At 71.6% G+C, this 56,745-nt stretch carries 52 protein-coding genes and 1 pseudogene (2 of these 53 only partly in view); 22 read left to right on the top strand and 31 right to left on the bottom strand.

From position 1 onward, the window contains the following. The 5 genes from ACTWPP_RS13250 to ACTWPP_RS13230 all read left to right on the top strand — a co-directional run. Positions 1-446: the final stretch of an ExeM/NucH family extracellular endonuclease gene (locus ACTWPP_RS13250; RefSeq protein ID WP_443104509.1), read on the top strand. It extends 1,243 nt beyond the left edge of the window; the window shows 446 of its 1,689 coding nt (coding positions 1,244-1,689); its start codon lies off the left edge, out of view; its stop codon occupies positions 444-446. A 101-nt stretch (positions 447-547) separates the two neighbouring features. Further along, the gene (locus tag ACTWPP_RS13245; RefSeq protein WP_443104508.1) at positions 548-853 is read left to right on the top strand and encodes a hypothetical protein; all 306 of its coding nucleotides are present in this window, start codon (positions 548-550) and stop codon (positions 851-853) included. A 39-nt stretch (positions 854-892) separates the two neighbouring features. Continuing rightward, entirely contained in the window at positions 893-1,882 is a 990-nt protein-coding gene (locus ACTWPP_RS13240; protein ID WP_443104507.1) for an LLM class flavin-dependent oxidoreductase, read from the top strand. 47 nt (positions 1,883-1,929) lie between these two features. Continuing rightward, positions 1,930-2,928: a hypothetical protein gene (locus ACTWPP_RS13235; RefSeq protein WP_443104506.1), complete on the top strand. Its 999-nt coding sequence runs from the start codon at positions 1,930-1,932 to the stop codon at positions 2,926-2,928. Between the two features lie 51 nt (positions 2,929-2,979). Next, positions 2,980-3,198, top strand: coding sequence for a hypothetical protein (locus tag ACTWPP_RS13230; protein ID WP_443104505.1), 219 nt, complete (start codon positions 2,980-2,982; stop codon positions 3,196-3,198). 93 nt (positions 3,199-3,291) lie between these two features. On the opposite strand, the gene gabT is transcribed toward ACTWPP_RS13230, so the two are convergent. Then, on the bottom strand, positions 3,292-4,644 hold the full coding sequence (gabT, locus tag ACTWPP_RS13225; protein WP_443104504.1) for a 4-aminobutyrate--2-oxoglutarate transaminase: 1,353 nt from the start codon (positions 4,642-4,644) through the stop codon (positions 3,292-3,294). Positions 4,645-4,735: 91 nt separating this feature from the next. On the opposite strand from gabT, the gene ACTWPP_RS13220 reads away from it, so the two are divergent. Both ACTWPP_RS13220 and ACTWPP_RS13215 read left to right on the top strand, forming a co-directional pair. Further along, the gene (locus ACTWPP_RS13220; protein ID WP_443104503.1) at positions 4,736-6,214 is read left to right on the top strand and encodes a PucR family transcriptional regulator; all 1,479 of its coding nucleotides are present in this window, start codon (positions 4,736-4,738) and stop codon (positions 6,212-6,214) included. A 13-nt stretch (positions 6,215-6,227) separates the two neighbouring features. After that, complete coding sequence (locus tag ACTWPP_RS13215; protein ID WP_443104502.1) at positions 6,228-7,655, top strand: aldehyde dehydrogenase family protein; 1,428 nt, start codon at positions 6,228-6,230, stop codon at positions 7,653-7,655. 52 nt (positions 7,656-7,707) lie between these two features. Here ACTWPP_RS13215 and ACTWPP_RS13210 read toward each other — a convergent pair whose 3' ends face one another. From ACTWPP_RS13210 to murJ, 5 genes are all read right to left on the bottom strand, one after another. Next, positions 7,708-8,751 (bottom strand): alpha/beta hydrolase, encoded by a 1,044-nt coding sequence (locus ACTWPP_RS13210; RefSeq protein ID WP_443104501.1) that lies wholly within the window; start codon positions 8,749-8,751, stop codon positions 7,708-7,710. Between the two features lie 1,008 nt (positions 8,752-9,759). Then, positions 9,760-10,452, bottom strand: coding sequence for a SanA/YdcF family protein (locus ACTWPP_RS13205; protein WP_443104500.1), 693 nt, complete (start codon positions 10,450-10,452; stop codon positions 9,760-9,762). An 83-nt stretch (positions 10,453-10,535) separates the two neighbouring features. Beyond that, positions 10,536-11,336: an SAM-dependent methyltransferase gene (locus ACTWPP_RS13200; protein ID WP_443104499.1), complete on the bottom strand. Its 801-nt coding sequence runs from the start codon at positions 11,334-11,336 to the stop codon at positions 10,536-10,538. A gap of 125 nt (positions 11,337-11,461) precedes the next feature. Beyond that, a complete protein-coding gene (locus tag ACTWPP_RS13195; protein ID WP_443104498.1) occupies positions 11,462-11,734 on the bottom strand; it encodes a hypothetical protein in 273 nt (90 codons plus the stop codon). 78 nt (positions 11,735-11,812) lie between these two features. Continuing rightward, entirely contained in the window at positions 11,813-13,624 is a 1,812-nt protein-coding gene (murJ, locus tag ACTWPP_RS13190; protein WP_443104575.1) for a murein biosynthesis integral membrane protein MurJ, read from the bottom strand. Between the two features lie 297 nt (positions 13,625-13,921). On the opposite strand from murJ, the gene ACTWPP_RS13185 reads away from it, so the two are divergent. Then, positions 13,922-14,191, top strand: coding sequence for a hypothetical protein (locus ACTWPP_RS13185; protein ID WP_443104497.1), 270 nt, complete (start codon positions 13,922-13,924; stop codon positions 14,189-14,191). A 6-nt stretch (positions 14,192-14,197) separates the two neighbouring features. Here ACTWPP_RS13185 and ACTWPP_RS13180 read toward each other — a convergent pair whose 3' ends face one another. Further along, positions 14,198-14,572, bottom strand: coding sequence for a methyltransferase domain-containing protein (locus ACTWPP_RS13180; RefSeq protein WP_443104496.1), 375 nt, complete (start codon positions 14,570-14,572; stop codon positions 14,198-14,200). Continuing rightward, positions 14,569-16,044 carry a carboxyl transferase domain-containing protein gene (locus tag ACTWPP_RS13175; RefSeq protein ID WP_443104495.1) on the bottom strand — a complete coding sequence of 492 codons (1,476 nt, stop codon included), beginning with the start codon at positions 16,042-16,044 and terminating at the stop codon, positions 14,569-14,571. Before ACTWPP_RS13175 ends, ACTWPP_RS13180 begins: the two co-directional genes overlap by 4 nt. A 79-nt stretch (positions 16,045-16,123) precedes the next feature. On the opposite strand from ACTWPP_RS13175, the gene ACTWPP_RS13170 reads away from it, so the two are divergent. Continuing rightward, positions 16,124-17,593: an amidase gene (locus ACTWPP_RS13170; RefSeq protein WP_443104494.1), complete on the top strand. Its 1,470-nt coding sequence runs from the start codon at positions 16,124-16,126 to the stop codon at positions 17,591-17,593. Here ACTWPP_RS13170 and ACTWPP_RS13165 read toward each other — a convergent pair whose 3' ends face one another. Next, positions 17,594-18,958, bottom strand: a complete 1,365-nt coding sequence (locus ACTWPP_RS13165; RefSeq protein WP_443104493.1) for a sensor histidine kinase — start codon at positions 18,956-18,958, stop codon at positions 17,594-17,596. A 404-nt stretch (positions 18,959-19,362) separates the two neighbouring features. Between ACTWPP_RS13165 and ACTWPP_RS13160 the strand changes: the two genes are divergently transcribed. Further along, on the top strand, positions 19,363-20,598 hold the full coding sequence (locus ACTWPP_RS13160) for a serine/threonine-protein kinase (RefSeq protein ID WP_443104492.1): 1,236 nt from the start codon (positions 19,363-19,365) through the stop codon (positions 20,596-20,598). 28 nt (positions 20,599-20,626) lie between these two features. Here the strand turns inward: ACTWPP_RS13160 and ACTWPP_RS13155 are convergent, their stop codons facing one another. After that, the gene (locus ACTWPP_RS13155; RefSeq protein ID WP_443104491.1) at positions 20,627-21,745 is read right to left on the bottom strand and encodes a PP2C family protein-serine/threonine phosphatase; all 1,119 of its coding nucleotides are present in this window, start codon (positions 21,743-21,745) and stop codon (positions 20,627-20,629) included. 138 nt (positions 21,746-21,883) lie between these two features. On the opposite strand from ACTWPP_RS13155, the gene ACTWPP_RS13150 reads away from it, so the two are divergent. Further along, positions 21,884-22,108 (top strand): hypothetical protein, encoded by a 225-nt coding sequence (locus tag ACTWPP_RS13150; protein ID WP_443104490.1) that lies wholly within the window; start codon positions 21,884-21,886, stop codon positions 22,106-22,108. A gap of 31 nt (positions 22,109-22,139) precedes the next feature. Here the strand turns inward: ACTWPP_RS13150 and ACTWPP_RS13145 are convergent, their stop codons facing one another. The 8 genes from ACTWPP_RS13145 to ACTWPP_RS13110 all read right to left on the bottom strand — a co-directional run bounded on the left by ACTWPP_RS13145 (position 22,140) and on the right by ACTWPP_RS13110 (position 28,172). Next, positions 22,140-22,616, bottom strand: coding sequence for a ribose-5-phosphate isomerase (locus ACTWPP_RS13145; RefSeq protein ID WP_443104489.1), 477 nt, complete (start codon positions 22,614-22,616; stop codon positions 22,140-22,142). Positions 22,617-22,663: 47 nt separating this feature from the next. Beyond that, the gene (locus tag ACTWPP_RS13140) at positions 22,664-23,701 is read right to left on the bottom strand and encodes a hypothetical protein (protein WP_443104488.1); all 1,038 of its coding nucleotides are present in this window, start codon (positions 23,699-23,701) and stop codon (positions 22,664-22,666) included. A gap of 46 nt (positions 23,702-23,747) precedes the next feature. Next, positions 23,748-24,695, bottom strand: a complete 948-nt coding sequence (locus ACTWPP_RS13135) for a nucleotide-binding protein (protein ID WP_443104487.1) — start codon at positions 24,693-24,695, stop codon at positions 23,748-23,750. A 143-nt stretch (positions 24,696-24,838) separates the two neighbouring features. Further along, positions 24,839-25,591: an energy-coupling factor ABC transporter ATP-binding protein gene (locus ACTWPP_RS13130; RefSeq protein WP_443104486.1), complete on the bottom strand. Its 753-nt coding sequence runs from the start codon at positions 25,589-25,591 to the stop codon at positions 24,839-24,841. Further along, the gene (cbiQ, locus tag ACTWPP_RS13125) at positions 25,588-26,352 is read right to left on the bottom strand and encodes a cobalt ECF transporter T component CbiQ (protein ID WP_443104485.1); all 765 of its coding nucleotides are present in this window, start codon (positions 26,350-26,352) and stop codon (positions 25,588-25,590) included. Before cbiQ ends, ACTWPP_RS13130 begins: the two co-directional genes overlap by 4 nt. Next, positions 26,352-26,693: a PDGLE domain-containing protein gene (locus ACTWPP_RS13120; RefSeq protein ID WP_443104484.1), complete on the bottom strand. Its 342-nt coding sequence runs from the start codon at positions 26,691-26,693 to the stop codon at positions 26,352-26,354. The genes cbiQ and ACTWPP_RS13120 overlap by 1 nt, the downstream gene beginning before the upstream one ends. A gap of 11 nt (positions 26,694-26,704) precedes the next feature. After that, positions 26,705-27,367, bottom strand: a complete 663-nt coding sequence (locus tag ACTWPP_RS13115) for an energy-coupling factor ABC transporter permease (protein ID WP_443104483.1) — start codon at positions 27,365-27,367, stop codon at positions 26,705-26,707. 190 nt (positions 27,368-27,557) lie between these two features. Further along, positions 27,558-28,172: a mycothiol-dependent nitroreductase Rv2466c family protein gene (locus tag ACTWPP_RS13110; protein ID WP_443104482.1), complete on the bottom strand. Its 615-nt coding sequence runs from the start codon at positions 28,170-28,172 to the stop codon at positions 27,558-27,560. A gap of 169 nt (positions 28,173-28,341) precedes the next feature. Here ACTWPP_RS13110 and pepN point away from each other — a divergent pair, with 169 nt between their 5' ends. Beyond that, positions 28,342-30,966, top strand: coding sequence for an aminopeptidase N (gene pepN / locus ACTWPP_RS13105; RefSeq protein WP_443104481.1), 2,625 nt, complete (start codon positions 28,342-28,344; stop codon positions 30,964-30,966). Between the two features lie 87 nt (positions 30,967-31,053). Continuing rightward, the gene (locus ACTWPP_RS13100; RefSeq protein ID WP_443104480.1) at positions 31,054-32,052 is read left to right on the top strand and encodes a hypothetical protein; all 999 of its coding nucleotides are present in this window, start codon (positions 31,054-31,056) and stop codon (positions 32,050-32,052) included. Here the strand turns inward: ACTWPP_RS13100 and malQ are convergent. Both malQ and ACTWPP_RS13090 read right to left on the bottom strand, forming a co-directional pair. Further along, positions 32,033-34,042 (bottom strand): 4-alpha-glucanotransferase, encoded by a 2,010-nt coding sequence (gene malQ / locus ACTWPP_RS13095; RefSeq protein WP_443104479.1) that lies wholly within the window; start codon positions 34,040-34,042, stop codon positions 32,033-32,035. The genes ACTWPP_RS13100 and malQ overlap by 20 nt on opposite strands. 28 nt (positions 34,043-34,070) lie before the next feature. Further along, a complete protein-coding gene (locus ACTWPP_RS13090; protein WP_443104478.1) occupies positions 34,071-35,495 on the bottom strand; it encodes an amidase in 1,425 nt (474 codons plus the stop codon). 198 nt (positions 35,496-35,693) lie between these two features. Here ACTWPP_RS13090 and ACTWPP_RS13085 point away from each other — a divergent pair, with 198 nt between their 5' ends. The 3 genes from ACTWPP_RS13085 to ACTWPP_RS13075 all read left to right on the top strand — a co-directional run bounded on the left by ACTWPP_RS13085 (position 35,694) and on the right by ACTWPP_RS13075 (position 39,248). Continuing rightward, positions 35,694-36,554 carry a nuclease-related domain-containing protein gene (locus tag ACTWPP_RS13085; RefSeq protein ID WP_443104477.1) on the top strand — a complete coding sequence of 287 codons (861 nt, stop codon included), beginning with the start codon at positions 35,694-35,696 and terminating at the stop codon, positions 36,552-36,554. Positions 36,555-36,934: 380 nt separating this feature from the next. Next, positions 36,935-38,797 (top strand): dihydroxy-acid dehydratase, encoded by a 1,863-nt coding sequence (gene ilvD / locus ACTWPP_RS13080; RefSeq protein ID WP_443104476.1) that lies wholly within the window; start codon positions 36,935-36,937, stop codon positions 38,795-38,797. Between the two features lie 103 nt (positions 38,798-38,900). After that, a complete protein-coding gene (locus ACTWPP_RS13075) occupies positions 38,901-39,248 on the top strand; it encodes a DUF1330 domain-containing protein (protein WP_443104475.1) in 348 nt (115 codons plus the stop codon). An 8-nt stretch (positions 39,249-39,256) separates the two neighbouring features. On the opposite strand, the gene ACTWPP_RS13070 is transcribed toward ACTWPP_RS13075, so the two are convergent. Further along, positions 39,257-39,478, bottom strand: a complete 222-nt coding sequence (locus ACTWPP_RS13070; RefSeq protein ID WP_443104474.1) for an FmdB family zinc ribbon protein — start codon at positions 39,476-39,478, stop codon at positions 39,257-39,259. Positions 39,479-39,496: 18 nt separating this feature from the next. After that, on the bottom strand, positions 39,497-40,006 hold the full coding sequence (locus tag ACTWPP_RS13065; protein ID WP_443104473.1) for an HNH endonuclease: 510 nt from the start codon (positions 40,004-40,006) through the stop codon (positions 39,497-39,499). Positions 40,007-40,281: 275 nt separating this feature from the next. On the opposite strand from ACTWPP_RS13065, the gene ACTWPP_RS13060 reads away from it, so the two are divergent. Together ACTWPP_RS13060 and ACTWPP_RS13055 are read left to right on the top strand one after the other, a co-directional pair. Further along, positions 40,282-42,411 carry a prolyl oligopeptidase family serine peptidase gene (locus ACTWPP_RS13060; protein ID WP_443104472.1) on the top strand — a complete coding sequence of 710 codons (2,130 nt, stop codon included), beginning with the start codon at positions 40,282-40,284 and terminating at the stop codon, positions 42,409-42,411. Next, the gene (locus ACTWPP_RS13055; RefSeq protein WP_443104471.1) at positions 42,408-43,217 is read left to right on the top strand and encodes a class I SAM-dependent methyltransferase; all 810 of its coding nucleotides are present in this window, start codon (positions 42,408-42,410) and stop codon (positions 43,215-43,217) included. Before ACTWPP_RS13060 ends, ACTWPP_RS13055 begins: the two co-directional genes overlap by 4 nt. Positions 43,218-43,739: 522 nt before the next feature. Here ACTWPP_RS13055 and ACTWPP_RS13050 read toward each other — a convergent pair. Both ACTWPP_RS13050 and ACTWPP_RS13045 read right to left on the bottom strand, forming a co-directional pair. Then, a complete protein-coding gene (locus ACTWPP_RS13050; RefSeq protein ID WP_443104470.1) occupies positions 43,740-44,345 on the bottom strand; it encodes a GNAT family N-acetyltransferase in 606 nt (201 codons plus the stop codon). Between the two features lie 6 nt (positions 44,346-44,351). Continuing rightward, positions 44,352-45,968, bottom strand: a complete 1,617-nt coding sequence (locus ACTWPP_RS13045) for an XRE family transcriptional regulator (RefSeq protein ID WP_443104469.1) — start codon at positions 45,966-45,968, stop codon at positions 44,352-44,354. A 424-nt stretch (positions 45,969-46,392) separates the two neighbouring features. Here ACTWPP_RS13045 and ACTWPP_RS13040 point away from each other — a divergent pair, with 424 nt between their 5' ends. From ACTWPP_RS13040 to ACTWPP_RS13025, 4 genes and pseudogenes are all read left to right on the top strand, one after another. Further along, the gene (locus tag ACTWPP_RS13040) at positions 46,393-46,701 is read left to right on the top strand and encodes a hypothetical protein (protein ID WP_443104467.1); all 309 of its coding nucleotides are present in this window, start codon (positions 46,393-46,395) and stop codon (positions 46,699-46,701) included. A gap of 317 nt (positions 46,702-47,018) precedes the next feature. After that, the gene (locus ACTWPP_RS13035) at positions 47,019-48,014 is read left to right on the top strand and encodes a mechanosensitive ion channel family protein (protein WP_443104466.1); all 996 of its coding nucleotides are present in this window, start codon (positions 47,019-47,021) and stop codon (positions 48,012-48,014) included. Between the two features lie 73 nt (positions 48,015-48,087). Further along, positions 48,088-48,453 (top strand): annotated as a pseudogene (locus ACTWPP_RS13030) (globin); the annotation flags it as partial. 24 nt (positions 48,454-48,477) lie between these two features. Beyond that, entirely contained in the window at positions 48,478-50,046 is a 1,569-nt protein-coding gene (locus tag ACTWPP_RS13025; protein WP_443104465.1) for a glycoside hydrolase family 13 protein, read from the top strand. 222 nt (positions 50,047-50,268) lie between these two features. On the opposite strand, the gene ACTWPP_RS13020 is transcribed toward ACTWPP_RS13025, so the two are convergent. From ACTWPP_RS13020 to ettA, 7 genes are all read right to left on the bottom strand, one after another. After that, positions 50,269-51,714, bottom strand: a complete 1,446-nt coding sequence (locus ACTWPP_RS13020) for a S28 family serine protease (protein WP_443104464.1) — start codon at positions 51,712-51,714, stop codon at positions 50,269-50,271. 163 nt (positions 51,715-51,877) lie between these two features. Continuing rightward, on the bottom strand, positions 51,878-52,099 hold the full coding sequence (locus tag ACTWPP_RS13015; protein WP_443104463.1) for a hypothetical protein: 222 nt from the start codon (positions 52,097-52,099) through the stop codon (positions 51,878-51,880). Between the two features lie 73 nt (positions 52,100-52,172). Further along, a complete protein-coding gene (locus ACTWPP_RS13010) occupies positions 52,173-52,766 on the bottom strand; it encodes a GNAT family N-acetyltransferase (RefSeq protein ID WP_443104462.1) in 594 nt (197 codons plus the stop codon). Continuing rightward, entirely contained in the window at positions 52,763-53,200 is a 438-nt protein-coding gene (locus tag ACTWPP_RS13005) for an acyl-CoA thioesterase (protein WP_443104461.1), read from the bottom strand. Before ACTWPP_RS13005 ends, ACTWPP_RS13010 begins: the two co-directional genes overlap by 4 nt. Before the next feature lie 90 nt (positions 53,201-53,290). Further along, positions 53,291-54,619 carry an enolase C-terminal domain-like protein gene (locus tag ACTWPP_RS13000; protein ID WP_443104460.1) on the bottom strand — a complete coding sequence of 443 codons (1,329 nt, stop codon included), beginning with the start codon at positions 54,617-54,619 and terminating at the stop codon, positions 53,291-53,293. Next, positions 54,616-56,130, bottom strand: a complete 1,515-nt coding sequence (locus ACTWPP_RS12995) for an aldehyde dehydrogenase (NADP(+)) (RefSeq protein WP_443104459.1) — start codon at positions 56,128-56,130, stop codon at positions 54,616-54,618. The genes ACTWPP_RS13000 and ACTWPP_RS12995 overlap by 4 nt, the downstream gene beginning before the upstream one ends. Before the next feature lie 183 nt (positions 56,131-56,313). Then, positions 56,314-56,745: the 3' portion of an energy-dependent translational throttle protein EttA gene (gene ettA / locus ACTWPP_RS12990; RefSeq protein ID WP_443104458.1), read on the bottom strand. The gene runs 1,230 nt beyond the window's last position; the window shows 432 of its 1,662 coding nt (coding positions 1,231-1,662); its start codon lies off the right edge, out of view — the gene reads right to left on this strand; the stop codon is at positions 56,314-56,316.

Raw genomic sequence — 56,745 nt, 5'->3', positions numbered from 1 at the left:
GCGGCGGCGCCACCGGCCCCGACGAGGACCAGGGCGACGGCCAGGGCTGCTACAACGCCCGCCGCGTCGCCCAGGCCGAGGCGATCAGCGAGATCGCGGACGGGTCGCGGAACCCGCTCGTCATCGGCGACCTCAACGCCTACGCGGCGGAGGACCCGATCGACGTGCTGACCGACGACGGTCTCGTCAGCCAGACCAAGCGGTTCGTCCGTCCCGACCAGCGGTACAGCTACGTGTTCGGCGGGCAGTCGGGCGAACTGGACCACGTCCTCGCCGGGAAGTCCCTGTCGCGGCGCGTGACCGGCACGACGATCTGGCACATCAACAGCGACGAGCCGGTGTTCCTGGACTACAACACCGAGTACAACCCGCCCGAGTTCTACCGGCCGGACGCGTTCCGCTCGTCCGACCACGACCCCATCCTGCTGGGGCTGCGGCTGCGCTGACCCGTGGCGGGCCGGCCGTCCGGAAAGTGGCGGCCGGCCCCTCGCGTACGACGATCACCAAGCGTATGATCCAGGTCACACTCTAGTGATCGGTGCGCTCCATGGCCGAAGCAGTCTCCGCCGCCTCCGTCCCCGCCGCCGCTCCCCGTCCCGCGTTCGGCATCGGCCCGGACGGGACCTACACCAAGCCCGGGCAGGCCGCCGCGTTCGTCCTCGGTGTCCTCACGATGTTCGCGTTCCTGCCGCTCATGGTGGTGGCCGCCCTCCTGTACACCAAGGCCGAAACCGTGTTCCCCGAGGACCCCGCGCGGGCCCGCACACTGGTGAACTGGTCGTGGATCAGCATCACCGTCCCCGTCGCGATCGCCGTCATCGCCGTCCCCCTCTTCATGGCCTTGGCGGGCTGAGCGGGAAGAGGACGGACGCCGGACGGGTTGGGGCACGTTATGAGCGTGCCCTTCTCCGTCCTCGACCTGGCCCCCGTCGTCAGCGGCTCCACGTCCGGCCAGGCGCTGCGCAACACCCTCGACCTGGCCCGGCACACCGAGCGGCTCGGCTTCCACCGGTACTGGCTGGCCGAGCACCACGCGATGCCCGGGATCGCCAGCTCCGCGACCGCCGTGCTGATCGGGCAGGTCGCGGCGGCGACGTCGGCGATGCGGGTCGGGTCCGGCGGGGTCATGCTGCCGAACCACGCGCCCATGGTGGTCGCCGAGCAGTTCGGGACGCTGGAGGCGCTGTACCCGGGACGCATCGACCTCGGCCTCGGCCGCGCCCCCGGCACCGACCAGGCCACCGCGCGGGCACTGCGGCGTTCCCCGGACGCGCTGTCGGTGGACGACTTCCCCGAGCAGGTCATCGAGCTGCGCGGCTACTTCGGCGCGGACAGCGAGGTGACGCCCGCCGCCGGGAACGAGCCGCCGGTCTGGCTGCTCGGCTCCAGCGGCTACAGTGCCCGGCTGGCCGGGCTTCTGGGGCTGCCGTTCGCGTTCGCGCACCACTTCAGCGCCGCGAACACCGTCCCCGCGCTGAAGCTGTACCGCGACTCGTTCCGTCCCGGCGCGCTCGATGAGCCGTACTCGATGATCGGCGTCTCGGTCACCGCCGCCGAGTCCGACGAGCGGGCACGCGAGCTGGCCCAGCCGCAGGCGCTGGGGTTCCTGCGGCTGCGGCAGGGTCATCCGGGGCCGCTGCCGACCCCGGAGGAGACCGCCTCCCACCCGTACACGCCGCTGGAACGCCAGATGATCGACTCGCGGCTGGCGGACCAGGTCGTGGGCGGCCCGGAGAGCGTCCGCAAGCAGCTGGACGAGCTGATCGAGCGGACGGCCGCGGACGAGGTCATGGTCGTCACGCAGGTCTTCGACCACGCCGACCGGCTGCGCTCCTACGACATCCTCGCCGACCTGTACCGCGCGTCGCTCGAACCGCGCTGAGCCGGACCCTGGGCACCACCGAACGCGGTGCCCTACCTTGTGGGCTCATGTCCGACATGATCGCTTCCCGGAGTCCGCTGACCATCAAGGCCGCGAACGTCCACCTCCGGCACATCGTCGCGCTGAGCGCGGTGCTCGGCGGGATCGGGGTCGTCATCCTGGTCCCGGCGATCACCGGCGACACCGACGACCCGGCGGGAGCGATCGTGATCGCCGCCGCCTTCATCGTGCTCGCGTACGCCCCACCGCTGATGTGGCGGACGTCGTCCCGGCAGCGCCGCCTGGTGCTGGACGCCGACGGGATCCGCATGTCCGGCCGGGACGGGCGCCCGTGGGCGGTCACGTGGCCGGAACTGGGGAAGGTCACGTTCTCCTACACGCGGCCGGACACCTCGCAGCCGTCCCGGAGGCAACCGGCGCGGCCACCGAGAATCGAGCTGGTGCTCAGCCCGGCGGCCCCGGACTTCCGGGACGCCCATCCGGAGATGGAGCACCTGGCAGAGGAGGCCCCCGGCGAACCCGGCGTCACCTACTCGCTGCCGCTGGGCAACGCCCAGCGGTTCGTCGGCCCGATCGACGACGCGCTGACCGCCTTCGCTCCCGGCATCTACGTGCGGGACGGCCGTGATGTTCCCCGGGGGCTCCGCCGTCCGTGGGTCGTCGTGGTCGCCGTCGTGCTCGTCTCGGCCTTCTGGATACCCGCCATGGGATACGCCACCTTCCGGTCGTCGGGTGGAGGCGATGCCGCGGACGTGGCCATGGGCTCCTTCTGGACCGCGATCATGGTGGCGTGGCTCGTCCGAGTCTGGGCGGGCGGCCCGCTCGCGGTCGGCTCCCTGGGGTGGATCGCCAGGTTCCTCGGCCCGGTCTTCCTGATCGTGATGGCGTGGTACGGCATGAACCTCTCCAACGGCGACGGGGAGGGCGCCGATCTCCTGCGGCCCGCGGCCGGCGTGCTGTTCGGCGCCGGTCTTCTCGTGACCGGTCTCCTGCTCAAGCGAGCCGACGTCCGCGAGTGGTGCGAGGCCCGCGCACAGGGCCGCTGACGGAACGGCTCCCGGTCGGCGGGCGCTGCAGCGATGCCCTACCTTTGCGCCATGAGCGGCGAAACGATCACTCCTCGGGAACCGGTGAGCGTCGACGTCGGCGGCACGATCGGCCCGGCCGCGCTCATCGCCCACCCGGAGATGGAACACCTGGCCGCCACGGCAGGCGGACAGGGCGCCGGACCTGATGGCGGCTATTCGAAGGGGTCTGCGGCAGGGACCTGTGGGCGTTTCTGCCCGGCCTGGCGTCCACCGCCGTCCTGCTCGTGAGCAGCCGCCTGCTCGCACGCGACGACGTGACGGAGTGGTGCGGAAGCCGGGGCTGGGGCCTCTGACGACACGGCACCGGCCCCGGCCCGGCGGTCAGCCCGCGAAAACCTCGTCCAGGATGTCGAGGCCCTCGTTCAGGAGTGCCTCGGAGATGACGAGCGGCGGCAGGAAGCGCAGCACGTTCCCGTACGTCCCGGTGGTCAGGACGAGCAGGCCCCGCTCGTGGCAGCGCCGCGCCACCTGCGCGGTCATCTCGGGATCGGGGTCCTTGCCGCCCGGCCGCACCAGCTCCACCGCGATCATCGCGCCCCGTCCGCGCACGTCCCCGATCGCGGGGTGGCGCTCCGCGAGCGCCCGCAGCCGGGGCAGCATGATCTCCCCGATCCGCCGGGCGCGCCGGGTGAGCTTGCGGTCCTCGATCTCCTCCAGGACGGCGAGCGCCGCCTCGCAGGCCAGCGGGTTCCCGCCGTAGGTGCCGCCGAGTCCGCCGCCGTGCACCTTGTCCATGATGTCGGCGCGTCCGGTGACGGCGGCGAGCGGGAGCCCGCCGGCGATGCCCTTCGCGGTGGCGACGAGGTCGGGGACGATCCCCTCGTGCTCGCAGGCGAACAGGTCGCCCGTCCGCGCGAAGCCCGTCTGCACCTCGTCGGCGATGAACAGGATGCCGTTGGCGCGGCAGAACTCGGCGATCGCGGGCAGGAAGCCCGGCGCGGGCACGATGAACCCGCCCTCGCCCTGGATCGGCTCGATCAGCACCGCCGCGACGTTCGTCGCGCCGATCTGCTTGGTGATCTGGTCGATGGCCTGCGCCGCCGCCTCGGGCCCGCAGTCGTCCGGGCCGGTCGGCCAGCGGTACGGGTAGGCGAGCGGCGCCCGGTACACCTCGGGCGCGTACGGGCCGAACCCGTGCTTGTACGGCATGTTCTTCGCGGTCAGCGTCATCGTCAGCAGCGTCCGGCCGTGGTAGCCGTGGTCGAACACCACGACCGCCTGCCGCCCGGTCGCGTACCGGGCGATCTTGACCGCGTTCTCCACGGCCTCGGCGCCGCTGTTGACCAGGAACGACCGCTTCTCGTGGTCGCCGGGCGTGATCCGGTTGAGGTTCTCGCACACCTCGACGTACGACTCGTACGGCGCGACCATGAAGCAGGTGTGGGTGAACCGGTCGGCCTGCGCCTTCACCCGGGCGGCGACCCGCGGGTTGGCGTTGCCGACGCCGGTGACCGCGATGCCCGAGCCGAAGTCGATCAGCGAGTTGCCGTCCACGTCGACGACCACACCGCCGTCCGCGTCGGTCACGTACACCGGCAGCACGCTGCCGACGCCCGGCGGCACCGCCGCGACGCGGCGCTTCTGCAACTCCTGGGAGCGCGGGCCGGGAATCTCGGTCACGACGCGGCGTTCCTGCGGCAGGCGGCTCGAACCGCCGAAATCATCGCTGGTCATGGCCTGAACATAAGCCGGGCGCCGCCTACGATGAACCGTACGGGACGGCGAAATGCGCCCCGCGAGATGGACACTTTGCACAAGGATTGCGATGCCGCCCACTCTGGCCTCCGTGGCCGCGCTCCCCCAGCTCGGCCTGCGGCCGCTCACCGGCCCGCTCCCGGACACGACCGTCGTGTGGGTCGCGGTCAGTGAACTCGAGGACCCGACCCCGTTCCTGGAGGGCGGCGAACTCCTGCTCACCACGGGCATGCGGCTGACCCCGGCGAGCGCCGCCGGCTACGTGTCCCGGCTGGTCGGACGCGGTGTCGCCGGGCTCGGGTTCGCGGTCGGCGTCATCCACGACACCGTCCCCGCCGAACTTCTCGCCGCGGCCCGCGACCAGGGGCTCGTCCTGCTGGAGGTGCCGCGCCCCACCCCGTTCATCGCCATCGGCAAGGCGGTGTCCCGGATGCTGGCCGCCGAATGGTACGAGGACGTGACCCGCGCGTTCCAGGCCCAGCGGGAACTGACCCGCGCCGCGCTGACCGGGCCGGGCGCGCTGGTCACCCGGCTGGCCCGGCTGCTCGGCGGCTGGGCGCTGCTGCTCGACCCGTCCGGAACCGTCCAGCACGCCGAACCCGCCACCGCCGCCGGCCGCGCCGAAGCGCTCTCCCCCGAACTGGCCCGCCTCCGCAGGCCCCCGAGGGCGCGGCACGCGGACGCCCCGTCCGCGAGCATGGCGCTCTCCCTGCCGGGTGAGCACATCGTCGTGCAGCGGATCGGGCTGGGCGGCCGGCCGCGCCGGTTCCTCGCCGTCGGGACCGACACGCCGCTCCCCCACGTCGCGCACACGATCGTCGGGGCGGCCGTCGCGCTGCTGACCCTGCAGTCGGAGACACCGCGCACCGGCCGCGACCTGCGGGCCTCCCTCGCCGCGCTGCTGCTCGGCCGTCCCGGCGACGGTCCGGCGGTGCCGCGCGGGCCGGTCCGGGTGCTGGCCTGCGCGGGCGGCGCCGCCGTGCTGGACGCGCTGGAATCCGATCCCGCCGGCGGACGGTGCCCGGCGCTGCCGCTGGACGGGCACATCGCAGTGATCGTCCCGGACGAGGTGAGCGCGGCGATCGAGCCGGCGCTGGCGGGCACAGGCCCGATCGGCGTCAGCGATCCGGCCTCCGGCGAACTGGCGGGCGCGTTGCGGCAGGCCGGGGAGGCACTGGCGGCGGCCGTCCGATCGGGCCGGGACGTCCTGCGCTACTCCGAACTCCCCGGGCAGGGCGTCCTCGGGCTGCTCGACCCGGAACTGGCGCATGCCTTCGCCGACACACTCCTGGCACCGCTCCGCGAGGAAGATCTGGTCGAGACGGCCCGCGCGTACATCGCGGCCAACGGGCAGGGCGAGGCGGCCGCGCGGGCGCTCGGCGTCCACCGGCACACGCTGCGGTCGCGGATGCGCAAGGCCGCCGAAGTTCTGGGACGCGACCCCGACGACCCGGCCGTCCGCGCCGAACTGTGGATCGCACTCTCCATCACGTCCAATCAAGGCGATGGAATTCGCCAGCATGGCAACTCGCATTCGGCCACGCCGTAGGTAGCGTGAACGCATGAACGTGACCCCATTCTGGCTGGCCGGCCGGCCCGAGACCGGTGACGGTGAGCTGACCGTTACGCACCCCTACGACGGCCGCGTGGTCGGGACGGCGGCCGTGCCGACACCGGCGCAGGTCGAGGAGGCGATCGCGGCCGCGGACGCCGTCCGCCGGGACGCCTCCGCACTGCCCCTGCACGTGCGCGCCGAAGCGCTCGCGCACGTGTCCGCGAGGATCGCCGAGCGGGCCGAGGAGATCGCCCGCCTGATCACCGGAGAGAACGGCAAGCCGCTGCTGTGGGCGCGCGGCGAGGTGACCCGCGCGATCTCCACGTTCCGGTTCGCCGCCGAGGAGGCCCGCCGCTTCAGCGCCACCACGCAGCGGCTCGACACCGACCCCGCCGCCGAGGGCCGGATGGCCTACATCACCCGCGTCCCGAAGGGCCCGGTGCTCGGCATCTCCCCGTTCAACTTCCCGCTGAACCTCGCCGCCCACAAGATCGCCCCGGCGATCGCCGCGGGCGCCCCGATCGTCCTCAAGCCCGCCCCCGCGACGCCCCTCTCGGCGCTGCTGCTGGGCGAGCTGCTCGCCGAGACCGACCTGCCCGCCGGGATGTTCTCGATCCTGCCGGTGCCGAACGACCGGGCGCCCGCGCTCGTGGACGATCCGCGGCTCCCGATCGTGTCGTTCACCGGGTCCGTCCCCGTCGGCTGGGCGATCAAAGACCAGGCTCCCCGCAAGCACGTCACCCTCGAGCTCGGCGGCAACGGCGCGGCCGTCGTCCTGCCGGACGCCGACCTCGACTGGGCCGCCAAGCGCATCGGGCTGTTCTCCAACTACCAGGCAGGGCAGAGCTGCATCGCCGTCCAGCGCGTCTACGTCGACCGCTCCGTGTACGACGAGTTCGTGCCGAAGCTCGTCGACACCGTCGCCACCCTCGTCACCGGCGACCCGTGGGACGACAAGACCCAGGTCGGCCCGCTCGTCAGCCAGGACGCCGCCGAACGCGTCGAATCCTGGGTGGACGAGGCCGTCGAGGCGGGCGCGAAGATCCTGACCGGCGGGACCCGCGAAGGGGCCGCCTACGCCCCGACCGTCCTCGCCGACGTCCCCGCCGACACCAGGATCTCCCGCGAGGAGGTCTTCGGCCCGGTCATGTCCGTCCAGCCGGTGGACGGCGTCGACGAGGCGTTCGACCTCGTCAACGACTCCAAGTTCGGCCTCCAGGCGGGCGTCTTCACCCGCAGCCTCGACATCGCGTTCCGCGCCCACCGCGAACTCGACGTCGGCGGCGTCGTGATCGGCGACGTCCCGTCCTACCGCGCCGACCAGATGCCCTACGGCGGTGTGAAGGACTCAGGCGTCGGCCGCGAGGGCCTCCAGTCGGCGATGGCCGACTACACCGAGGAAAAGGTCATGATCTTCACGGGCCTGCCCCTCTGACCTGGCACTCCGGGCCCGGCCTCACCCGGGGCCGGGCCCGTGGACGGCGGGGTCAGGGCCTGGCGTGGAGGGCCAGGCCGGTGCGCAGGGCACCCGCCGCCTCCGACATCGCCTCCTGGAACCGTCCGCCCAGCGGCCACATGTTCGCGAACCCGTGGATGAGGTCCTCCTGCCGCCGCAGGGCGACCCGCACCCCGGCCTCGTCGAGCCGCTTCGCGAACTCCTCCCCCTCGTCCCGCAGCGGGTCGAACCCGGCGGTCACGAGGTAGGTCGGCGGGAACCCGCCGAGATCACCGGCCAGCAGCGGGGACGCGGCCGGCTCCGCCCGGCGCTCCTCCGGGCAGTAGTGGTCGCTGAACCACGTCATGTCGGCGTCGGTGAGGTAGAACCCGTCCGCGAACAGCTCCCGCGAACGCCTCCGGACCGACAGGTCGGTCGCCGGGTAGAACAGCAGCGCGAAGTCCGGCTTGCGCTCCGAGAGCAGCGCCACGACCGCCGCGAGATTGCCGCCCGCGCTGTCGCCGCCGACCGCGATGGCGCCGGCGTCGGCGCCCAGCTCCGCGGCGTTCTTCACCGCGTACTCGTAGGCGGCCACGGCATCGTCCGCCGCCGCCGGATACCGGTGCTCGGGGGCGAGCCGGTAACCCACCGACAGCACCCTGACCTCGGCGTGCACGGCCAGATACCGGCACACCGTGTCATGGGTCTCGATGTCGCCGATGACCCATCCGCCGCCGTGGTAGAAGACGAGCAGCGGTGACCCGTCCGCGAGGCCCTTGGGGGTGTAGAGCCGCGCCGCGACGCCGTCCGGGATCGGCACCTCGCGGGTCTTCACCGGACGCGCGGGCACCCGGCTCATGAGCACCTTCGCCCGCGCCAGCCCGTCGCGCGCCTCCTCCACCGTGGCCGCCGTCAGGTTCCTGCCCTCCAGCCGCGACATCAGCAGCAGCAACTGCGCGTCCAGCGCCAGCTCCTGCCCGTCCCGCCGTACCGGCGCACCCACGATCAGCCGCTTGACCGGCGCCGGCAACGCGAACACGCCACGGAGCACCGCGCCCGCCGCCGCGGGGGGAACCATCTCGGTCAACTGCGCCATGCGATCCTCCAAGCCCAGGGGGTTGCGCCAACCGTACTCTCCGGTAGGCCCCGTGGCTCGTCCCACCTCCTCCGCAAACTGGCCCTGGAATCCTCCGACCCCTACGCCTAGCCACGCGTGCGGCGACGGTAATAGGCGACGGTGACGGCGGCGAGCAGCGGCCCCACACCACCAGCGGCGCATAGGCGACAGCGCCGAGGACTCCCTTCCAGTCACGGAGATGGATCGGGGCGTCGTCGGCCAGTGGGCGCCCTTGAATGGTCTCCTGGAACACCAGGCAGTTCACGACGGAGACCGTCCACAACACGGTCAGGATCGCGGCGCCCGCCGCCGCGGGGATCACGGCGGCCAGTGCCGGGACACGACGGCCGCGCAGACCCGGTATCCATCCGGGGAACACCTCACCCCACCGGGCGATCAGGCCGATCGCGGTGAAGGCCAGCGCCTCCGACACGATCGACAGCAGCACCACGTACACCTCAAGGGGCGCCCAGGCCGGCAGGTCGCCGTTCATGTCCCCCTGCCTCAGGTCACCGTCGATGATCGGCAGGTGGAAGGTGAACGCGGCGATCCGCCACAGCCCGGACGGCAGCACGGCGAACGGGATGGCCAGCGCCGCGATCCGCGCCCACCGTGGAACGCCTTCGACGGGTTCGTGCGCGGAAACCCACACGTCGCGCAGCCGCCTGGCCGGAGCCGCCGGCGTTCTCATGACGGTCATCGCTGCCTCCTTCGGAAACGGTCCTCACCCGTTCCCCAAGATCACAGCCATGACCGGCCGCTCGGATCACCCACCGGCACCATCCCACTCCCCCGTGCGGGGGACCGCCCCGCTCGCGCCGTCCCACCATCGACCTGGCGGAATACTCCCGAAGGGCCGCTCGTGCATGCGTTCACAGTTCGGGGAGCGAATTCATGTCGACGGCCACCATTCGGAATGGGACGAGGCCTCCGCCGCATTCCGGTAAAAGCCATGCACCGGGTGCGGGCGCGCATCCGGCGACGCGATCACCTCGGGGACGTCAGGGCTTCGCGGACGCTGGTCTCCGGTCGGCCCAGCACTTCAGGGTCGGGGCGGAATATCACGTCCGTCATCGCTTTGAGCATGGCGATGGGCTCGCGCGCGTAGCCGAGGGTCGTCGCGTGCTTGATCCAGACGTTGCTGCCGACGCCGCGGGTGTCGATCCCGGCGGCGCGGCAGAGAACGACCGCCCGGGGCAGGTGGAAGCTCTGGGTGACCACCGTCAGCCGGTTCACACCGAATATTCGCTTGGCTCGGGTGCAGGAGTCCCACGTGTCGCGGCCGGCGTGGTCACGCACGATGTGGCGCGCGGGGACACCGTGGCGTACGAGGTAGTCGCGCATCACGGTCGGTTCGTCGTAGTTCTTTGTGCGGTTGTCCCCCGACACCAGGACCACCTTCACCTTGCCCGAGCGGTAGAGCTCGGCGGCCACGTCCAAGCGCTGGGACAGGGAAAGTGACGGCGACCCGTCCGGCCTGACACCCGCCCCCATCACCAGCGCCACCGGGGCCGCGGGGACGTCCTGTACGGACTTGCGGTAACGCGCCGAGTCCAGGTACGCCCAGCTGATCGGCGCGAACGCCACCACCACGAGCAGGACTCCGGCCAGCAACAGCCGCACGACCCAGCGCCGCTGTAATCGCGGCAGGATCCGCCGAACCCTCTTCCCCTGTTTCATGATCACACCTCCTGGGACGCACGTGCGCCGCAAACGGTTCGCAGCCCACCGATGTGGTTGTCGATCCTGTCCGGGTGCCCGGATCAGGGCTTGCGGCCTACGGCGGCGTAGCCGGCGACCTCGTCCGGGAGTCCCCAGGGCGTGTGCTCTGGACGCCACCGAGACATCGACACCACACCGGGCTCAAGCAGCTCAAGGCCATCGAAGAAGCGAACGATGGCTTCACGGGTGCGCGGAACCATCGGATTGGCCGACTTCTCGTTCCAATCCTCCTGAGCTTCGGCCTGCGCCGTCGCACCTTCATCGAAGTCCAGCGTCGCGTGCGTGATCGCCAGATGGCTCCCGGACGGGACGGCGTCCATCAGGCGCCCGAGCAGACGCCGCGCCTCGCCGTCATCGTGAACGAAGTGCATGATGCCCAGCAGCATGATCGCCACAGGACGGCCGAAGTCGAGGGTCGCGGCGGCCTGCTCCAGAATGCCGTCGGGTTCCCGCAAGTCGGCATGGATGTAATCGCACGCCCCCTCCGGGCTACTGCGAAGCAGCGCCCGCGCGTGCGTGAGAACCAGCGGATCGTTGTCCACATAGACGATGCGCGAGCCGGGCGCGGCACGCTGGGCGACCTCGTGTGTATTGTCCATGGTCGGCAGCCCGGTGCCGATATCGAGGAACTGCCGGATCCCGGCCTCGCCCGCCAGATACCGGACGGACCTGCCGAGGAACGCGCGGTCGGCCAGCGCGATATCGGTGATCTGCGGGAACATCGCACGGAACTGCTCGGCTGCCTGCTGGTCGACCTCGTAATTGTCCTTGCCGCCGAGCAGATAGTTCCACACCCGGGCCGAGTGCGGCACCGAAGTGTCGATCTGCGGGTTCTCGGCCACGGCGACGCCTCCCGGACAATCGGCTTTTCCACCAACCTAACGCCCGGCCGACAACCCCATGATCGATTCACACCACTCCGTCTCCTCTGACGGCTCGGGCTTGGTGCCCGACGGCGATGGCGGTCTCACGTCGCGCGCGGGCGCGGGCGGAGGGTCAGGTGTCGCAGGTCGTCCCTGCGGTCTTCCATGAACCCGTACACGCCCAAGCCGACGATCAGGATCAGGACCATAGCGCTGGACAGGCGGTACCACCCAAGGACCAGGGCAGAAGGCTCGACGACATCGGGATTCTGGAATCGCCACGATTTGAACAGGCCCCACATCCGCCGTGGAAAGACGATATTGCACATGCACAGCACTATCAGAACGACAAAGAAGAATACGTCCCAGAACCCCATGCACGGGAAGATACTCGGCCGGACGAGGGTGGCGGCAGGGCCGTGCGCAAGTCCGCCTCGCGTGACTAGGATGCCGCTCTAACGCCGCAGAACCTTCGAGCGCACCGTCTCCAGGAAGATCCGCACCTCGTCGATGCGCAACGCGTACGCCGCGACCATGAACACGACACCGCCGATCACGCAGCCTGCCGACAAGGAGGCCAGCGCGGCGCCGACGCCTCCGGTGAAGCCGCCGAGCAGCCAGGCCGCCGCGCCGCCCGCCGCCGCCCCCGGGACCGTGGCCGCGTGGAGCAGCAGAAGGGTGCGGAAGATGCGACGGCCGTCCAGCCCGTGGAGGCGCTTGCGCAGGATCTGTCCCGCGATCAGGAATCCGACCACGTAGTAGAGACCGTGCCCGATCGGCAGGTAGATGACGATGTGCTCCGGCGGTGCCAGGTACAGCACCGCGAAGCCGGAGACTCCGTGGATGGCGACGGGGGCGAGGGCGATGAGTCCGGGTGTCCGGGCGTCGCCCAGTGAGTAGAAGACCCGCAGCATCAACTGGAACAACGTGAACGGAATGAGCGACACCGCGAACATCATCAGCACGTAGCCGATGACGTGCGCGTCGTCCACCGAGGCGCTGCCCCGCGCGTACAGGACCACCGACATCGGCACCGCGAAGACCATCATCGCGATCGACGCGGGAACGAGCAGGACCGACGCCAGCCGCAGGCCACGGGAGAAGTCCAGCCGCACCAGATCCTTGCGGCCGTCGGCGACATGCCGGCTCATCTTCGGCAGCAGCGCCGTGATCACCGATACCGCGATGATGGCGTACGGCAACTGGAAGATGACGAAGGCGTTCTTGTAGGCGGTGATCCCCGCTCCGGCCCCCGACCCGGCCTCGGCCACCCGGGCACCGGCGCGGGTCGCCACGTTCGTGCTGACCAGCAGGCTGATCTGCGCGACGACGGCGTACACCATCATCCAGCCCGCGTTCCGCATCGCCTCACCGAAACCGGATCCGCGCAGGCCGAGCCGCGGACGCCACCGGAACCCGGCCCACCACAGCGCCCACGTCAGGATGAGCGCCTGGAGGATCTGACCGGCCGTCGCGCCCAGTCCGAGAAGCGCGACCTGACCGTCGGTGATGTCGTCCGGCGTCCGACCGGGCCCGGCGATCCACAGGAACAGCAGGGCCGTCGTGATGATCGACAGGTTGTTGACGACCGGCGCCCACATCGGCGCCCCGAAACGCTGGCGGCTGTTCAGCATGGCGCTGGCGACGCCGCTCGCCCCGATGAAGAAGATCTGCAACAGCAGGAAGCGCGTCAGGGTGACGGCGACTTCGCGCTGGTTGCCCGTCCACTCGCCCGCGTAGACGGTGATGAGGAACTGCGAGGCGAGCACCGCGACGAAGGTGATGGCGGCCAGGGCGAGCAGCGTGACCGTCATGAAGCGCTGCTCGGTCGCCAGCCCGCCGTCCGGGTCCTGCTGCCGCCGCTTCACGAGGAAGGGCACGAAGACGCTCGCCAGCAGGCCGCCGATGAGCAGGTCGTACACGACGAACGGCACCATGTTGGCCGTCTGGTAGGCGTCGCCGAGCAGCCCCGTGCCGAGCGCGGCGACGATCGCCGCCGTCCGGATGAACCCCGTCGCGCGGGACACGACCGTCCCGACCGCCATGATGATGCTGGACCGGGCCAGGGACGGGGGCGCCGCGTGCGCGGCACCGCCGATCTCCTCGCCCTCCTCGCCGGGACGGTCGGCGGTGCCGAGGTCGCCGTAGTCGCTCGGGTCGTGCCGGACCTCCAGTCCCCGCTCCGGCCGGGACGGGGGTTCCCGCCGTTCGATGGCGTCCAGGACGTCGCCGGGCATGAGGACGCGACCGGTGTACCGGCCCGCCATCTCGTCACTCTTCAGATGCCCGGCCTCGGTGGAGGCGGGCTCTGGTGCCTCGGCGCGCTGCACCATGGGCTCCTCCGGGGGGGTTCGCGGTCACGCATGCGACGGTGACGATTCCACACGAACGGATCACCGGGAAATCGAGGCTCCACTGTGGCACCGGGTCAGACGGTCACGCATCTCGGGGGTGGCGGGCTGTGTGACATAGGCGACTGTAAGCGATTGCCACGATGCATTGAGTGGTCGACCCATGACATGCTGTCACCAAATAATGGTCCTCGGAACAGGAAATCGATCGACATGGCGGACAGTACCGCAGCGCGCGATTCCCAGGATCTGGCGGGCGAGGAGGCCACGCCGGGATGCGTCGCCCACAAGATCGCGGCCTGGGGGCTCGCCGCGCTCATCGCGCTCTTGGCCGCCGGGGCGGTCGTCTCGTTCATCCCACGGGGGCGGCGGCGCCGCGGGAGGCGCCGGCTCCGCCGTCCCCGCCCCTGGGACCGCCTCCGGACCCGCACACCGCCGCCCCCCGGCGAGGACGACGACCTGCCGGAGGACGACCCCGCCTGAGCGGGCCTACGCGGGTTTCCGGTACAGGAGGTGGCCCGCCGGGAAGCGTTCCAGGTCGGTCGGTTCGCGGACGAGCCGGGCCGCTTCGGTCAGGCCGGCGTTGCGCAGGAGCGCGGCCGGGTGGTCCTCGCGGGCCCGGGCGATCATCTCCGGTGACAGGTCGATGCCGGACGCGGGCAGTCCGAGGGAGGCCAGGAACGCCGTCACGTGGCCGGGGCCGCAGCCGAGGTCGGCGACCGGGCCGCCGGTGCCCCGGACCGGCTCCGCGAACGCGGTGATGAGCGCGCGGTCCAGAGGGAGTTCGTCGAGGACGTTGCGGAAGGTGTCGGCGTAGAGGGCGGCGACGGCGTCGTAGGCGGCTCGCGTGCCGGGGTCGGTCATGAGTGTGGACGGTAGCGGGCCTGGCGGGCGGCGGGTCCGCCAGGTGCCAGGCCGGAGAGTCCCGCCTCCACGGCGGCCGCGGCGCGGCGGCAGAACGGTTCCGGCTCGTCCGCCGCGTCCGGGTGCTCGTCGACGAGCGCGTCCGCCAGGCCGTCGCGGAGCAGGTCCGCTGACCGGACGCCCTGGGCGGCCGCCATCTCGCCCGCCCTCGCGACGGTCCGGTGGACGATCAGCGACGCGCCCTCCGGTGGGAGCGGAGACAGCCACGCGTGCCGGGCCACCAGCACGCGGTCGGCGGGCAGCAGCGCCAGCGCCGCGCCGCCCGTGCCCTCGCCCAGCAGCAGGCAGAGCGACGGCGCGGGCAGCGTGATCAGGTCGGCGAGGCAGCGGGCGATCTCGCCGGCCAGGCCGCCCTCCTCCGCCTCGGCCGACAGGACGGCGCCGGGCGTGTCGACCACGGTGACCAGCGGCAGGCCCAGCTCGGCGGCCAGTTGCATCCCGCGGCGCGCGACGCGCAGACCGGCCGGCCCGAGGGGGTGGCCGGTGCGCTGGCTGCTCCGGTCCTGGCCGACGACGACGCAGGGGGCCGCGCCGAAGCGGGCCAGGGCGAGCAGCAGACCCGGGTCGGCCTCTCCTTGGCCGGTGCCCGAGAGCGGGGTCACGTCCGTCGCGCCGTACCGGAGTAGTTCGCGGACGCCTGGACGGTCGGGGCGGCGGGACCGCTCGATCGAATCCCATGCCGTCTCCTCTGGGAAGACGTCCACGGAGGCCTGGAACGAGGCAGACACGGGCGGGCTTCCGCACAGGACGTTCAGCGCGCGGGACGCCACCTCACCCAGGTCGTCGATGCCCATCACCGCGTCCAGGAGCCCCTTGGCCGCGAGGTTCTCGGCGACCTGCACGCCACTGGGGAACGGCTCCCCGTACAGCCCTTCGTACACGCGCGGCCCTAGGAAACCGATCAGCGCGCCGGGTTCGGCGGCCGTCATATGGCCGAGCGACCCCCACGAGGCGAACACCCCGCCGGTCGTGGGATGCCGCAGATAGACGAGATAGGGCAGCCCGGCGGCACGGTGCGCCATGACGGCGGCGGTGATGCGAGCCATCTGGACGAACGCGGCCGTCCCCTCCTGCATGCGGGTCCCGCCGGACGACGGCGCGGCGAGCAGCGGCAGGCCCTCGGCGGTGGCGCGTTCGACGGCGGCGACGATCCGGTCGGCGGTGGCGAGGCCGATCGAACCGGCGAGGAACCGGAACTCCGACACGACGAACGCGACGCGGCGGCCGCGCAGCCGGCCCGCCCCGGTAACGACGGCCTCGTCGTATCCACTGCGTTCGCGGGCGGCGGCGAGTTCCCCTCCGTAGGGGGACGCGGGGTCGGGCGTCCCGGCGGGAGGGGTGTCCCAGCACGTCCAGCCGTCCTCGTCCAGCACGCGGCGCAGCAACTCGCGCGCACCGACTCGTTCAGTCACGCGCCTATCATGACCGCAGGGCAGGTCAACCGCTGCGCGGGGGTGGACACTGGTAGGACCCCGGCAGAAGGGAACCACCTTGTCCGACGAGATCCACTTCATGTCCGCCCGCGACCTCGCCCGGCGGATCCGCGCACGCGAGCTGTCGGCGCGCGAGGTCGTCCAGGCGCATCTCGACCAGATCGAACGGACGAACCCGCGGGTCAACGCCGTGGTCACGCTGGTCGCCGAGGAGGCGGCGCGGCAGGCGCGGGAGGCGGACGAGCGGCTGGCGTCCGGGGTGCGGCCGGGGCCGCTGCACGGCCTGCCCGTCGCGCACAAGGACACCCACGCCACGCGGGGGATCCGCACCACGTCCGGGTCGCCGATCTTCGCCGATCATGTCCCGGACGCCGACGAGCTGGTCATCGAGCGGATGCGGGAGGCGGGGGTCATCACGCTCGGCAAGACGAACGTGCCGGAGTTCGCCGCCGGGTCCCACACGTTCAACCCGGTGTTCGGCCTCACCCGCAATCCCTACGACCCGTCGCGGTCGGCGGGCGGCAGCAGCGGCGGGGCGGCGGCGGCGCTGGCGTGCGGGATGCATCCGCTGGCGGACGGCAGCGACATGGGCGGGTCGCTGCGCAATCCCGCGTCGTTCTGCAACGTCGTCGGGTTCCGCCCGTCCCCGGGGCGGGTGCCGTCGTGGCCGGTGCCGGCGGCCTGGTCGACGCTGGGCGTGCAGGGCCCGATGGCCCGCGACGTGGCGGACGTGGCGCTGCTGCTGTCGGTGCTCGCCGGGCCCGACCCGCGCAGCCCGATCGCGCTGGAGACGCCCGGTTCGGCGTTCGCCGGGCCGCTCGACCGGGACGTCGCCGGGCTCCGCGTCGCCTGGTCCCCCGACCTCGGCGGAACGGTGCCCGTCGACCCGGCCGTCACCGGCGTCCTCGAACCCGCCGTCAAGGTGTTCGAGGAACTGGGCTGCGTAGTTGAGGAGGCGTGCCCCGACCTGTCCGGCGCCGACGAGGTCTTCCGGACGCTGCGCGCCTGGCACTGGGACATCGCGCTCGGCCCCCTCCTGGACGAGCGCCGCGCCCGTGCCCGCCGAGGGGGGACGGCGCCCCACGGTCCCCGGAGCGACTCCGGCGTCGATATCAAGCCGTCCCTCGTACAGAACATCGACGCCGGGCGCTCGCTGACAGGCGCGGACCTCGGGCGGGCGGAGGTCCTGCACACGGCGCTGTTCCATCGGGTCCGGGAGTTCTTCGGACGGTACGACGTGCTGCTCCTGCCGGTCAGCCAAGTGCCGCCGTTCGACGCCGGGATCGAGTACCCGGACGAGGTCGCCGGGGAGCCGATGCCCGACTACCTGGAGTGGATGCGGTCGTGCTTCCTCGTCTCGGCGACCGGCTGCCCCGCGCTGTCGGTGCCCGCCGGGTTCACCGGGGACGGGCTGCCGATCGGGTTGCAGATCGTCGGCCCGCATCGCGCGGACCTCGCCGTCCTCCAGGCCGGTTACGCGTTCGAGCAGGCGACCCGGCACGCGGCGCGCCGCCCGCCGCTGCCGTGACTACGGCTCGCCGAGGGGGATGCGCAGGACGAGCCGCGCGCCCTTGTCGCTCTCCGCGGCGACGAGCGTCCCGCCGTGCGAGCGGGCGATGTCGCGGGAGATCGTCAGCCCGAGGCCGGTGCCGCCGATGTCGCGTTCACGGCCCTCGGGAAGGCGGTGGAAACGCCAGAAGACGCGTTCGCGGTCCTCGGGCGGGATCCCGGCGCCGTCGTCGCGGACCTCCAGCACGGCGTCCCGCCCGGACACGGTCGCGGTCACCCAGATCCGCGACGCGGCGTGCCGCTCGGCGTTGTCGAGCAGGTTCGTCAGCAGCCTGACCATGTGGTGGCGCGTGACCCACACCATGATCCCCTCGTCCACGGCGACCTCGACGGGGACGCGCCGCTCACGCCGTGCCGTCTCCGCGCGGACCAGCTCGCCGAGGTCGAGCAGCTCCCGCGCGACGTGCACGCCCGCGCCGAGCTTGGCCAGGATCAGCAGGTCGCCCACGATGCCCTGCAGCCGGTCGGCGTCCGCGAGCGCCGCCCGCGCGACCGCCGGCCAGTCCTCGTCCTCGGGATGCTCCAGCGCCACCTCCAGCTGGGCCCGCAGCCCGGTGAGCGGGCTGCGCAGCTCGTGCGAGACGTCCGCGACGAAGGCGCGCTGGCGGGTGAGGACCTCCTCCAGCCTGGTCAGCGTCACGTTCACCGACTCGGCCAGCTCGGACACCTCGTCGACGGGGCCGGGGACGGTCACCCGGCGGTCCAGGGCACGGCCGCTGATGTCGGCGAGTTCGGCGCTCATCTTCCGCACCGGCCGCAGCGCCCGCCGCACCGACAGCGACACGATCCAGCCGGCCATGGCGGTGCCGAGGAGCGCCAGCCCCGCGAGCAGCCCGATGAACAGGCCCTTGTAGCGGATGAACACGGTGATGGGCGCCCCGGCGTGCACGATCCGCCGGCCGTCCGGGGTCTGTATCCGTTCGGTGACCAGGTAGACCGGGCCCTTTCCCGGGATGTCGATGGTGCGGTAGACGGGCTCGTTCACCACGCGCGGCGCCGGGACCTCCAGCGGAGCGCGCCCGCGCAGTGACTCACTGGACGCGAGGAGGCCGCCCTCCTCGGTCACCACCTGGAGCAGGGTGAAGTCGGGGTTCTCGACGGGCACGATGCCCCGCGGATCGGTCGTGCGGACGAGCGTGGCGAGTTCCGTGACGGCGTCGGAGCCCCGGTCGTGCAGTCCCTCGAACACCGTGGCCCGGACCGCCTGGTAGAAGAAGACGACGCCGGCCACGAGCAGGAGGGCGACGATCAGGGTCGCGGCGGCGGTCACGCGGGTCCGCACCGACCAGCACGACGGCGACATCCAGTCCCCGATGATCCGCACCCCGGCGCCCTCCCCCTTTCCGCCTCGTACGCGGCGGCCGGCGCCGCGTCGCGTCCCAGCGCCTGGGGGGTGAACGCAGAACTGGTTGTTACCAGACCATTGCCCTGCGAAACATCACCACATACCGGACAGATGCCCGCGCGGCGGCGCCTCCCACCCCTGGGGTGCCGGCCGCGCGGGCATCTCCTTCGGTGCCGCCAGCGGCCCACCGCCCACGCGCCGAGGAGGTTCCGCCGGGGACCGGGCCTGCTGCCGAACCACTCCCACTCTGCACGTCCCCGGTGCACGGGGCGCTACATCGACGTGACGATCACGTTTCCGCACTTCCTGGAAGAACGCGCCATAATCTGCCGCCGTTCGGGGATAGGCGGACAGGAGAGAAGCAAGGGAGCCGGGGACACCCCATGGACGGAGACATCAGGCCGCTGGAACCCGCCGACCCGCGCGAGGTCGGCGGGCACACACTGCTGGGCCGCCTCGGCTCGGGCGGCATGGGGATGGTCTATCTCGGTGCTGATCCCGAGTCCGGCGGCCGGGTCGCGGTGAAGACCATCCATCCGCACCTGGCGGGCGACCCGTCCTACCGGAGGCGTTTCAAGGACGAGGCGTACCTCGCGAGCCGCGTCGCCTCGTTCTGCACCGCGCGGGTCCTCGCGCACGGCGAGGAGGACGGCCGTCCCTACCTCGTCACCGAGTACGTGGGCGGCATCTCGCTGCACAACCGGCTCGTCGGCGACGGGCCGCTGCCGGCCGCCGACCTGCACGGCGTCGCCGTCGGCGTCGCGTCGGCGCTCGCGGCGATCCACGCGGCCGGGCTCGTGCACCGCGACCTCAAGCCCGCCAACGTGATGCTCACCCTGTCCGGGTGCCGCGTCATCGACTTCGGCATCGCGCGCAGCCAGGACTCCTGCGGCGCGACCGCCGCGAACGGCCAGGTCCTCGGCACCCCCGGCTGGATGGCGCCGGAGGTGCTCATCGGCGGTCCCGCGACGCCCGCGGCCGACGTCTTCGCCTGGGGCTGCCTCATCGCCCACGCGGGGACGGGACGGATGCCGATCGGCGGCGATCCGGCGACCCTCCGCACCGCCACCGAGGAACCCGATCTGTCCGGGCTGCCGGAGTCGCTGGTCCCGGCCGTCCAGTCCGCGCTGGCGAAGAACCCCGCCGAGCGCCCGACCGCGTCCGACCTGCTGCTCACGCTCGTCGAGCAGCAGGAGCCGCATGCCGGTGACCGGCTCGGCCCGCACCCGGCCGCGGCGCTCTCCGCGGCGGGCGCGCCTGCGCCCGCCGCGCCTCGCCCGGTCCGGCCGTACGGCCAGGAGGGGACCGACACCAAGGCGTTCACACCGATCGGCGTGGCGGGCGCCATGTCGTCGACGCGGACCCGGTTGTTGGCGGGCGCCGGCGCCGCGGCCGGCACCATACTGATCGGCGCCATCATCGTCGGCCTCGCGCAGGGCAAGAGCGACCCGCAGCCGTCGCCCACCACGCCCGCCCCGTCGACGCCGACGGTCTCCCCCACCACGACGAAGAAGGCCGGCGTCATCAAGCCCGCAGCGCCCAAGCAGCCCCTGAAGTCGCACAAACCGAAGCACAAGGCGAAACACGGCAAGCAGAAGGGCAGGCACAGGCGCCCCTAGGGAACACGGCGGGCGTCCGCCCGGACGGTCAGGTGCGCCAGATCAGGATGAGGGCGCAGTCGTCGTCGCGGGCCGCCGCCATCGTCTCCACCAGTTCCTTCGCGCCGCTGCCGAACCCCTGCGGGACGAGCCGCTCCGCCTCGCCGAGGAGCCGGTCGATGCCGGTGTCCAGGTCACTGCCCGGGGACTCCACCAGCCCGTCGGTGTACAGGAGCAGCGCGTCGCCCGACCGCAGCAGCCCGTGCTCGGGGATGCAGCGCAGGTCGGGCACGACGCCCAGCACCACGCCTTTGGCGGGGCTGACCTGCCAGGCGCCGCTGCCCGCGTCGAACTGCACGGCCGGCGGATGCCCCGCCGACTCGACCGTGTACTCCCCCGTGTTCAGGTCGACGACGACGTGCACGGCCGTGACGAATCCCTCGTCCCACCGCTGGCGATGCAGGTAGTCGTTGCAGGCCGGGAGGAAACGGTCAGGCTGGATCGATCCAAGAAGCCCGCCGAACGCGCCCGACAGCATCAGTGCGCGGGTACCCGCGTCGGTGCCCTTCCCGGAGACGTCGACCAGCGCCACCTCCAGCGTGTCGCCGTCGCACGCCGACACCACGAAGTCGCCGCCGAACGACGACCCTCCCGCTTGGAGAAGCACGACCTGCGACGCCCAGCCGTCCGGCAGCTCGGGCATCTCGCCCTGGCGTTTCAGCCGGTCGCGCAGCTCCAGCAGCATCGAGTCGCCGCGCAGGCCCTGCACGCCGAGCTGCTGGCGCGTCCGGGCGAGGGTGAGCGCGAGCACCGCGGTGATCGTCAAGGTGCCGATCATCCCGATGCCGATCGCGGGGACGTCGAGCCAGGCGTTGTAGGCCACCATCGCCACCACGACGCCGAGCAGCGCGACCAGGCTCCGCACCTTCAGCAGCAGCCCGCCGCCGAGCACGATCAGCACCAGCACGCCCGAGGGGGCAAGGCCGCGGGTGTCATTCGCCGTCGCGACCCCGATGGCGATCGCCAGGACCGCCAGGGCCGCGAACACGTAACGTTCCCTGGTCAGCTTCCCCCGCCGCAGCCACCGGTACAGCATCACGAGCACCGGGATACGGCGCAGCAGCGCGCGCACTCTCGGCGGAAGGAGGTGCACCAGTCGTTGAAGCATGACTCCGGCACTGTATCGAGCAATCACCGCGGCAGGTCGGTATCCGGGCCACCGGTGACTATTTGCAACGCTCCAGCTACCGTTTCTCCGGGTAGGTGTTACGGGACGGGCAGGTGGTACCGGGAGAGGCGGCGGCACATGGGACAGCCGGGAATGCGGATCACGGTGGACGCGGCGATGCGGGCACGGGACGTCTCGCGTCCGAGACCCGAGGGCGAGGAGGCGCCGGCCGCCGGAACGGGCACCGGCCCCGGTTCCGGTAAGCCCGCCGAGCCCGCCAAGCGGACGAAGGCCGCCAAGAACGAGCGGCGCCGCCTCGGCAAACGCGGCGGCGCCCGCAAGCCCCCGGCGAACGGGATCTGACCGCTGCGCCGCCGGGCCGGTTCCCGCCCGGTCAGTTCCCGCCCGGCAGCGGCGGGAGTTCACCCGTCCGCTCGTAGTCGCCGAGCATCTCGATCCGGCGGGTGTGGCGCGGCTCCTTGGAGTAGGCCGTCTCGATGAACAGCTCCACGAACCGGGTCGCGGACGCCAGGTCGTGCTGCCGGGCGCCGAGGCTGATGACGTTCGCGTCGTTGTGCTCGCGGGCGAGGGCGGCGGTGTCCTCACTCCAGACGAGGGCGGCCCGCACGCCCTTGACCTTGTTGGCCGCGATCACCTCGCCGTTGCCGGATCCGCCGATCACGACGCCCAGCGTCCCCGGCTCCGCGGCCGTCCGCTCCGCGGCCCGCAGGACGAACGGCGGGTAGTCGTCGACGGCGTCGTACTCGAACGCGCCGCAGTCGACGGCCTCATGCCCGTTCGCCTCCAGCCAGGAGACCAGGTGCTCCTTCAACTCGAAGCCGGCATGGTCGGATCCCAGAAACACGCGCATGGGCCCGATTCTCGCAGGCACCGGAGGGCCCTTCGCGCTCGGGTCGGTCAGTCGTCGTCGCGCCTGCGGTCGACGATCGTACGGTCCGCCAGGTCGAGGTCGTCGTCCTCCGTCGCGTCCTCGGGCACCTCGGCCTCGGGCGCGTCCGGTTCCTCGACGTCGTCCGCGGGGCCCTCGGGTTCGGACTCGGGTTCGGGCTCGGGCGGCTTCGGCTGCTGCGGCGGGGCCGGCGGCGCGGGCTGCTGCGGCGGGGCCGGCGGTGCACCGAACTGCTGCGGGGCGGGCGCTCCGGGCTGCTGCGGCGCTGGCGCGGCGCCCCACGGCGGTTGCTGCTGCTGCGGCTGGCCCTGCGGCGGGACGTACGGGACCGCCGACGGATGCGGCTGCTGCGGCATCCCCTGCTGCGGCATCCCCTGCTGCGGCATCTGCTGCTGGGGCATCTGCTGTTGCGGCATCTGGGCGCCCTGCTGCTGCGGGGCGTAGGGCTGCTGGGCGTACGGCTGCTGGGCACCATAGGGCTGCTGCGCACCGTAGGGCGGCCGGCCGCCGTAGGACTGCTGCTGAGCCTGGTCGCGCGGACGGGTGAACAGGAAGCCGCCGAGTGCGCCGAGGCCCGCGATCCAGCCGAACAAGAAGCCGAACGACGCGCCGTTGGCGATCGAGTTCCAGATGGTGCGGCTCGCGAAGGACCCGGCGTCGACCGACCACGCCAGCAGGGCTCCGCCGATCACTCCGGCCACCCCGCCCGCGACGGTGGTCGCCCACCAGCCGGTGATGACCGCGCCGAGGACGCCCTGGCTCGGCTCGATCATCCTGGCGCCGGCGAACACCAGCAGCGCCAGCACGGCGAAGAACAGCAGGAACTGGACGTCCACGGCGAGCACGACGTCCCAGTTGCCCGATCCTCCGGCCGTCACCCGCCAGCGAGGGAACTGGAACATCGCGACCAGGGGCCCGATCCCGCTGCCAAGACTGAACTCTTTACGGAGTTCGTCCGCGACCCACTGGTTGTTGAACAGCAACGCGAGAAGGGCGATGGGCGCTATCGCGCCGCCCGCCATGACCACCATTCGCCGCATCGTCATGGCGCGCAAGGGTAGTGGCGATCCGTGCCCGCCGGTAGGCCTCGGACTACCCGTGGTAGGCGGCCGGGAAGCGGAATCCGGGGTCGACCTGTTCCTCGAGGTTCTCTCCCGCCGCCCTGCTCGCCCAGCTCCGTGCGTTCTTGACGTGGAACTCGACGGCCAGCCGCTGGAACTCGTCCCAGTCCTTGACGCGCGCGTCCACCTCGGCGCGCATCCGGTCGAGGGCGGCGACGTTGCCGTCCTCCAGCGTGACGCCGTCCCGGCCCTGCTCCAGCGCCCGGACGGCGGCGGACTGCCCGATCCAGGTCAGCAGGTCTCCGCCGACGTGCTCGCGCAGGTAGGCGACGTCGTCGTCGGTCTGCACCTTGTTGCCGACGACGCGGATGGCGACGTCGTAGTCGCGGGCGTACTCGGTGTACTGCCGGTAGACGCCGACGCCCTTGCGGGTGGGCTCGGCGACCAGGAACATCAGGTCGAACCGCGTGAACAGCCCGGACGCGAACGTGTCGGCGCCGGCGGTCATGTCGACGACGACGTACTCGCCGGGCCCGTCCACCAAATGGTTGAGGTAGAGCTCGACCGCGCCGGTCTTGGAGTGGTAGCAGGCCACGCCGAGGTCGTCGTCGTTGAAGGGGCCGGTGGCGAGGAGCGTGACCCCGTCCACTTCCTGTCCGGCGTCGTGGACGGGGTCGTCGCCGCGGAACCTCAGCAGCCGCGAGCCCGTCCCGGGCGGGGTGGTCTTGACCATCGCGGAAGCGGAGGAGATGCGGGGGTTGTCGCCCCGCAGATGATCCTTGATCTCGGGGAGCCGGTCGCCCAGCGCGGGGATCTTGGCGGCGCGGTCCTCGTCCAGGCCGAGCGCCACGCCGAGGTGCTGGTTGATGTCGGCGTCGATGGCCACCACCGGCAGCCCGCGCCCGGCCAGGTGCCGGACGAACAGCGACGACAGGGTGGTCTTGCCGCTGCCGCCCTTGCCGACGAACGCAACCTTCACGATTACCCCATTTCGGATATGAAAACCGTTACCAGTGTCGGGCAATCGAGTCTGGCGGAGGGCGAAGCGGGAGGCAAGCGGAACGGCCGAAGATCACCGAATCGGCGTCCCGTGGGGGACGACTCCCGTGCCCGGCGGGAACGTCAGCGGACGGCGGCGGCCGGGTCGAACCCGAAGGGCAGTTCCAGGCGGTGCGCGGCGAGCAGCCCGGCGTCCATGAGCAGGTCCGGGGTGGGACGGTCGGCCGTGATGACGCCGCCGGAGAGGATCACCGACCGCGGGCACAGCTCGGCCGCGTACGGGAGGTCGTGCGTCACCATCAGGACCGTCACGTCCAGGCTCAGCAGGATCTCCGCCAGCTCGCGGCGGCTCGCCGGGTCCAGGTTGGAGGACGGCTCGTCCAGCACGAGGATCTCCGGCTCCATGGCCAGGACCGTCGCGACGGCGACGCGGCGCCGCTGCCCGAAGCTGAGGTGCTGCGGCGGCCGGTCGGCGACGTCGAGCATGCCGACGCGGGTCAGCGCGTCCCGCACCCGGCGGTCCAGCTCGGGGCCGCGCATCCCGAGGTTCGCCGGGCCGAACGCGACGTCCTCGCGGACCGTCGGCATGAACAGCTGGTCGTCGGGGTCCTGGAAGACGATGCCGACGCGGCGGCGGATCTCCCGCAGCGTCTTCTTGTCGCCCGGATCGACCGCGAGCCCGCCGATCCTGACCTCGCCGAGACCGCCCCGCAGGATGCCGTTCAGATGCAGGACGAGCGTCGTCTTCCCGGCGCCGTTCGGCCCGAGCAGCGCGACCCGTTCGCCCCGCCCGATCGTGAGGTCGACGCCGTAGAGGGCCTGTGTGCCGTCGGGGTAGGCGTAGGCGAGGCCCTTCACTTCCAGCGATGGGGTCATGGTGCGATCCAAGCAGCCAGCGCGACCAGGGCCGCGGCCGAGGGGAGCACGGCGGCGGCCGTCCACTGCGCGGCCGTCGCGCCCACGTCGTGCATGACGGGCATGCGGCCGTCGTAGCCACGGCTCATCATCGCCAGGTGGACGCGTTCGCCCCGCTCGTAGGAGCGCAGGAACAGCGCGCCGACCGACTTGGCGAGCACGCCCGTTGCGCGGACGCCGCGGGCCTCGAAGCCCCGGGACGCCCGCGCCACCTTCATCCGTCCCAGCTCGGCCGTGACGACGTCGACGTACCGGAGCATGAACGTGGCGATCTGCGTGAGGAGCGACGGCATCCGCAGCCGCTCGATGCCGAGCAGCAGCAGCCGCGGCTCCGTCGTCGCGGCGAGCACGATGGACGCGACCACGCCGAGGGTGCCCTTGGCGAGTATGTTCCAGGCGTCCCACATCCCGCCCTCGCTCACCCGCAGGCCGAGCAGGCCGATCTTCTCGCCCTCGGCGACGAACGGGAGGAGGATCGCGAACGCGACGAACGGGACCTCGATCACGGTCCGCCGCGCCACCGTCCGGAGCGGGACGCGGGCGAGAAGCGCGACGGCCGCGAGCAGCAGCGCGTACACGCCGAACGCCCACATCCGCTCCCGGGGCGTGGCGACGACCAGCAGCACGAACGCCAGCACGGCGACGATCTTGGTCTGCGGCGGCAGCCGGTGCACCGGCGACGCGCCCGGCACGTACAGCCGGTGCGCGTGACCCGCGCCCACTAGCCCTGCCCGGACGTTCCGGCCGGCGCCTTCCCGTCCGGCGCCGGGGCGGAGTCGCGCCGCCGGACGGCCCAGAACAGCCCGCCGCCGACGAGGAGGACGGCCCCGACGCCGATCACGCCGGACATCCCGGCCGAGACCCACTCGTTGTCGACGCCCTTCACCCCGTAGTCGCCGAGCGGGGAGTCCTTGAGCGCGTGGTCCTTCTCCTCGGCGCTGATGCCCTCCTCCTCTGCGACCTTCTCCAGCCCGTCCGGGCTGCCGCTGGCGTAGAAGCTGACGAGCCCTGCGAGGACGAGGGAGACCAGCAGGAACCCGATGAAGAAACGCTTGGTGGCCATCTGTCTCCTCCTCAGGCCCGGGACGGGGTGGGCCGGGCGGTGCGCAGCTCGACCGGTTTCATCAGGCCGCACGCCCCGTGCACGAGGTCCGGCCGGACGGCGAGCACGCTCGACACGGTCACGGCGGTGATCAGCGCCTCACCGATACCGATCAGCACGTGCACGCCGAGCATCGCGGCGGCGACCTTGCCGATCGACACGTCCGCCGTCCCGCCCACCGCGTAGATCAGCGTGAACGCGAGGGCGGACGCCGGCACCGACACGAGGGCCGCCGCGAACGACGCCCCGCCCGCCGACGCCCGCGTCTTGGGCAGGACCCGCAACAGCAGCCGGAAGACCGCGTAGCCCACCGTGACGGTGACCAGCGCCATCAGGATGATGTTGACGCCGAGCGCGCTGAGGCCGCCGTCCGCGAACAACAGCGCCTGCAGGAACAGGACGACGGAGACGGCCAATACGCCGGTGTAGGGCCCGACGAGGATCGCCGCCAGCGCCCCGCCCAGCAGGTGGCCGCTCGTCCCGGCGGCGACCGGGAAGTTGAGCATCTGCGCGGCGAACACGAACGCGGCCGTCAGTCCCGCGAGGGGGGCGGTCCGGTCGTCCAGCTCACGCCGTGCCCCGCGCAGCGCGATCCCGACCCCCGCCACCGCGACCGCACCCGCCGCGATCGACACCGGGGCATCAATGAAACCGTCCGGTACGTGCACTCCGAACTCACCGTCCTATCCGTTCTCAGCGACAGGCCCAGTGTGAGGGCATCCACCTCGTAGTTGCAATATTGTCGCAATAGCGAGGGATGTGTGACCCGCAGGCAATGACACGGACTGCGAACGCGGAGTACGCACCAGGGCGACCACGGTCTGATCAGTCGAAGATCGGGTCCCTGGTACGGCTGCGCTTGAGCTCGAAGAAGCCATCGGTCGAAGCGACGGCCAGCACGCCGTCGAAGAGCTTGACGGCCGCCTCGCCGCGCGGGGACGGCGACACCACCGGGCCGAAGAACGCGTTGCCCTCCACCTCGATCACCGGGGTCCCGACCTCCTGGCCGACCCGGTCGATGCCGTCCTTGTGCGAGGCCCGCACCGCCTCGTCGTAGTCGGTGGACTCGGCGGCGTCCGCGAGCGCCGGGTCGAGGCCCGCCGCGGTCAGCGCCTCCTCGAAGAAGGGACGGCCGAACCGCTGCTTCTCGTGGTGGCGGCGCGTGCCCATCTCGGTGTAGAGCCGTCCGAGAACCTCCGGCCCGTGCTTCTGCTCGGCGGCGATGCACACGCGCACCGGGCCCCAGGCGTCCTTGAGACCCTGCCGGTACCCCTCCGAGACGTCCTTGTCCTCGTTGAGGACGGACAGGCTCATCACGTGCCAGCGCACCTCGATCGGGCGCAGCTTCTCCACCTCCAGGATCCAGCGTGAGGTCAGCCACGCCCAAGGGCACAGAGGGTCGAACCAGAAATCAACGGGGGTGAGAGCGTCCTTAGCCAACGTCGCCTCCTACAGCGCGATACGGGGTGCCTTAAGGCGACAACCGGGGCGCGACCGTCCCGATTCCCGCCCGCGTGAAGGTTCCAAATGCCCGTGGCGCACGGGCCGGATCCGCGTCCGGTTGGTAGACATGGGGGCACCAAGCGATTAAGCCGACCAAGGAGTTCATGTGGCAGGCAACCTCACGCGCGACGAGGCGCGGGAACGGGCCCGGCTGCTCACCGTCGAGTCGTACGCGGTCGAACTGGACCTCACGACCGGTGAGGAGACTTTCGGGTCCACCACGGTGATCCGGTTCGGCAGTGCCGAGACCGGCGCGTCCACCTTCGTCGACCTGCACGGCGCCGTCGTGCGGGAGGTGACGCTGAACGGGAAGGCCCTGGACCCCTCGTCCTATGACACCGGCAAGGGCCGGCTGCCGCTGCCGGACCTGGCCGCGGAGAACGAACTCCGTGTCGTGGCCGACTGTGCGTACTCGCGCTCGGGTGAGGGCCTGCACCGGTTCGTGGACCCCGTCGACGACAGCGTCTACCTGTACACGCAGTTCGAGACCGCCGACGCGCACCGGATGTACACCTGCTTCGACCAGCCCGATCTGAAGGCGACCTTCGAGCTGACCGTGAAGGCGCCTGAGAACTGGGAGGTCGTCACCAATGAGACTCCCGAAACGACCGGGAGGCCTGGAGGGTCGTCCCCCCAGAACGACGCCGAGTCCGCGTCCGGCGGGACGTGGCACTTCCTGCCGACGCCGCAGATCTCCACCTACATCACCGCGCTCATCGCCGGGCCGTACCACGTCGTCCGGGACGAGTACCGACGCGACGACGGCACCGTCATCCCCCTCGGCGTGTACTGCCGTGCGTCGCTGGCCGAGCACCTCGACGCCCCCGCGATCGTGGACGTGACACGGCAGGGCTTCGCCTACTTCGAGAAGGTCTTCGGCCGGGAGTACCCGTTCGGCAAGTACGACCAGCTGTTCGTCCCCGAGTTCAACGCGGGCGCGATGGAGAACGCGGGCGCCGTCACGTTCCTGGAGGACTACGTCTTCCGGTCGCGCGTCACCGACGCGGCCTACGAGCGGCGCGCCGAGACGATCCTGCACGAGATGGCGCACATGTGGTTCGGCGACCTGGTCACCATGCGCTGGTGGGACGACCTGTGGCTGAACGAGTCGTTCGCCACGTACATGAGCGTCCTGTGCATGTCCGAGGCCACCAAGTGGAAGGGCGCTTGGACGACGTTCGCGAACCTGGAGAAGGCGTGGGCGTACCGGCAGGACCAGCTGCCGTCCACCCACCCGATCTCCGCCGACATCCCCGACATCCGCGCCGTCGAGGTCAACTTCGACGGGATCACCTACGCCAAGGGCGCGTCCGTCCTCAAGCAGCTCGTGGCGTATGTCGGCCTGGACAACTTCCTGGAGGGCGTGCGGCGCTACTTCGACCGCCACGCGTGGGGCAACACCGTCCTGACCGACCTGCTGGGCGCGCTGGAGGAGACGTCCGGCCGCGACCTGGCGTCGTGGTCGAAGGAATGGCTGGAGACCGCCGGCGTCAACACGATGCGGCCCGAGTACGAGCTGGACGCCGACGGAGGCTTCTCGTCGTTCGCCGTTCTGCAGGAGGCCAAGGCCGACTACCCGACGCTGCGCTCGCACCGTCTCGCGATCGGGCTGTACGACAAGACCGCCGACGGCATCGTCCGGCGTGAGCGCGTCGAGCTGGACGTGGTCGGCGCCCGGACGGAGGTTCCGCAGCTCGTCGGCAAGAAGCGGCCCGACCTCGTCCTGGTCAACGACGACGACCTCGCGTTCGTCAAGATCCGGCTGGACGAGCACTCGCAGCGGACTCTCATAGGCTCCGCGGGTGGTACAGGGGGGTCGGCCCCCCTGAAGCAACAGGCGGGCATCGGCGACATCAGGGAGAGCCTGCCCCGCGCCCTGTGCTGGTCGGCGGCGTGGGACATGACCCGCGACGCCGAGATGGCCACCCGCGACTATGTCCGGCTCGTCGCGAAGGGCATCCGCGGCGTCACCGACATCTCGGTCACGCAGACGCTACTGCGGCAGGCGCGCCTCGCCGTCCAGCAGTACGCGGACCCGGCCTGGCGCAAGGAGGGCCAGGCGCTCATGGCCGACACGCTGTCGGACCTGGCCCGCGAGGCCGAGCCCGGCTCGGACCTCCAGCTCGCCTACACGCAGGCGTTCGCCGCGTCGGCCGTCTCCGGCGACCACCTGGCGTTCGTCCAGGGCCTGCTGGACGGGTCCCAGGTCCTCGACGGCCTCACCGTCGACACCGACCTGCGCTGGTCCCTGCTGCGCCGCCTCGTCGTCACCGGCAAGGCGGGCGAGGCCGAGATCGACGCCGAGCACGGGCGGGACCGCACCGCCGCCGGTGAACGGCACGCCGCGGGCTGCAAGGCCGCGATCCCGTCCGCGCAGGCCAAGGCCGCCGCTTGGGAGCGAATCGTGTCCGGCGACCTTCCCAACGCCGTCTACCGGGCGACGCTCGGCGGCTTCGTGGAGCCCGACCAGGCCGACCTGCTGGTGCCCTACGTCGACCGGTACTTCGCCGAGGTCGGGCGCATCTGGAAGGAGTGGAGCAGCGACATGTCCCAGACGTTCGCGGAGGTCGCCTACCCCTTCCTGGTGATCGAGCAGTCCACGCTCGACCGCACCGAGGCGTACCTGTCCGACGAGAAGCCCCCGCCGGCGCTCGCCCGGCTCCTGTCGGAGGGACGCGACGGTGTCGCCCGCGCCCTGCGCGCCCGCGCGAAGGACGCCGCGTCCGGCTGAACCCGGCCGCGGTGAACCGGCCCGCTCAAGCCTGTCCCCCGCCCCCGTGACCATGGGATCGTTGCATGGTCACGGGGAGGGGATCGCGTGGAGACGGTGCGGGACGTTCTGACGGCGCTGGCCCGGCGGTACGCGTTCGGGGATCTGGCCGCGCTGGTCGCGCGGGACCGTCTCGTCCCGGACGGCCGCGCGGGCGCCGTCGCCGCCCTCTGCGCGTTCGGGCAGCGCGTCCTCGACCTGGACGCCGAGGACTTCGGCATGCCCGAGGACGCCGGCGAGGTCCCCCACGACCTGCTCGACCGCGCCCGTGCCAGCCGCATGCCGCAGGCGGCCCGGGAACGCCCCCGCGGCGCCCTCGCCAGCCTCCGGCCCGCCTACTCACTCCTCCTCGAGGTCATCGCGATCCGCTGGCACCGCCGCGACATGGCAGCGCTCGTCGCCGCCGTCCACATCGCCAGCGAGTACCTCCCGATGCTCGCGTGGGAACCCGTCCTCGGGCACGCCGGAGACCCCGCCCGCATCGGCGCCTCCGTGGAGGGCGAGGGCAGCCGCTTCGGCGTCCCCATCGAGCCGGGGTCGGCCCGCATGTGCGACCACACCCGTCCGGAACGTTCCGCGTGCGAACGCACCCTGCGCGTCTCCAAGGAGCCGCCGCCCGGCTGGCGCGCCTACCTCGACCGCCAGCACAGCCAGGTCGCCTCCGCCCTCGGCGACTGCGCCGCCCGCTGCCGGACCCCCTGCACGGTCATGACGCGCCTGGACGACCTCGTCCGCGCGGACCTCACCGACCGCTGCAAGCTCGCCACCGACTTCACCGACAGCGCCCTCGTGAAGCTCCGCCACGCCGCCCCGGTCGGCCACGGCTTCGGCGTCCCGTCCCCGGAGGAGGTCCAGGCGGCGTGGACGCGGGCCCGCAAATCCCTCTCCCGCCAGCCTCTGGGCAAGACAGCCTTCGCCGGCGCCGAAGACGACGCCTACCCTCTTCCGGGCCTCCCCGGTCTCTTCTCCGCCATCGCCGGGACCGCCCTGAGCCCCGACACCCTCCTCCATGACGTGACGAGGAGGATCACGGCGACGCTCGCTTGAAGAGCTTCAGGGCGTAGTGGGTCTGGAGGTCGTCCAAGAGGACGGGCCGGCCATCGGGGCCGGCCAGGGGGACGCGCCAGTTGGGGTACTCGTCCGTCGTGCCCGGCTGGTTCTGGGTGCGGCGTTCGCCGACGGCGTCGGCGAGGGAAATGCCCGTGAGGCGGGCCGGGGTGCGGGCCAGGAAGGCGTGCAGGGCCGTCACGATCTCGTCGTCGTGCTCTGCCGAGTCCGCGTCCAGGGCCCTCATGATCTCGTCCGGCGGGGCGGGCAGCAGGTTCTCGGCGTGGAGGACGGTCAGCCAGTCCGTGAGGTGGCGGCGGTGGTCGGCCTCCTCTCCCGCGCGGGGCCGGGTAAGGAGGCCGAGACGGTCGCGGAGGGCTATGTGGTCGCCGTGGACGACGCCGGTGATCGGCGGCATGTCGTGGGTGCCGACGGTGGCGAGGGAGAGTTCGCGCCACCGGTCCGGGGCCTTGGGACGTCCCGTCTCGTCGCGTTCGAACCACAGGAGGGACGTGCCGAGGATGCCGCGGTCGGCCAGGCCGTCGCGGAACTCCGGTTCGACGGTGCCGAGGTCCTCGCCGACGACCACGGCACCGGCGCGTTCGGCCTCCCACGTCAGGCAGCCGAGGAAGGCCTCACGGTCGTAGCGGACGTAGGTGCCGTCCGCCGGTGAGCCGCCCTCGGGCACCCACCAGAGACGCGACACCTGCATGGCGTGGTCCAGGCGCAGGCCGCCGCCGTGCCGGAACGCCGTGGCCAGCATCTCGCGGAACGGGACGTAGGCGGCCTCGGCGAGACGGTGCGGATGCCAGGGCGGCTGGCCCCAGTCCTGGCCGCGCTGGTTGAACTCGTCCGGAGGCGCGCCGACGCTCATGCCGGGCGCGAACAGGTCCCGGTAGATCCAGGCGTCCGCGCTGCCGTGGGCGACGCCGACCGCCAGGTCGTGGACGATCCCGACCGGCATCCCGGCGTCGCGTGCGGTCCGCTGCGCCGCCGTGAGCCGGCCGTCCAGCCGCCACTGCAGCCAGGCGTGGAAGTCGACGCGGCCGGCGAGGCGGGCGGCCTCGTCCGCGACGGCCCGGCTCCCCGCGTCCTGGAGTTCGGCGGGCCAGCGGCGCCAGTCCGGGCCGTGCTTCTCGGCCAGCGCGCACCAGGTCGCGAAGGAGGTGAGGGCCGGCCCCTCGCGGGCGCGGAACCCGTCGTAGTCGCGCTGCGCCTCGGTGCCGCGCGGGAGCCGGTGGAGGGCTTCGAGGGCCTGCAGCTTGGCCGTCCACACCGCGTCGCGGTCGAGGGGGCCGTCGTCCGCGCGGAGCGGCGCCGCGAGGGCGGACAGGCGTTCACGATCCTCGGGCGGGAGGGCCGCGTACTCGGGGAGGTCCTCGACGCGCAGGTAGATCGGCGCGGCGAACCGGCGGCTCATCGGCGAGTACGGGGACGGGCCGACCGGCGGGACGGGCTCGGTGGCGTGCAGAGGGTTGATCAGGGTGAAGCCGGCGCCCAGCTCGCGGGCGCTCCAGGACGCGAGGTCCGCCAGGTCGCGCAGGTCGCCGATGCCCCAGGACGCGCGGGAGCGCACGGAGTACAGCTGGACGGTGAACCCCCACAGCCGGGCGGGCGGGGTCAGCCGGCGCGGCGCGACGAGCAGCGGCGCGGTCTCCGGCCCGGCGTGGAGGCGGTGCCAGCCGGGCGGAGGCTCCCCCGTCGCGGGCACGGTCTCGCCGGTGGCGAGTTCGACGGTCACGTCGCGCAGGCTCGCCGGCAGGCCGTCCCCGTGGCGGACGACGACGACCGGCGGCAGCCCGCGTCCCGGCTCCCCGGCGCGTTCCAGCTCCGCCCGGACGGCGGCCGGGGACGACGCGTCCACCCCCAGCGCCGCCAGGACGGCGACCAGGGTGCCGGGCGAGACCGCCGCCTCCCGTCCACGCCAGTCGGTGTAGCTGGCCGCGACACCGTGCCGCCCGGCCAGCGTGATCAGTTCATCGTCGCCCACGCCTGCACCATGCCCGGTGCGGGCGTGCTCACGCCGTCCAGATCGCGGGCTTGCGCCCGATCCACGGGCGGGCCTCTTCGAGCTGGGCGGACAGCGAGATCAGGGTGCCCTCGCCGCCGAGACGTCCCGCGAGCATGATCCCGATCGGCAGGCCGCCGTCGCTCCAGTGCAGCGGAACGCTCACGGCGGGCTGACCGGAGATGTTGTAAGGCGCGGTGAACGGGGTGAACCTCTCCTGCCGCGCGAAGTTCTCGGCGGGCTCCTGGTCGTGGAAGTACCCGATCGGAGCGGGCGGCTGCGCCAGCGTCGGGTGCAGGATCGCGTCGAACTCGTCCATCACCGGGAACGCCGCGCGCAGCGCCCCCTGCAGCGCGGCATGGGCCTGGAAGAGCTGCGGCGCCGTCGTGGCCTCGCCGCGCGCCCGCAGCCAGCGCGTCAGCGGCTGGAGGAGATGCTCGCTCTCGTCCGCGACGGGCGTGATCGTCGCCATGACGCCCCAGAGCATCTCGAAGTGCGGGACGAGTTCGGGGCCGAGCACCCGCGGCAGGTCGACGACCTCGTGCCCCAGTTCCTCCAGCAGCCCGGACGCCGCATCGTACGCGGCAACGCAGTCGGGATGCACCTCGGCGCCCGGCACGGCCGGTTCCATGCTCCGCGCGATCCGCAGCCCGCCCGGCGGGCGTTCGGCGTACGAGGCGAACGTCCCCTCCACCGGCGGCGCCGCGTACAGGTCGCCGGGCATGTGGCCCGACATCACGTCCAGCAGCAGGGCCGCGTCGCGGACGGTCCGGGCGATGGGCCCGTTCGTGGACAGCCCGAACAGGTCCGGGATGACCGGCCCCTGCGAGATCCGCCCGCGGGTGGGCTTGATCCCGAAGAGCCCGCACACGCTGCTGGGGATCCGGATCGAGCCGCCCCCGTCGCTGCCCTGCGCGATGGGCGCCAGGCCGGACGCGACCGCCGCGGCGGCGCCGCCGCTGGACCCGCCCGCCGACCGGGACGGATCCCACGGCGTGCGCGCCGGCGGCGCGACAGCGCCCTCGGTGTAGCACGGCAGGCCGAACTCGGGCGTCGTCGTCTTGCCGAGGAGCACCGATCCCGCCTGCCGCAGCAGCGACACCACGTTGTCGTCCGCGAACCCGGTCAGATCGGAGTAGACGCCCGAACCGAAGGTCATCCGGACGCCGTTCACCATGTTCAGGTCCTTGATCGGGACCGGGACGCCGTGCAGCGGCGGCAGATCCGCCGGGTCCGCGGCGTCCAGCACGGCCTTCTCCGCCAGCCGCGCCTCGTCGCGTGCGCGCTCGGCGGTGACCGTCACGTAGGCGCCGACCTGCTCGTTCAGTCGTTCGATGCGGGTCAGGTAGTGGTCGGTGAGTTCGACCGGAGATACTTCCCTGGTGCGGACGGCCGCAGCCATCCGGGTGGCGCTGAGGTCATGGGTTTGTGTCACAAACCGGAACGCTAGACGCCGTGTGCGCGGGCATCAAAGAGGGCAGGGACGACTGCAGCGGCGGAAGGAGAAGAATATCGACGTACCCATCCGTCACGGCAGTGAATCACCTACGGACGGCGACAAAACTATTAACCCTGCATGACTAGTCGCCAACCGTCCGGATGATTACTCTGCGCACGGAGGATCATGCCCCCGATGGGAAAGGAATACGGAGCGTCACTCATGGCGATCATGGAGCGGGGCAACACGCAGGGGGCCAGGGGCCATCCCCGGGCCCAGTCGGACGCAACGGGGTCGGAGGAAACGCGTGAGCACCATCACCAGGCTCCGGTGAAGGAGCGTCCCGAGGAGAGCACCGCCGCCGCGATGCTCGCCGACCCCCGGATCCGCCGCTGGCTGTGGCCGGCCGGCGTCGCCGTCGCCGCCGGCGCCGCCGCCTGGATCCTGACCGGCTGGCGGCTCGGCCTCACCGTCGCGGTCCTGGTGGTCGTCGGGGACGTCGTCCGGCGGTCCCGCAAGAGCTCCACCGTCGCCGCCTGGCAGAAGTCCTCGGCCGCCGAACGGCGCACCGAGAAGCAGCTGAAGTCCCTCCAGCGCAACGGGTACCTCGTGCTCCACGCACGCGCCGTGCCCGCCGACGACGAGGGCATCAGCGACGGGCGGATCGACCACCTGGTGATCGGGCCGAGCGGCGTCTACGCCATCGACTCCGAGAAATGGGACAAGCGCCTTCCCGTGCGCACCATGTCCCACCTCAAGCTCTTCCACGGCCCCTTCAACAAGAAGGACCGCCTGGACGAGGCCCGCTGGGAGGCGCAGCAGGCCAGCAGGATCCTCGCCGGACGCGTCGGCTTCGACGTCCCGGTGCAGCCCTCCGTGGCGATCTACGGGCCGTCCATCCCGTGGAAGGTCATGCGGGTCCGCGACGTCGACGTGTACGCGGGCAACCGGGCGCGCGCGTACCTGCGGCGCCGTCCGAAGATCCTGACCGACGGCGACGTCCAGCGCATCTTCCAGGCGGCGGAGAAGGCCCTGCCGCCGAAGTACCCCGACTAGCACGTGGGGGCGGCCCATCTTCCCCGGGCCGCCCTGGCTCAACGACGAGCCCCGACAGACCGGTGTCCGCCACGCTCGCCGGCACCGCGACGGAGGGGCACCTCGACCGCCGCGCCGCGGCCGAGGTGCCGCCCCGCCTTTGACGGCCCCGCCTCGGACGGGCCCGCCTGTGATCGCACCGCCTCTCCACCGCCTCGCCGGGACGCCGTGTCCCGGCTTCTTTCATGCCCCGCGCCGGTTGGTAGCATCGGGGGCCACAGGCCGGCCCGCGCGCGACCTCCGCTGAGCCGGCGGCAGCGCCGCGATCCGCCGCTGCGAGCACGCACATCGCTCCCACACCGCGGGATCGCCTCACGTCACGTCAAGGTTGGAGAGGTCACATGCCACCGCTCAGGTCACGCACGGTCACCCATGGAAGGAACATGGCGGGCGCCCGCGCGCTCATGCGGGCCAGCGGCGTGGAACGCGAGGACTTCGGCAAGCCCATCGTCGCGGTGGCCAACAGCTACACCCAGTTCGTGCCCGGCCACGTCCACCTGAACGAGGTCGGCAAGGTCGTCGCCGGCGCCGTCCGCGAGGCCGGCGGCGTCCCCCGCGAGTTCAACACGATCGCCGTGGACGACGGCATCGCCATGGGCCACGACGGCATGCTGTACTCCCTGCCGTCCCGCGAAGTGATCGCCGACGCCATCGAGTACATGGTCAACGCGCACTGCGCCGACGCCCTCATCTGCGTCTCCAACTGCGACAAGATCACCCCGGGGATGCTGCTGGCCGCGCTCCGCCTCAACATCCCGGCCGTGTTCGTCTCCGGCGGCCCCATGGAGGCCGGCAAGCCCGTCGAGGGCGTCATGGGCGGCAACAAGCTCGACCTCATCGACCCGATCATCGCCTCCGCCGACGCCTCGCTCTCCGACGACAAGCTCCTCGAAATGGAGGAGAGCGCCTGCCCGACCTGCGGGTCCTGCTCCGGCATGTTCACCGCCAACTCGATGAACTGCCTCACCGAGGCGATCGGGCTGGCGCTGCCCGGCAACGGCACCGTCCTCGCCACCCACACCGCCCGCCGCCGCCTCTACGAGGACGCCGGCCGCACCGTCGTGGACGTCGCCCGCCGCTACTACGAGGACGACGACGAGAGCGTCCTGCCGCTGAACATCGCCACCCGCGACGCGTTCGCGAACGCCATGGTCCTGGACGTCGCGATGGGCGGCTCCACCAACACGATCCTGCACCTGCTCGCCGCGGCGACCGAGGCCGGCGTGGACTTCGGCCTCACCGACATCGACGAGCTGTCGCGCCGCGTCCCCTGCATCTGCAAGCTGGCGCCGGCCACGGGCGAGTACCACGTCGAGGACTGCCACCGCGCCGGCGGCATCCCCGCCCTCCTCGGCGAACTGAACCGCGGCGGCCTCCTGCACAGCTCCGCCCACTCGATCCACTCCGCGTCCATGGACGAGTTCGTCGCCAAGTGGGACGTCCAATCCCCCGACGTCCTGCCCGAGGCCGTCGAGATGTACCACGCGGCGCCCGGCGGCGTCCGCAGCACCTCCGCGTTCTCGCAGAGCGCCCGCTGGGAGTCCCTCGACCTGGACCGCGCGGAAGGCTGCATCCGCTCCGTCGAGCACGCCTACACCGCGGACGGCGGCCTCGCCGTCCTTCGCGGCAACATCGCCCCCGATGGCGCGATCGTCAAGACCGCCGGCGTCGACGAGGAACTGTGGACGTTCACCGGCCCCGCCGTCGTCTTCGAGTCGCAGGACGACGCCGTCGAGGGCGTCCTCGGCGGCAGGATCAAGGCCGGCGACGTCGTCGTGATCCGCTACGAGGGCCCGAAGGGCGGCCCCGGCATGCAGGAGATGCTGTACCCGACGAGCTTCCTCAAGGGCCGAGGGCTCGGCAAGGCGTGCGCGCTGATCACCGACGGCCGGTTCTCCGGCGGCACGTCCGGCCTGTCCATCGGGCACGCCTCCCCCGAGGCCGCGGGCGGCGGCATCATCGCCCTCGTCGAGGACGGCGACCGCATCGTGATCGACATCCCGAACCGGCTCCTCGAACTCGACGTCCCGTCCGACGAGCTGGACATCCGGCGCGAGAAGCTCCTCGCCGACCTCGGCGGGTACCGTCCCCGCGACCGCCACCGCCCGGTCAGCGCCGCACTGCGCGCCTACGCCGCGATGGCCACGTCCGCCTCCACCGGCGCGGCCCGCGACGTGAACCAGCTCGACCACCCGCACGGCTGAGCATTACCCGTCAGGTAATCGCGTTCGTTCCCCATCACGGGCCAGGGTGGACACGCCGGCCGGGGCCTCCCGGCCCCGGCCGCACCACCGACAGGAGACCGCGATGACCGCCTACGCCCTTGCCCACCTGCACCCCCGGCCGCCGCTCCACGACGACGTCTTCATCTACATGGAGCGCATCCAGGCAACCTTGGCCCCGTTCGGCGGCCGCTTCCTCGTCCACGGCACCGACCCCGAGGTGATGGAGGGGCCGGTGAAGGGGAGCTACGTCCTCATCGAATTCCCCGACATGGACCGGGCCCGCGCCTGGTACGAGTCGGACGCCTACCAGGCGATCCTGCCCATGCGCACCGACAACATGGAAGGCACCGCCGTTCTGCTCCACGGCGTCCCCGACGGCTACGACGCCGCCGCCACCGCGACGTTCATCCGCGCGGCCCAGACCGCCTGACGAGGCGGTCAGGAGCAGCACCCTCCGCCGCAGCAGCCACCGCCTCCGCCCGCGGGCTCGGGCGGGGGCGCGGCGCCGCGGGACGCGCCGGTGACGGCGACCGTGGACAGCAGCTTCACCGTGTCGCCGTGCCCGTCCGGACACGAAGCCGGATCGGACGCGTTGATCATCGGACGGGTGACCTCGAAGGTCGACCCACAGGCACGGCAGCGGTAGTCATAGCGAGGCACACCCCAAGGATACGCGCGTCACGCGGCCGGTTCCGTCACGTAGGCGGCCCATTGGGGGTCGCCGTCGTGGACCAGGCCGATCAGGCGCCAGTGGGCGCCCCGGGGGACGGCGGGGGTGATGGTGAGCGTCCAGCCGAGCTCCGACAGGAGACGGTCGGCTTTGCGGTGGTTGCAGGTCATGCAGGAGGCGACGCAGTTCTCCCACACGTGCTTGCCGCCGCGGCTGCGGGGGTGGACGTGGTCGATGGTCTCGGCGCGGCGGCCGCAGTAGACGCAGCGGAAGTTGTCGCGGCGCATGAGGGCGGCGCGGGTGAGGGGGACGCGGGTGCGGAACGGGATGCGCACGTAGCGGCGGAGCCGGATGACGGAGGGGACCTCGATCGCCATCGTGGCCGAATGCAGTACCGCGCCCGAAGTGTCGTGGTGAACGATCTCCGCCTTCTCCCGGAGCACGAGGCAGACCGCCCGCCGCAGCGGGAGGGTGGTGAGCGGTTCGTACGTCGCGTTCAGGAGGAGGACCTGTCGCATCAGACGCCCTCCACCGGGCTGTGCTGCGGATTCGCCTCGGCGGGCGCGGCGGGACGCGCCTCGAACCGAGGCCCGATTATCGTCTCCGGTTCCTGCGCTCTCGCCATGAGGACCTCCCCAGGGGCGAACCGACCAGAATCAGTGTGGCGTCTCAGGGAGGCCGTTCGCTACCCCAATAATCCCCCTTCGAGCGGCCGATCGAACGCGAACACGCGATCGCGGTGGGTCGCGCCGTGCGGGACGGGCAGCCCGGAACGGCCAATACAGTGCAACATATGACGCCGTATCCGCCCGCGAGGCGCCAGGACATCGTCGAGGACATCCACGGTCACCGGGTCGCCGACCCGTACCGCTGGCTTGAGGACGCCGGAAGCGACGAGACCCGCGAGTGGCTCGCCGCGCAGGACAAGCTGTTCCACAAGGTCGCGGACGCCCTGCCGGGACGGGAGACGCTGCGGCGGCGGCTCGGGGAACTGCTCGCCGCGGGCAGCGTCGGCTCCCCGGTGTGGCGGGGCGAGCGGCGTTTCTTCACGCGCCGCGGCGCGGACCAGGAGCATCCGGTGCTCTACACGGTGGATCCGGACGGCTCCGAGCGTGTCCTCGTCGACCCGATGGCCCTCGACGAGGACGGGACGACGACGCTGGACGGGTGGCAGCCCGACAAGGAGGGGCGCCGGCTGGCGTACAAGGTGTCGACGGGCGGGGACGAGGAGTCGCTGCTGTACGTCATGGACGTCGCGACGGGCGAGCGGGTGGAGGGGCCGATCGACCGGTCGCGGTACTCGTCGGTGGCGTGGCTGCCGGGCGGTGACGCGTACTACTACGCGCGGCGGCTGCCGACGCGGGACGTCCCGGCGGGCGAGGAGCAGTATCACCGGCGCGTCTACCTGCATCGGGTCGGCACCGAGCCCGACACCGACGATGTGCTGATCTTCGGTGCGGGGATGGACAAGACCAACTACTACGGGGTCGGCGTCAGCCGGGACGGGCGCTGGCTGACGATCTCGTCGTCGCAGGGCACGGCGCCGCGCAACGACCTGTGGATCGCCGACCTGTCCGCGTCGCCGCTCGACGCCCCCGAACTGCGCGTCGTGCAGGAGGGGGTGGACGCCGGCACCGGCCTGCACGTGGGCCGCGACGGCCGCGCCTACATCTTCACCGACCGTGACGCGCCGCGGTCCCGGCTGTGCGTGGCCGACCCGGCCGACCCGTCGCACGAGACGTGGCGGGATCTCGTCCCGCAGGACCCCGAGGCGGTCCTCACCGACTTCTCGATCCTCGATGATCTCGACCGCCCCGTCCTGCTGGCCGGGTGGACGCGGCACGCCATCAGCGAGATCACCGTCCACGACCTGGAGACCGGTGAGCGGCTCGGGTCCGTCCCGACGCCGGGGCTGGGGTCGATCGGCGGGATCATCGAGCGGCCGGAGGGCGGCCACGAGGCGTGGTTCGGCTACACCGACAACGTCACGCCGTCGTCGGTCATGCGCTACGACGCGCGGACGGGCGAGACGACGCTGTGGGCGTCCGCCCCGGGGACGGTCGACGTCCCCGAGATCGAGACACGCCAGGTCACCTTCACATCGCGGGACGGGACCGAGGTGCGGATGCTGGTGGCGTCCCGTCCGGGCCTCTCCGGGCCGCGCCCGGCGATCCTGTACGGGTACGGCGGTTTCAACATCTCGCTGACGCCGTCGTACTCGGCGAGCATCCTGGCCTGGGTCGAGGCGGGCGGGGTCTACGCGGTCGCGAACCTGCGCGGCGGGTCCGAGGAGGGCGAGGAGTGGCATCGCGCCGGGATGCGCGAGCGCAAGCAGAACGTCTTCGACGACTTCCACGCCGCCGCCGAGAAGCTCATCGAGGACGGTCTGACCACGCCGTCGCGGCTCGCGATCTCCGGCGGCTCGAACGGGGGGCTGCTCGTGGGGGCGGCGCTCACCCAGCGTCCCGACCTGTACCGGGCGGTGGTGTGCTCGGCGCCGCTGCTGGACATGGTCCGGTACGAGAAGTTCGGCCTTGGGCAGACGTGGAACGACGAGTACGGCACGGCCGACGACCCGGAGGAGTTCGGCTGGCTCATCGGCTACTCCCCGTACCACCACGTCCACGCCGGCACCGCCTACCCGGCCGTGCTGTTCACGACGTTCGGCAGCGACACCCGCGTGGACCCGCTGCACGCCCGCAAGCTCTGCGCCGCGCTGCAGCACGCGACCGCGTCGGACGCCCCGGTCCTGCTCCGCAACGAGTCGGAGGTCGGGCACGCCGCCCGTTCGGTGAGCCGCTCGGTCGACCTGATGGCCGACACGCTCGCCTTCATGGCCGCGCAGACCGGCCTCGACCTCCCCGACCCGGAGGCGGGGCCGGGTCACGGCGACGAATTGACGAGTGGTCTAATACCAGGGTGAGCGAGTCGACCGTGCGGAGTCCATCCGCCGTGGAGCGCGTGCTCGGGCTGCTGAGGGAGCCGCCCGGGGAGCCGGACACGTCCACCGGCTATCTCGACCTGCTCGGTCCTTCCGCACAGCCGTCACCGTCCCTCGCCCAATCGGCGATGGAGTCGGCGTTCCTGCCGCAGATCTACGAGCGCGTCTGGCGGCCCGTCGGGTTCAACCTGGCCAAAGGCTGGCCGATCGGCCCGGACACCGCCACCGAGCACGCGATGGCCCGCGACTGGCTCGGTCTCTCGCACCCCGGCTACGCCGCCCGTCCCCCCGCGACCGTCCTGGACGTGGCGTGCGGGCCCGGCAACGTCACCCGCGCGCTGGCCGAGGGCGTCGGGCGGGACGGCCTGGTCATCGGCCTCGACACGTCCCAGACGATGCTCGCCCGCGCCGTGGAGGACACCGCGAACGCCGGTGTCTGCTACGTCCGCGGCGACGCCGTCGACCTGCCGTTCCGGGACGGGACGTTCGACGCCGTCTGCTGCTTCGGAGCGCTGTACCTGTTCGACGACCCCTGGACGGCCGTCGACGGCATGACCCGCGTCCTCAAACCCGGCGGCCGGCTCATCATCCTCACCTCACGGCGACCCACCCCGCTGCGCGCCGCCCGCATCGGCGGCGAACTCCTCCGCCGCGCCACCGGCCTCACCGTCTTCGGCGACCGCGAGATCACCGGGGCTCTCGCCGACAGGGGCTACACCGCCATCAGGCAGCACCGCTACCCGCTGATGCAGATGGTCGGAGGCCGCCGCGGCCGCCCCCTCCCCTAGGCGGCGACCGGGGATCACGCTACGCTCCCACGAGAACGCGCACGGGAACATCCCGCGCGACATCGCCCCCTCCTGGGGTTGGGAAGCCTCCAGGAGGGGGTTCGGTGTGTCTCCTGTTGTCCCCGACACCTGTTGAGCCTCGGCAACCGTGCCCAATCCGGCCGCCACACAGATCTCAGCGTCCCGCGCCACTGGCCCAACCGGGCCAACTCGACGCGTCAGCGCGCGGACCAGCGAACACGCTGACCGCAACGAGCCATGCGCACCGACACCAGCCACCACCGCACCACGCAACGACCGAAACCGTCGCGATCGCGACCGAAGGCAGGTTTCGAGCCCGCGAGAAACCTGATCGCGCAGCGAGCCGCAAGGCGAGACGAGCGATGCAGCGATCGCACCGCGTTTCTCGACGATGGAGGGCCCCAGGACCCGAAGGCGGAGAGAAATGCAATAAGCACAGCCCGTGCCGCGGGGCCTGCGGCGGGCCGCGCCTCCGGCGCGAGGCCCCGCGGCTCGGGTGTCCTAGCGGAGCGGCTTCTCGATGTAGATGTTGACGATGCCGCCGATCGTCTCGCGGCGCGTCTCCGTCCAGCCGGACTTGCGGTAGAGCTTGAGCGCCGGGGCCTGTAGCTCGGTGGTGTCGGCGCGCAGGATGCGGTAGCCGAACTCCTTGGCACGTTCCTCCAGGGCCTGCACGACGGCGGCGCCATAGCCGCGGCGCTGCACGGCGGGCAGGACGCGCAGGCGGACCATTTCGACGGCGTCGAGGGTCGGGTTGCCGGGCGCGTAGCCGCCGAACGCGCGGGCGCGGCCGCCGGGGACGAGGTCGGCGCGGCGCAGGCCGCCCATCGCGACGATCCCGCCTTCGAGTTCGCCGACGATGAACTCGCCGTCGTTGCGGAGGTAGATGTCCTCCATCCGGAAGAAGTCGTGGTCGTAGTAGACGCCGTCGCCGGGACGCAGGCCGACCTGGGCCAGGCCTTCGCGGTGCAGCGCGAGGACGACGCCGTGGTCGGTGGCGTGGTAGCGGCGCAGCCGGAGCTCTCCGAAGCTCCATACCGGGGGTTCGTCCTGGACCCGGACGAGGGCGCGGGCGGGGTGGTCCTGCCAGGGGGCGTTGTCAGGCATGCCGCGTCAGATCTGCTCGGACGGGGGGACGGACGGGCGGTCCTGCGCGGGGCTCGTGACCCAGGGGCCGGCGAGCACCTCGTAGAACTCCTTCAGCGCCGGGCTCTCACCGTGCTTGGCGGCGACGGCCGCGCCGATCTGGCGGGCGCGGTGCACGAGGATGTCGGACCGGTGGTCGGCCGGCAGTTCGAGGATGGCCTCCTGCCCGGCCGCGAGCGCGGCGTCGGGGTTCCCGGCGTGAAACTTGCACATGGCCCGGTCGAGGCGCACGAGGGTCAGGTCGACGCGGTCGGTGGGCGAGTAAAGGGTGAGGGCGTGGCTCAGCACCTCGTCGCCGTGCTTGTGGTCGCCGAGGCTGGTGAACGTGTCGCCCTCGTAGAAGGCCATCTGCCGGTCGGTGAACCCGTACACCAGGTCGCTGGTGTCGGTCTTGGAGAGCTGGTCGAACACCGAGCGGCCGCGGACGAGGGCGCGGCGGGCGCTGGGGGCGGCGTCACCGCGTCCCCGCATGGCGAGCATGCCGAGCGCGCGCGCCTCCACGGCGGGGGCCATGGCACCGGCGACGCCTGGCGTGCGGCCGGCGAGGTCCTGTGCCTTGCGGGCCAGGTGCAGGGCCTCGCGGGGGTCGCCGTAGTACATCGGCACCAGGGACTCGCGGACGGTCACCCAGGCGCGCAGCTGCCGGTCGCCGGTCTCGTCGGCGGCGGTGCGCGCGGTGCGGAAGAACGAGCGGGCCAGCCGGTGGTCGCCCAGGTTGATCATGATCAGGCCGGAGAGCCCGGACAGCTGGGCCGCGATCCGGCACAGCCGTTCCTGAAGCTCGACCGGCTGGCGTTTGTCGCACATGCGGCGCACCTCGCTGAAGTCCAGCAGGACGTCGCAGAGCATCCGGAGGGAAGGGGTCGCCTGGTACTGCTGGCCGTAGCCGTAGGTCGTCTCCTCCCACTGGTCCAGCATGGTCGGCGAGACGGTCGCGCCGACGAGCGTGTCGTCCATCTTGCGGCGCAGGTTGTCGACTGCCCCAAGGAACTGACCGTCGAGCGCCACGCCCGCTCCGGCCAGCAGCTGCAGAAGGGTCCTACGAAGCACGATGTCCTCCTCTCCCACATCAATGGTCAGGGGGCCGTCGGCGCGGTCCGGGCCCCGTAGGTCGTTAACGGTTACCCAGGGACGTTCACCGGTCCTGGGGACGATCGCCCCGACGAGCGCGTCGGGGTCGGGCGCCGGGCGCCGGTCTGGCTGCCGCGGCTGCGGGACGCTCGCCGCCCCGGGGCGGACCGCGTGGCCGCGGCCGCAGATGCAGGGGCTCTGGTAGTCGAGCGCGTCGGGTTCCACCCGGTAGACGGCGCAGAGGTAGTGCAGATACTCGGGGCCGGGTCTCTTGTAGCCGCTCTCGTAGGCGGACAGCAGCGTCTCCCCGAGGCGGGGGGCGGGCTTGCCGTCGACCTCGTAGAGCGCCTTGACCTGCGCCACGATGTCGGACAGCGCGACACCGTGGGCCAGGCGGTGCGCCTTGACCCGGCTGGTGCCGAACAGCGGTCCGCACTGCTCGTGAATCTCCTGCGCGATCTCGACCGGACCGTGTCCTCGGGCCAGAGCGCGCGCACGGATCCTGCGAGCCACGTCCGTTTCTTTCCGAGGGGGGTCCGACATCGACTCCGGCCTCCTCCCGTCGTGCCGGGACGCCGCTCCCCCCGGGGGGAGAGGGCGATCGTCCGCGCCACGGCGACCGGTCGCTAGATGGCCACGACAGATAATCTCTCGCGCACGCAGCGTAACCCCCGTCACGGGGGCGGCCAAGCGATTCCGCAGAAGAAGGGGCGGTCAGGGGGGCCTTCGCCTCCCTGGGGTAGAGATTCTTCCTCCACAGGGGTGCAGGCTTCCCCTGAGGTTGGGGAATTCGGTACCGCGCGCGACACCCGGTCACTTGACCCGCACCCGTGAGAGTTGCAATTCTCGCCGCGAGTGACCGAACGGATTCGCAGAGTTGATCAATTGCCGGTGCTCGCCCGCGGAGCCGGCGCTCTCCAACGGAGGGGGTGTGAAGGTGGTCAGCGACAGACGCGTCGGCTACCTCGAGGAGCTGGAGCACGAACTCGACACTCAGGGCCTCGTCGCCCGCGTCGTCAGGACCCGCTCGGGGCCGGCGTTCCTGCGGGTGGTGAACCCGGAGGCCGCGAGCCTCGCCGAGGACGTCACGTGCGCCCCGGCCCCGGAGACCGCGGACCACTACTTCTGGTGGTCCTGGGGGGAGCGCATGCACCGCGTCGACGACGTGGGCGGCGCCGCCCTGAAGCTGGCGCACGTCCTGCAGCCGCTCGGCCGCGAGGCGGGAGAGCGCTCCGCCGTGAGATGAGCCGGCGCCCGGAGCGGGCGCCCCCCAAGACCGAGCGTGTCCCGCGAGGCCGTGGCCGGAACGGCGCGGCAGCCGCGGCCCCGGCGGGACACGCTCGCCAGATCAGTCCCTCCCCGGCCAGGTCGTGACACATCGCCGGCGGTAGTACGAACGGGTCGGAACCGTCCCCTACGATCAGGCTCGTACCCGCCGCGGGTCCACGGCGAGGTGTCCAGGCACCGCTGACCACTTTCCATCCGGCCTGAGGCGAAGGCCGTCGCCTGATGCAGGCGGCGGAGGACGGAACGTGTTCACTACGGCCGGGGAGGGTCTGCCGCATGTCGCTCGCCGTCGAACCGTTGCTGCCCTGGGCCCAGGACGGCTCCCCCGAGGCCGCCTGCCGCGACCGGACGCCCACCGCCTCGTGCCGGCTCGTCTGGAACATCTCGCACAACACCGACTTCACCCGGTTCTACTCCACCTGGCTCGACGGTCCCCTCACCACCCTCTTCTGGATCATCGTCACCCTCGTGGTCGCGCTGATCGTCAAGAAGATCGTGCACCGGATGATCACCAGGGTCACGCTGCGGATGGCCGAGGGCACGATGTCGGAGCGGGTCAGGGAGCGTTCCCGGACGGTCTTCGAAGGCAGCCCGGCGCTGCTCACCAAGCGGCGGGCCCAGCGCGCGCAGACGCTCGGCTCGGTGCTGCGCTCCATCGCGTCCGTCCTGATCATGGGGACGGCGGCGTTCAGCGTCCTCGGCTCCCTCGGCCTCAACCTCGCGCCCATCCTGGCCAGCGCGAGCGTCATCGGCGTCGCGGTCGGGTTCGGCGCGCAGAACATCGTCAAGGACCTCCTCGCCGGGCTGTTCATGCTGCTGGAGGACCAGTACGGCGTCGGCGACTACATCGACGTGGGCACCGCCAAGGGGACGGTCGAGGCCGTCACGCTGCGCGTCACCCGGATGCGCGACATGGACGGCATCGTCTGGTACGTCCCGAACGGCGAGATCAAGAAGGTCGGGAACGAGTCGCAGAACTGGGGCCGCGCCGTCCTGGACATCCCGGTCGACATCCACGAGGACACCGAGCGGGTCAAGGAGATTCTGCAGACCACCGCCGACGCGATGACCGCCGACGCGCCCTGGAACACCCTCGTCCTGGAGGAGCCGTCGGTGTGGGGGGTGCAGGCGCTGGCCGGTGACGCCGTGGTCATCCGCGTCGTGCTGAAGACGGCCCCGGGCAGGCAGGGCGACGTCGCCCGCGAACTGCGCGAGCGGGTCAAGCGGGCGTTCGACGAGGCGGGCGTCACGGTCGCCACCCCGGCCCCGTGATCGATCAAGATCGGGACCGGGGGCCCGCAACGGCGCGCGTCTCGCATAGGGTGGGGAAGCTATGGCTGAACAGGTGACCTTCTATGAGGCGGTCGGCGGCGAGGAGACCTTCCACCGGCTGGTGCACCGCTTCTACCAGGGTGTCGCGGACGACCCCGACCTTCGCGCCCTCTACCCCGAGGAAGATCTCGGCCCCGCCGAGGAGAGGCTGCGGCTGTTCCTGATCCAGTACTGGGGCGGCCCCACCACCTACAGTCAGCGGCGCGGGCATCCCCGGCTGCGGATGCGGCACGTGCCGTTCGTCATCGGCGAGGCCGAGCGGGACGCCTGGCTGCGGCACATGCGGGTGGCGGTGGAGGAGCTGAAGCTTCCCGAGCCGCTGGAGCGGCAGCTGTGGAACTACTTCACGATGGCCGCGCAGAGCTTGGTGAACGCCCCGACATAAGAGGGTAGATCGGCCTTTATGACGCGAATCCCGTGGTGGCGCAACGCCGTCGTGTACGAGGTCTACGTCCGCAGCTTCGCCGACTCCGACGGGAACGGTGAGGGTGACCTCCAGGGGATCCGCTCTCGCCTCGGGTACCTGCGCGACCTCGGCGTGGACGCGCTCTGGCTCACGCCGTTCTACACCTCCCCGCTCGCGGACGGCGGCTACGACGTCGCCGACTACCGCGACGTGGACCCGCGGTTCGGCACGCTGGACGACTTCGACGCCCTCGTCGCGGACGTGCACGCGCACGGCCTGCGGCTGATCGTCGACATCGTCCCGAACCACTCGTCGGACCGGCATCCCTGGTTCGAGGAGGCGCTCGCCGCGCCGCCAGGGTCACCCGAGCGTTCCCGCTACATCTTCCGGCCGGGCAAGCCAGGGGAACGTCCCGGCGAGGAGCAGCCGCCCAACGACTGGCCGTCCGCGTTCGGCGGCCCCGCCTGGACGCGGGTGGACGGCGGCGAGTGGTACCTGCACCTCTACGCGCGCGAGCAGCCCGACTTCAACTGGCGCAACCCGGAGGTGCAGCGCGAGTTCGAGGAGATCCTGCGGTTCTGGCTCGACCGCGGCGTGGACGGCTTCCGCATCGACGTGGCCGCCGGCCTGTTCAAGGACGCGTCGTTCCGCGACCTCGACGGACGGGACCGCCGCGTCCTGAACGGCCCCATCTACAGTCGTCCCGAAGTCCACGACGTGTACCGCCGGTGGCGGCAGATCCTCGACGATTACGACGGCGACCGCATGGCCATAGGCGAGGTGTGGACGGACGGGCCGGCGGACCTCTCGCTCTACCTGCGCCCAGACGAACTGCACCAGGTCTTCCAGTTCGACCTGCAACTCGCCTCGTGGTCGGCCACGGCGTTCCGTGATGTGGCGACGGCCGCGATGAAGGCCGTCGCACCCAACGGGTCCGCGCCCACCTGGGTGCTGTCCAGTCACGACTCGGTTCGCCATGTCACCCGGTACGAACAGCCGGAAAGTGTTCCCGGGATCGGGTGGGCCAGAGCCCGCGCGGCACTTCTGATGCTTCTGGCTCTCCCAGGGTCCGCGTACCTGTACCAGGGGGAGGAACTGGGCCTGCCGGAGGTGACCGACCTGCCCGATGAGGCCAGGCAGGACCCCGTCTGGGAGCGCACCAACGGACAACTGGCGGGACGCGACGGCTGCCGGGTCCCGCTGCCCTGGTCGGGCGACGCCGAACCGTACGGGTTCTCTCCCGGCGGCGTCCGACCGTGGCTGCCGATGCCGGAACGCTGGGGGTCCCTGACCGCCGAGGCGCAGGAGTCCGATCCGTCCTCAATGCTGGCGTTCTACCGTGAGGCGCTGGCGCTGCGCCGCCGCATGCTGGACGGCCTGCCGGACGACGTGGAGTGGCTCGACTCCCCCGACACGGCCGTCTTCTTCAGGCGGGGCCCGCTCACCTGCGCCCTCAACTGCGGCGAGAACCCGGTGCGGCTCCCGCCGGGCACCCTGCTGCTGGCCAGCACCCCCCTCTACGGCGAACTGCTTCCCGGCAACGGGGCCGCCTGGCTGCGTTCCTGAAGTCCCGGCCCACGGCACTCGCCTGGCGGCACGTACCGTGACCTGGCCCGGCGGCGGAGGCGCCTGCGAGCGCGGCATCGCTTCGCGATCTTCCCGATGAGGTAACGCGCTCGCGCGGTGGCCAAGGCTCTTCCGAACCTGTCCTAGGACCGCCCGCGCTGGACACGGTGTGCCGGCCCATGCGAGGGGTCAACGCATAGGACGGCACACCGCGAGACTGAACTACAGCGGCGGGCGCTGGATCTGGAGCGGGTCGTCGGCCCTTGGGCCGGACTTGAGCGTCTGCGGGCCGGTTTCGACGCCCGCCCAGCGCTGGATGTAGGCGATGGACTTGGACCTCTGGTCGGCGGGCAGCTTGTCGATCAGGCGTCCGCTGTGGTTCGCGCCCTCGGCGACGTAGACGGCGGAGTCCCGGCTGCCGTGGCCGAGGCGGAACGGCTCGGAGCCCCACGGGTCGTTCGAGCCGTACAGGAACAGCATGTGGTTCGCGTGCCCGCGCACCCAGCGGTCGATGTCGCGCATCGCACGGCCGTGGTCGAACCGCATCGGGATGTCACGCGGGACGTAGGTGCGCGGGTGGTAGCTGCTCGCGTACCGCAGCAGGTGGCGCATGTGCTTGAACTTCGGTGACGGCCAGCCGAGCTGCGTGCCCGCCTGGTAGAAGTACGGGATGTAGGGCGCGAGGCCTTGGTCGGTGTAGAACGACAGCCCCGAGATGGTGTCGAGCGTGTCGTAGAGGTCGTCGTCGGAGGCGTCCACCCGCGGCAGGTCCGCGCAGTCGGACTGCAGGCTGTACTGCCAGAACGCCCACTCGTAGTCCATCACCGAGTTCTCGAACGCCCGGTCGGGGGTGCGCAGGATGTCGAACGTCCAGCCGTTCTTCTCGGCTGCGTCCGTGAAGCGCTTGAGCATTTCGGGGCGGCGCTTGAGGAACTCCCGGGCGAGCGCCTGGAGGTGGGCGCGGCATTCGGGGTCGGTGCCGACGGTCTCGAAGAACCTGTCGTAGGCGCGGTCGTCGTTGTTGCGGACGTCGTTCGGCGCCACGTAGACGACGCTTCCGTCGACGTCACGCGGGTAGAAACGCTTGTGGTAGACGGCCGTCATGCCGCCCTTGCTGGCGCCCGTCGAAATCCACTTCCCGTTGTAGATCCTCTTCAGTGCGCGGATGATCCGGTGCTCGTCGGTGGCGGCCTGCCAGATCGTGTCCTTGCGCCAGTCGGTCGGGACGGGGCGGGACGGGCTGAAGTAGCGGTATTCGATGGAGATCTGGTTGCCGTCGACCAGCGCGGTCGGCTCGGAGGTGAACATCACCTCGGGGGTGTGGTAGCCGCTGGTGTAGAGCACCATCGGCCGTTCGGTGGACTTGTGCTGCAGCATGATGCGCTGCTCGAACCATTGCCCGCGGGGATTTCGGTGATCGACCGGCTGCCTGTATTCGAGCCAGAACCAGCGGTAGCCGGGCAACGTCGAGGTCTTCTCCGTCACCTCCATTCCGGGAATCGCCTTGAGCCGGGCGAGAATGTCGCCCGTCCGGACGGTGCCCGCCTGGGCCACGCCGGTCCGGTCGGTGCCCGCCTGGGCGGTGGCCGCTTGCGCCGCCGTGGCGCCGGCCGCGGTCATTCCCGCGGCGAGCAGCAGTGCCGTCGCTCCTCGTGAGACGCGCCGCATTGTGCCCCTTTCACGTGGGTTCTCCACAATCGCGTCGCGACACTAGGGGGAGAAGTAGGCCAAAAACGGATTGCTGCTTCGCTTGTTACCTATCCGTGACAGCTCGGTTGCCACCGGGGCAGGCAGGCGGACAACGGACAGATGGCGTACAAACCATCACCCGTCAGATGGCGCCGCCGGTCAGGAGGTGGGCGACCAGCCAGCCGAGTCCGAGGACGAGGGCCAGCCGCCGCAACTGCCAGCCGGCCGGCTTGCCGCGGATGGCGAACACGTTCCAGACGACCTCGGAAAGGGTGTCGCCGGACTGCCGGTTGAAGACCGCGGGCAGTTCGATGGCGAGGAACATCAGGACCCAGAAGATCCATGCAGCGAGATAGGGGGACATGGGACACTTTCTCCGGCGAGGACGAACCTATTCTTTCCGGTAATACCCGGTAAGAATGATCGCTAGACGCGCGTCAGGCGGGCGGATTCAGCGCGATCCCGTCGTCCCAGGGGGCCAGGCGCTCGAAAAGCCGTTCGTCGTGCCAGCGTCCGTCCAGGTGAATGTGCCGGCGCGCCGTCCCCACGGCGGTGAAGCCGTTGCGTTCCAGAACTTTCTGCGACGCGAGGTTGTCCATCCTCGTGAACGCCTCGACACGGTGCAGACGGAGCGCATCGAACGCCACGTCCAGCACCAGCCGCAGCGCCTCGGTAGCGACACCGCGTCCGGTGTGCTCACGCGCCACCCAGTACCCGACGAAACAGCTCTGCAAGGGGCCGCGCAGAACATTGTTGAGCGTGATCCGTCCGGCGATCTCACCGTCGACCAAGATGACGCCCGGCCACATTTCCTGCGTCGCATACGCCTCGACCAGGTCGTGCAAATTGTCGAGCTGGCCGTCGACGGTGTAATACGAGTCGTCGCGCTCCGGCTCCCAGGGACGCAGGTAGTCGCGGTTCGCCGCATACAGCGCGGCGAGTTCCTCCGCGTCCGCCATCTGCACGACCCGCAGCCGCACCCCGGGATGGAGACGGTCCATCGGGGCGGGCGGCTCCGCGAGCGCCGTCATGCCGACGGTGCCGCGTAGCGGCCGATGAACTCCCGCTCCTCCGGGGTGAAACGGCGTAGCCGGTTCGACTCCACATCGAATGCGACGAGCGTCGAGGTCGCCTCCGCGTAGACGTTCTCGTCGTCCCGTACCTCGTAGGCCAGCTTGAACGACGCCACGCGGGCCTCGGTCACCCACGTCTCCACCCGGATCGGATACACCGTCGGCAGCAGCGGCGTCCGGTAGTCGATCTCATGCCGCGAGATCACCATGCCGCGGACGGGCTTCTCGCCCTTGCGCACCGGGTCGCCGTGGAACATCTCCAGCCGCGCGTCCTCCAGGTAGCCGAGGAACTTCACGTTGTTCACATGGCCCTGGGAGTCGATGTCACCGAACCGGATGTTGAACTCGTAGACGTGCCGGTACTCGGCCGCGGGCAGGTCGGTCTGCTGCATGTCCTCGCCTGGGGGTACGGGGGAAACCGGGTCCGGTCCGATGTTACCGGCAGTAGGTTTCCGCCCTGCCCGCTCCCCCGGGCGCTCCCGTCAGCCGCGGACGAGGCAAGGGCGTTTCGGGTCGAACGTCCAGCCGGGGACCAGGTACTCCATCGCGGCCGCGTCGTCGCGGTCGCCCAGCCCGTGCTCGACGTAGAGCCGGTGCGCGGCCTCGATCCGCCCCTCGTCGATGTCGATGCCGAGGCCGGGCGCCTCGGGCAGCGCGATCCGCCCGTCCACGATGCGCAGCGGGTCCTTGGTGAGGCGCTGGCCGTCCTGCCAGATCCAGTGCGTGTCGATCGCGGTGATCTCGCCCGGCGCGGCCGCGGCGACGTGGGTGAACATCGCCAGCGACACGTCGAAATGGTTGTTGGAGTGCGAGCCCCAGGTCAGCCCCCACGCCTGGCACAGCTGCGCCACCCGCACCGAGCCGCGCATCGTCCAGAAGTGCGGGTCGGCGAGCGGGATGTCCACCGCGTCCAGCCGGATCGCGTGGCCGAGCTGCCGCCAGTCGATCGCGATCATGTTGGTGGCGGTGCGCAGGCCGGTGGCGCGGCGGAACTCCGCCATCGTCTCGCGGCCCGAATAGCCGAGTTCGGCGCCGCACGGGTCCTCGGCGTACGCGAGGACGTCCTTGAGCGCGCTGCCCAGCCGGACGGCCTCGTCCAGCGACCACGCGCCGTTCGGGTCCAGGTTGATCCGCGCGTCGGGGAACCGCCCGGCCAGCGCCCGCACCGCCTCGGCCTCCTCGTCGCCCGTCAGCACGCCGCCCTTGAGCTTGAAGTCGGCGAACCCGTACCGCTCCCGCGCCGCCTCCGCCTGCCGGACGATCGCGTCCGGCGTCATGGTCTCCTCGTGCCGGACGCGGAACCAGCCGTCCGCGTCCTCCGGCGGCGCCTCGTACGGAAGGTCGGTCCTGCGGCGGTCGCCGATGTAGAACAGGTACCCGAGCATCGGGATCGCCCGCCGCTGGACGCCGTCGCCGAGCAGCGCGGCCACCGGGACGCCGAGGAACCGCCCCATCAGGTCCAGCAGCGCCGACTCGATCGCGGTGACCGCGTGGACGGTGACCCTGGTGTCATGCGTCAGCGGTCCGCGCCCGCCCGCGTCCAGATGACCGAACGTGGCGCGGACGGCGTTCAGGATCTCGTCGGACCGTCCGATGGGCTTGCCGACGACCAGTTCACGCGCGTCCTCCAGCGTCCGCCGGATGCCCTCGCCGCCCGGCACCTCGCCGGCACCGGTGGCGCCGGACGAGTCGGTGAGCAGAAGCAGGTTCCGCGTGAAGAACGGCCCGTGCGCACCGCCCAGGTTGAGCAGCATGCTGTCGTGCCCGGCGACGGGCACGACGCGCATCCCGGTGACGACCGGCGTGCTCATCGCTGCGTCCCCTGGTAGGCGATCGGCCGCCGGAACCGTTCGATGGCCAGGCTCCCCACGGACGTCGTCCGCGAGTCGGACGTCGCCGGGAAGGGCCCGCCGTGGACCATCGCATGCCCCACTCTCACGCCGGTGGGCCAGCCGTCCCACACGATCCGCCCGGCCAGGCGCTCCAGGACGGGCAGCAGCCGCGCCGCCGCCTCCCGGTCGCCGGGGCCGGCGTGGATCGTCGCGGTCAGCTGCCCCTCCAGCCCGCGCGCCACCTCCCCGACCTGGCCGAGGTCCGCGCACCGGACGACCAGCGAGCACGCACCGAAGACCTCCTCCTGCAGGTCGGGGCCGAAGCGCTCGGCGTCCACGGCGGCGAGCGCCGCCGCGCCTCCCACGACCGCATCGGGCTCCCGCCCACGCGCGAGGATCTCCACGTCCGGATGCCGTTCGAGCCGTGCCACACCCTCGGCGTAGGCGCGCGCGATACCGGGGGTCAGCATGGGCCCGCCCGGGTCGTTGGAGATGGCCTTCGCGGCCGCGTCCAGGAACGCGTCCAGCGCCGGGCCCCTGACCGCGAAGACCAGTCCCGGGTTCGTGCAGAACTGGCCCGTACCGAGCGTCACGGAACCGACGAACGCGTCGGCCAGCTCGCCGCCACGCGCCGCGAGGACCTCCGGCAGCAGGAACACCGGGTTGACGCTGCTCATCTCCGCGTACACCGGGATCGGCCTCGGCCGGTTCGCCGCCGCCTTCGCGATCGCCAGGCCCGCCGCCCGCGACCCGGTGAACCCGACGCCCTGGACGCGCGGGTCCGTGACGAGCGCGATGCCGAGCGTCGGGCCGTCCCCGTAAAGCATCGAGAACACACCCTCGGGGAGCCCCGCCTCCCGGACGGCGTCCGACACGGCCCGCCCGACCAGCTCGCACGTCCCGGGGTGGGCGTCATGCGCCTTCACGATCACCGGGCAGCCGGCCGCCAGCGCCGACGCCGTGTCCCCACCCGCCACCGAGAACGCCAGCGGGAAGTTGCTCGCCCCGAACACCGCCACCGGCCCGAGCGGCACCCTCCCCTGCCTGATCTCCGGCCCGCCGTCACCGGCGGGATCAACGCTCACGAACGGTTCGGCCGCGCCCTCCAGTCCGTCTCCGGTGCCGCCGGCAGCGCGGAGGTCTCCGGCGAAGAGCCGGAGCTGCCCGGTGGTGCGGGCGACCTCGCCGGTCACACGCGGCACGGGGAGCCCCGTCTCGGACGTGGCGCGGCCGACGAGATCGTCGGCGAGGTCGTCCAGCCTGCCCGCGATCGCTTCGAGGAACGCGGCGCGGTGCTCGGCGGACGTCGCGCGGTAGGCGCCGAACGCCTCGTCGGCCAGGGCGCAGGCCCGGTTCACCTCGGCGTCGCCGCCGTAGCGGTACTCCGGGTCGAGACGTTCACCGGTGCGGGGGTCCACGGCGTTGATCGCCGTGCCGGTCCCGGCGACGCGCTCGAAGCCGATCACCATGTGTCCGGTGAGCTGCGCCATCGTCCGTCCTCCTCGGTCAGGCGGGGTGGGTCAACCCGGACGATAGGAGACGGAATCGATACCTGTCCAACACGAAATACGCATCGTTCGATGCGCAGCTTGTATCACTCGGCATCGGAGCGCGGACGCGGACGGCCGCGCGATCATGTGGTGATCACGCGGCCGTGCGAACCCGTTCGACGGTCAGCGGGTGAGCTTGCGGTGCGTCACCCGGTGCGGGCGGGCGGCGTCGGCGCCCAGCCGCTCGATCTTGTTCTTCTCGTAGTCGGCGAAGTTGCCCTCGAACCAGAACCAGTTCGAGCCCTCTTCCCACGCGAGGATGTGCGTGGCGATGCGGTCCAGGAACCACCGGTCGTGCGAGGTGATCACGGCGCAGCCGGGGAACTCCAGAAGGGCGTTCTCCAGGCTGGACAGCGTATCGGTGTCCAGGTCGTTCGTCGGCTCGTCCAGCAGCAGGACGTTGCCGCCCAGCTTGAGCGTGAGCGCCAGGTTGAGCCGGTTGCGCTCGCCGCCGGACAGGACGCCCGCCGGCTTCTGCTGGTCGGGGCCCTTGAACCCGAACGCCGCGACGTACGCGCGGGACGGCATCTCGACCTGGCCGACGTTGATGTGGTC

Source organism: Actinomadura sp. 3N407, assembly GCF_052245875.1.
Classification (GTDB): Bacteria; Actinomycetota; Actinomycetes; order Streptosporangiales; family Streptosporangiaceae; genus Spirillospora.
Note: the sequence above shows the minus strand (reverse complement) of the source record. Positions and strands in the feature narration are given on the sequence as shown.

Coding starts and splice junctions, on each gene's coding strand:
- ACTWPP_RS13235 (WP_443104506.1), top strand. CDS start 1,930: ATGTCCGACATGATCGCTTCCCGGAGTCCGCTGACCATCAAGGCCGCG.
- ACTWPP_RS13130 (WP_443104486.1), bottom strand. CDS start 25,591: ATGACCCCATCGCTGGAAGTGAAGGGCCTCGCCTACGCCTACCCCGAC.
- ACTWPP_RS13230 (WP_443104505.1), top strand. CDS start 2,980: ATGAGCGGCGAAACGATCACTCCTCGGGAACCGGTGAGCGTCGACGTC.
- ACTWPP_RS13140 (WP_443104488.1), bottom strand. CDS start 23,701: ATGACGATGCGGCGAATGGTGGTCATGGCGGGCGGCGCGATAGCGCCC.
- ACTWPP_RS13120 (WP_443104484.1), bottom strand. CDS start 26,693: ATGGCCACCAAGCGTTTCTTCATCGGGTTCCTGCTGGTCTCCCTCGTC.
- ACTWPP_RS13150 (WP_443104490.1), top strand. CDS start 21,884: ATGGGACAGCCGGGAATGCGGATCACGGTGGACGCGGCGATGCGGGCA.
- ACTWPP_RS13245 (WP_443104508.1), top strand. CDS start 548: ATGGCCGAAGCAGTCTCCGCCGCCTCCGTCCCCGCCGCCGCTCCCCGT.
- ACTWPP_RS13180 (WP_443104496.1), bottom strand. CDS start 14,572: ATGACCGACCCCGGCACGCGAGCCGCCTACGACGCCGTCGCCGCCCTC.
- ACTWPP_RS13075 (WP_443104475.1), top strand. CDS start 38,901: ATGACCGCCTACGCCCTTGCCCACCTGCACCCCCGGCCGCCGCTCCAC.
- ACTWPP_RS13010 (WP_443104462.1), bottom strand. CDS start 52,766: ATGACGGCGCTCGCGGAGCCGCCCGCCCCGATGGACCGTCTCCATCCC.
- ACTWPP_RS13050 (WP_443104470.1), bottom strand. CDS start 44,345: ATGCCTGACAACGCCCCCTGGCAGGACCACCCCGCCCGCGCCCTCGTC.
- ACTWPP_RS13160 (WP_443104492.1), top strand. CDS start 19,363: ATGGACGGAGACATCAGGCCGCTGGAACCCGCCGACCCGCGCGAGGTC.
- ACTWPP_RS13185 (WP_443104497.1), top strand. CDS start 13,922: ATGGCGGACAGTACCGCAGCGCGCGATTCCCAGGATCTGGCGGGCGAG.
- gabT (WP_443104504.1), bottom strand. CDS start 4,644: ATGACCAGCGATGATTTCGGCGGTTCGAGCCGCCTGCCGCAGGAACGC.
- ACTWPP_RS12995 (WP_443104459.1), bottom strand. CDS start 56,130: ATGGCGCAGCTCACCGGACACATGGTGATCGGCTTCGAGCGCGTCGCC.
- ACTWPP_RS13025 (WP_443104465.1), top strand. CDS start 48,478: ATGACGCGAATCCCGTGGTGGCGCAACGCCGTCGTGTACGAGGTCTAC.
- murJ (WP_443104575.1), bottom strand. CDS start 13,624: ATGGCGGGCCGGTACACCGGTCGCGTCCTCATGCCCGGCGACGTCCTG.
- ACTWPP_RS13005 (WP_443104461.1), bottom strand. CDS start 53,200: ATGCAGCAGACCGACCTGCCCGCGGCCGAGTACCGGCACGTCTACGAG.
- ACTWPP_RS13020 (WP_443104464.1), bottom strand. CDS start 51,714: ATGCGGCGCGTCTCACGAGGAGCGACGGCACTGCTGCTCGCCGCGGGA.
- ACTWPP_RS13000 (WP_443104460.1), bottom strand. CDS start 54,619: ATGAGCACGCCGGTCGTCACCGGGATGCGCGTCGTGCCCGTCGCCGGG.
- ACTWPP_RS13210 (WP_443104501.1), bottom strand. CDS start 8,751: ATGGCGCAGTTGACCGAGATGGTTCCCCCCGCGGCGGCGGGCGCGGTG.
- ACTWPP_RS13195 (WP_443104498.1), bottom strand. CDS start 11,734: ATGGGGTTCTGGGACGTATTCTTCTTTGTCGTTCTGATAGTGCTGTGC.
- ACTWPP_RS13035 (WP_443104466.1), top strand. CDS start 47,019: ATGTCGCTCGCCGTCGAACCGTTGCTGCCCTGGGCCCAGGACGGCTCC.
- ACTWPP_RS13240 (WP_443104507.1), top strand. CDS start 893: ATGAGCGTGCCCTTCTCCGTCCTCGACCTGGCCCCCGTCGTCAGCGGC.
- ACTWPP_RS13155 (WP_443104491.1), bottom strand. CDS start 21,745: ATGCTTCAACGACTGGTGCACCTCCTTCCGCCGAGAGTGCGCGCGCTG.
- ACTWPP_RS13215 (WP_443104502.1), top strand. CDS start 6,228: ATGAACGTGACCCCATTCTGGCTGGCCGGCCGGCCCGAGACCGGTGAC.
- ACTWPP_RS13220 (WP_443104503.1), top strand. CDS start 4,736: ATGCCGCCCACTCTGGCCTCCGTGGCCGCGCTCCCCCAGCTCGGCCTG.
- ACTWPP_RS13015 (WP_443104463.1), bottom strand. CDS start 52,099: ATGTCCCCCTATCTCGCTGCATGGATCTTCTGGGTCCTGATGTTCCTC.
- ACTWPP_RS13065 (WP_443104473.1), bottom strand. CDS start 40,006: ATGCGACAGGTCCTCCTCCTGAACGCGACGTACGAACCGCTCACCACC.
- ACTWPP_RS13060 (WP_443104472.1), top strand. CDS start 40,282: ATGACGCCGTATCCGCCCGCGAGGCGCCAGGACATCGTCGAGGACATC.
- ACTWPP_RS13145 (WP_443104489.1), bottom strand. CDS start 22,616: ATGCGCGTGTTTCTGGGATCCGACCATGCCGGCTTCGAGTTGAAGGAG.
- ilvD (WP_443104476.1), top strand. CDS start 36,935: ATGCCACCGCTCAGGTCACGCACGGTCACCCATGGAAGGAACATGGCG.
- ACTWPP_RS13205 (WP_443104500.1), bottom strand. CDS start 10,452: ATGAAACAGGGGAAGAGGGTTCGGCGGATCCTGCCGCGATTACAGCGG.
- ACTWPP_RS13085 (WP_443104477.1), top strand. CDS start 35,694: ATGGGAAAGGAATACGGAGCGTCACTCATGGCGATCATGGAGCGGGGC.